The sequence below is a fragment of the Paraburkholderia sp. MPAMCS5 genome (assembly GCF_036016995.1).
Classification (GTDB): Bacteria; Pseudomonadota; Gammaproteobacteria; order Burkholderiales; family Burkholderiaceae; genus Paraburkholderia.
This window is the reverse complement of the sequence record NZ_JAYXBK010000005.1, coordinates 173,015-230,685: the sequence shown is the minus strand read 5'-3', so window position 1 is coordinate 230,685 and position 57,671 is coordinate 173,015. Positions and strand designations below refer to the sequence as shown.

46 protein-coding genes, 3 tRNA genes and 2 pseudogenes (2 of these 51 running past the window's edge) are annotated in these 57,671 nt (G+C 61.9%); 25 read left to right on the top strand and 26 right to left on the bottom strand.

The features are described from left to right. Positions 1-389, bottom strand: the start of a protein-coding gene (gene ssuC / locus VOM14_RS13880) for an aliphatic sulfonate ABC transporter permease SsuC (protein ID WP_327629287.1). 508 nt of this gene lie to the left of the window's left edge; the window shows 389 of its 897 coding nt (coding positions 1-389); it begins with the start codon at positions 387-389; its stop codon lies beyond the left edge, outside the window. Positions 390-453: 64 nt separating this feature from the next. Beyond that, positions 454-1,614 (bottom strand): FMNH2-dependent alkanesulfonate monooxygenase, encoded by a 1,161-nt coding sequence (gene ssuD / locus VOM14_RS13875; RefSeq protein WP_327629286.1) that lies wholly within the window; start codon positions 1,612-1,614, stop codon positions 454-456. 392 nt (positions 1,615-2,006) lie between these two features. Between ssuD and VOM14_RS13870 the strand changes: the two genes are divergently transcribed. Continuing rightward, entirely contained in the window at positions 2,007-2,432 is a 426-nt protein-coding gene (locus VOM14_RS13870; protein WP_327629285.1) for a hypothetical protein, read from the top strand. Positions 2,433-2,629: 197 nt separating this feature from the next. Here the strand turns inward: VOM14_RS13870 and VOM14_RS13865 are convergent, their stop codons facing one another. From VOM14_RS13865 to VOM14_RS13855, 3 genes are all read right to left on the bottom strand, one after another. Continuing rightward, on the bottom strand, positions 2,630-3,760 hold the full coding sequence (locus VOM14_RS13865; protein WP_327629284.1) for an enoyl-CoA hydratase/isomerase family protein: 1,131 nt from the start codon (positions 3,758-3,760) through the stop codon (positions 2,630-2,632). Positions 3,761-3,806: 46 nt separating this feature from the next. Then, positions 3,807-4,094 (bottom strand): DUF1488 domain-containing protein, encoded by a 288-nt coding sequence (locus tag VOM14_RS13860; protein WP_327629283.1) that lies wholly within the window; start codon positions 4,092-4,094, stop codon positions 3,807-3,809. 245 nt (positions 4,095-4,339) lie between these two features. Beyond that, a complete protein-coding gene (locus VOM14_RS13855) occupies positions 4,340-4,606 on the bottom strand; it encodes a hypothetical protein (RefSeq protein ID WP_327629282.1) in 267 nt (88 codons plus the stop codon). A 206-nt stretch (positions 4,607-4,812) separates the two neighbouring features. Here VOM14_RS13855 and VOM14_RS13850 point away from each other — a divergent pair, with 206 nt between their 5' ends. Together VOM14_RS13850 and VOM14_RS13845 are read left to right on the top strand one after the other, a co-directional pair. Next, positions 4,813-5,004: a hypothetical protein gene (locus VOM14_RS13850; protein ID WP_327629281.1), complete on the top strand. Its 192-nt coding sequence runs from the start codon at positions 4,813-4,815 to the stop codon at positions 5,002-5,004. 58 nt (positions 5,005-5,062) lie between these two features. Beyond that, positions 5,063-5,443, top strand: a complete 381-nt coding sequence (locus VOM14_RS13845) for a hypothetical protein (RefSeq protein ID WP_327629280.1) — start codon at positions 5,063-5,065, stop codon at positions 5,441-5,443. Positions 5,444-5,468: 25 nt separating this feature from the next. Here VOM14_RS13845 and VOM14_RS13840 read toward each other — a convergent pair whose 3' ends face one another. Further along, positions 5,469-5,801: a DMT family transporter gene (locus VOM14_RS13840; protein WP_442955543.1), complete on the bottom strand. Its 333-nt coding sequence runs from the start codon at positions 5,799-5,801 to the stop codon at positions 5,469-5,471. 10 nt (positions 5,802-5,811) lie between these two features. Next, on the bottom strand, positions 5,812-6,309 hold the full coding sequence (locus VOM14_RS13835; RefSeq protein WP_327629278.1) for a heme-degrading domain-containing protein: 498 nt from the start codon (positions 6,307-6,309) through the stop codon (positions 5,812-5,814). 274 nt (positions 6,310-6,583) lie between these two features. On the opposite strand from VOM14_RS13835, the gene VOM14_RS13830 reads away from it, so the two are divergent. The 7 genes from VOM14_RS13830 to VOM14_RS13800 all read left to right on the top strand — a co-directional run bounded on the left by VOM14_RS13830 (position 6,584) and on the right by VOM14_RS13800 (position 12,075). After that, a tRNA-Met gene (locus VOM14_RS13830) sits at positions 6,584-6,660 on the top strand. A gap of 347 nt (positions 6,661-7,007) precedes the next feature. Then, positions 7,008-7,553: an NUDIX hydrolase gene (locus VOM14_RS13825; RefSeq protein ID WP_327629277.1), complete on the top strand. Its 546-nt coding sequence runs from the start codon at positions 7,008-7,010 to the stop codon at positions 7,551-7,553. Positions 7,554-7,562: 9 nt separating this feature from the next. Then, positions 7,563-8,300, top strand: coding sequence for a leucyl/phenylalanyl-tRNA--protein transferase (gene aat, locus VOM14_RS13820; RefSeq protein ID WP_327629276.1), 738 nt, complete (start codon positions 7,563-7,565; stop codon positions 8,298-8,300). Positions 8,301-8,414: 114 nt separating this feature from the next. Then, the gene (locus VOM14_RS13815) at positions 8,415-9,236 is read left to right on the top strand and encodes an arginyltransferase (protein WP_327629275.1); all 822 of its coding nucleotides are present in this window, start codon (positions 8,415-8,417) and stop codon (positions 9,234-9,236) included. A gap of 129 nt (positions 9,237-9,365) precedes the next feature. After that, complete coding sequence (locus tag VOM14_RS13810) at positions 9,366-10,403, top strand: quinone-dependent dihydroorotate dehydrogenase (RefSeq protein ID WP_327629274.1); 1,038 nt, start codon at positions 9,366-9,368, stop codon at positions 10,401-10,403. A 92-nt stretch (positions 10,404-10,495) separates the two neighbouring features. After that, a complete protein-coding gene (locus VOM14_RS13805) occupies positions 10,496-11,290 on the top strand; it encodes a cystine ABC transporter substrate-binding protein (protein WP_327629523.1) in 795 nt (264 codons plus the stop codon). A gap of 125 nt (positions 11,291-11,415) precedes the next feature. Further along, the gene (locus VOM14_RS13800) at positions 11,416-12,075 is read left to right on the top strand and encodes an amino acid ABC transporter permease (RefSeq protein ID WP_327629273.1); all 660 of its coding nucleotides are present in this window, start codon (positions 11,416-11,418) and stop codon (positions 12,073-12,075) included. Between the two features lie 37 nt (positions 12,076-12,112). On the opposite strand, the gene lepB is transcribed toward VOM14_RS13800, so the two are convergent. The 3 genes from lepB to VOM14_RS13785 form a co-directional block, all read right to left on the bottom strand. Beyond that, positions 12,113-12,811 (bottom strand): signal peptidase I, encoded by a 699-nt coding sequence (gene lepB / locus VOM14_RS13795; RefSeq protein WP_327629272.1) that lies wholly within the window; start codon positions 12,809-12,811, stop codon positions 12,113-12,115. Positions 12,812-12,954: 143 nt separating this feature from the next. Beyond that, entirely contained in the window at positions 12,955-13,974 is a 1,020-nt protein-coding gene (locus VOM14_RS13790; protein ID WP_327629522.1) for a Gfo/Idh/MocA family protein, read from the bottom strand. A gap of 215 nt (positions 13,975-14,189) precedes the next feature. Continuing rightward, a complete protein-coding gene (locus VOM14_RS13785; protein ID WP_327629271.1) occupies positions 14,190-14,924 on the bottom strand; it encodes a FadR/GntR family transcriptional regulator in 735 nt (244 codons plus the stop codon). A 1,489-nt stretch (positions 14,925-16,413) separates the two neighbouring features. Between VOM14_RS13785 and VOM14_RS13780 the strand changes: the two genes are divergently transcribed. The 3 genes and pseudogenes from VOM14_RS13780 to VOM14_RS31415 form a co-directional block, all read left to right on the top strand. Next, positions 16,414-16,749, top strand: a complete 336-nt coding sequence (locus VOM14_RS13780; RefSeq protein WP_327629270.1) for a hypothetical protein — start codon at positions 16,414-16,416, stop codon at positions 16,747-16,749. An 827-nt stretch (positions 16,750-17,576) separates the two neighbouring features. Continuing rightward, the gene (locus VOM14_RS13775; protein ID WP_327629269.1) at positions 17,577-18,311 is read left to right on the top strand and encodes a Crp/Fnr family transcriptional regulator; all 735 of its coding nucleotides are present in this window, start codon (positions 17,577-17,579) and stop codon (positions 18,309-18,311) included. 115 nt (positions 18,312-18,426) lie between these two features. Further along, positions 18,427-18,995 (top strand): annotated as a pseudogene (locus VOM14_RS31415) (glycosyltransferase family 2 protein); the annotation flags it as partial. Between the two features lie 94 nt (positions 18,996-19,089). Here the strand turns inward: VOM14_RS31415 and VOM14_RS13765 are convergent. The 4 genes from VOM14_RS13765 to rnr form a co-directional block, all read right to left on the bottom strand. Then, entirely contained in the window at positions 19,090-19,512 is a 423-nt protein-coding gene (locus VOM14_RS13765) for a helix-turn-helix domain-containing protein (RefSeq protein ID WP_327629521.1), read from the bottom strand. An 844-nt stretch (positions 19,513-20,356) separates the two neighbouring features. Continuing rightward, positions 20,357-21,052 (bottom strand): ribose-5-phosphate isomerase RpiA, encoded by a 696-nt coding sequence (gene rpiA, locus VOM14_RS13760; RefSeq protein WP_327629267.1) that lies wholly within the window; start codon positions 21,050-21,052, stop codon positions 20,357-20,359. A 64-nt stretch (positions 21,053-21,116) separates the two neighbouring features. After that, complete coding sequence (gene rlmB / locus VOM14_RS13755; protein WP_327629266.1) at positions 21,117-21,860, bottom strand: 23S rRNA (guanosine(2251)-2'-O)-methyltransferase RlmB; 744 nt, start codon at positions 21,858-21,860, stop codon at positions 21,117-21,119. 190 nt (positions 21,861-22,050) lie between these two features. Next, positions 22,051-24,558 carry a ribonuclease R gene (rnr, locus tag VOM14_RS13750; protein ID WP_327629265.1) on the bottom strand — a complete coding sequence of 836 codons (2,508 nt, stop codon included), beginning with the start codon at positions 24,556-24,558 and terminating at the stop codon, positions 22,051-22,053. A 302-nt stretch (positions 24,559-24,860) separates the two neighbouring features. Between rnr and VOM14_RS13745 the strand changes: the two genes are divergently transcribed. The 3 genes from VOM14_RS13745 (at position 24,861) to VOM14_RS13735 (ending at position 26,733) form a co-directional block, all read left to right on the top strand. Beyond that, positions 24,861-24,947, top strand: a tRNA-Leu gene (locus tag VOM14_RS13745). Positions 24,948-25,198: 251 nt separating this feature from the next. Continuing rightward, positions 25,199-25,285: transfer RNA gene (locus tag VOM14_RS13740), tRNA-Leu, on the top strand. Between the two features lie 164 nt (positions 25,286-25,449). Beyond that, positions 25,450-26,733 carry a tyrosine-type recombinase/integrase gene (locus VOM14_RS13735; protein ID WP_327629264.1) on the top strand — a complete coding sequence of 428 codons (1,284 nt, stop codon included), beginning with the start codon at positions 25,450-25,452 and terminating at the stop codon, positions 26,731-26,733. A 319-nt stretch (positions 26,734-27,052) separates the two neighbouring features. Here VOM14_RS13735 and VOM14_RS13730 read toward each other — a convergent pair whose 3' ends face one another. From VOM14_RS13730 to VOM14_RS13695, 8 genes are all read right to left on the bottom strand, one after another. Continuing rightward, positions 27,053-30,175, bottom strand: coding sequence for a hypothetical protein (locus tag VOM14_RS13730; RefSeq protein WP_327629263.1), 3,123 nt, complete (start codon positions 30,173-30,175; stop codon positions 27,053-27,055). A 188-nt stretch (positions 30,176-30,363) separates the two neighbouring features. After that, entirely contained in the window at positions 30,364-35,562 is a 5,199-nt protein-coding gene (locus VOM14_RS13725; protein ID WP_327629262.1) for an ATP-binding protein, read from the bottom strand. A 128-nt stretch (positions 35,563-35,690) separates the two neighbouring features. Then, positions 35,691-37,478, bottom strand: coding sequence for an ATP-dependent helicase (locus VOM14_RS13720; protein ID WP_327629261.1), 1,788 nt, complete (start codon positions 37,476-37,478; stop codon positions 35,691-35,693). Continuing rightward, positions 37,471-39,270: an ATP-dependent nuclease gene (locus tag VOM14_RS13715; protein WP_327629260.1), complete on the bottom strand. Its 1,800-nt coding sequence runs from the start codon at positions 39,268-39,270 to the stop codon at positions 37,471-37,473. Before VOM14_RS13715 ends, VOM14_RS13720 begins: the two co-directional genes overlap by 8 nt. Before the next feature lie 75 nt (positions 39,271-39,345). After that, positions 39,346-41,568 carry a S8 family peptidase gene (locus tag VOM14_RS13710; protein WP_327629259.1) on the bottom strand — a complete coding sequence of 741 codons (2,223 nt, stop codon included), beginning with the start codon at positions 41,566-41,568 and terminating at the stop codon, positions 39,346-39,348. After that, positions 41,565-42,722: an AAA family ATPase gene (locus VOM14_RS13705; RefSeq protein WP_327629258.1), complete on the bottom strand. Its 1,158-nt coding sequence runs from the start codon at positions 42,720-42,722 to the stop codon at positions 41,565-41,567. The genes VOM14_RS13710 and VOM14_RS13705 overlap by 4 nt, the downstream gene beginning before the upstream one ends. A 213-nt stretch (positions 42,723-42,935) precedes the next feature. Continuing rightward, a complete protein-coding gene (locus VOM14_RS13700) occupies positions 42,936-43,136 on the bottom strand; it encodes a DUF2274 domain-containing protein (protein ID WP_327629520.1) in 201 nt (66 codons plus the stop codon). 283 nt (positions 43,137-43,419) lie between these two features. After that, on the bottom strand, positions 43,420-43,800 hold the full coding sequence (locus tag VOM14_RS13695) for a hypothetical protein (RefSeq protein WP_327629257.1): 381 nt from the start codon (positions 43,798-43,800) through the stop codon (positions 43,420-43,422). 387 nt (positions 43,801-44,187) lie between these two features. Here VOM14_RS13695 and VOM14_RS13690 point away from each other — a divergent pair, with 387 nt between their 5' ends. Beyond that, complete coding sequence (locus tag VOM14_RS13690; RefSeq protein WP_327629256.1) at positions 44,188-44,400, top strand: helix-turn-helix transcriptional regulator; 213 nt, start codon at positions 44,188-44,190, stop codon at positions 44,398-44,400. 17 nt (positions 44,401-44,417) lie between these two features. On the opposite strand, the pseudogene VOM14_RS13685 reads toward VOM14_RS13690, so the two are convergent. The 4 genes and pseudogenes from VOM14_RS13685 to mobH form a co-directional block, all read right to left on the bottom strand. Then, positions 44,418-44,865, bottom strand: a pseudogene (locus VOM14_RS13685) (SET domain-containing protein). 54 nt (positions 44,866-44,919) lie between these two features. Further along, positions 44,920-45,618: a DUF4400 domain-containing protein gene (locus VOM14_RS13680; RefSeq protein ID WP_327629255.1), complete on the bottom strand. Its 699-nt coding sequence runs from the start codon at positions 45,616-45,618 to the stop codon at positions 44,920-44,922. Between the two features lie 16 nt (positions 45,619-45,634). Then, on the bottom strand, positions 45,635-47,782 hold the full coding sequence (traD, locus tag VOM14_RS13675) for a type IV conjugative transfer system coupling protein TraD (RefSeq protein ID WP_327629254.1): 2,148 nt from the start codon (positions 47,780-47,782) through the stop codon (positions 45,635-45,637). Between the two features lie 21 nt (positions 47,783-47,803). After that, on the bottom strand, positions 47,804-49,945 hold the full coding sequence (gene mobH / locus VOM14_RS13670; protein ID WP_327629253.1) for a MobH family relaxase: 2,142 nt from the start codon (positions 49,943-49,945) through the stop codon (positions 47,804-47,806). A gap of 621 nt (positions 49,946-50,566) precedes the next feature. On the opposite strand from mobH, the gene VOM14_RS13665 reads away from it, so the two are divergent. From VOM14_RS13665 to VOM14_RS13630, 8 genes are all read left to right on the top strand, one after another. Further along, on the top strand, positions 50,567-51,085 hold the full coding sequence (locus tag VOM14_RS13665; RefSeq protein ID WP_327629252.1) for a lytic transglycosylase domain-containing protein: 519 nt from the start codon (positions 50,567-50,569) through the stop codon (positions 51,083-51,085). Next, a complete protein-coding gene (locus VOM14_RS13660) occupies positions 51,082-52,131 on the top strand; it encodes a CpaF family protein (protein WP_327629251.1) in 1,050 nt (349 codons plus the stop codon). The genes VOM14_RS13665 and VOM14_RS13660 overlap by 4 nt, the downstream gene beginning before the upstream one ends. A gap of 61 nt (positions 52,132-52,192) precedes the next feature. Beyond that, complete coding sequence (locus tag VOM14_RS13655; RefSeq protein ID WP_327629519.1) at positions 52,193-52,546, top strand: hypothetical protein; 354 nt, start codon at positions 52,193-52,195, stop codon at positions 52,544-52,546. Positions 52,547-52,567: 21 nt separating this feature from the next. After that, a complete protein-coding gene (locus VOM14_RS13650) occupies positions 52,568-52,924 on the top strand; it encodes a VirB3 family type IV secretion system protein (RefSeq protein ID WP_327629250.1) in 357 nt (118 codons plus the stop codon). Then, positions 52,918-55,602 carry a VirB4 family type IV secretion system protein gene (locus VOM14_RS13645; RefSeq protein ID WP_327629249.1) on the top strand — a complete coding sequence of 895 codons (2,685 nt, stop codon included), beginning with the start codon at positions 52,918-52,920 and terminating at the stop codon, positions 55,600-55,602. Before VOM14_RS13650 ends, VOM14_RS13645 begins: the two co-directional genes overlap by 7 nt. A gap of 79 nt (positions 55,603-55,681) precedes the next feature. After that, positions 55,682-56,398, top strand: a complete 717-nt coding sequence (locus VOM14_RS13640; RefSeq protein ID WP_327629248.1) for a conjugal transfer protein TrbJ — start codon at positions 55,682-55,684, stop codon at positions 56,396-56,398. A 15-nt stretch (positions 56,399-56,413) separates the two neighbouring features. Beyond that, entirely contained in the window at positions 56,414-56,698 is a 285-nt protein-coding gene (locus VOM14_RS13635) for a hypothetical protein (protein ID WP_327629247.1), read from the top strand. Between the two features lie 18 nt (positions 56,699-56,716). Next, positions 56,717-57,671: the 5' portion of a type IV secretion system protein gene (locus VOM14_RS13630; RefSeq protein WP_327629246.1), read on the top strand. 74 nt of this gene lie beyond the right edge of the window; the window shows 955 of its 1,029 coding nt (coding positions 1-955); its start codon is at positions 56,717-56,719; its stop codon lies off the right edge, out of view.

The window sequence follows — 57,671 nt, the reverse complement described above, 5'->3', positions numbered from 1 at the left end:
TCGATCGGCCTGAAGAAACCCGTCGCGAGCCCGAGCACAAGGCCGATGCCGCCGCCAAACGCGAAACCGGAGACCGCGCGCCACGTGCTGACCTTCACGTCCGCCCACATTTCGCCGGACTGGATCAGCGACCATGCGGCCTTCACCACCGCGAGCGGTTCGGGCAGCACGCGCGTCGAGAGCACGCCGCTGCGCGCGGCGAATTCCCACGCGAGCAGAATCAGAAACGGCGCGGCCCACGGCGCGAGCGCCGCGCCGGCGCGGCGCAACCATGCGGACCGCGCGGACCACGCTGAAGCGGACAGAAGAACGGAACCGGACACGGAGCCGGCAGCGGCGCTTGCACGCGCGTCTTCATCGCGCTCCGCACGGACAGTGGATTGAGCCATGACAACTTTCCTCATTGCATACCGAAGATGACGTGACGAAATGGCGTGGCGGCGCGAAGCGCGCTCAACTCGCGCTCGCCGCTTTCGGCAAATAGCTGTTGCCGACGATTTCGCCGAATGGTCCCGACAGCGGTCCATTCGAGGTCTTGCCGCGGCGGTTCGGCAGCAGCGGAAACACGAGTTCTGCGAAGCGATACGACTCTTCCAGATGCGGATAGCCAGACAGAATGAACGTCTCGATGCCAAGCCCGGCGTATTCCTTCATGCGCGCCGCGACCTGCCCGGGATTGCCGACGAGCGCCGTGCCCGCGCCGCCTCGCACGAGACCCACGCCGGCCCACACATTCGGATAGATTTCCAGTTCGGCGCGGCCGCCGCGCTTGCCGCCGTGCAGCGCGGCCATGCGTCGCTGGCCTTCGGAATCCATCTTCGAAAACGACGCCTGGGCACGCGCAATGGTCGCGTCGTCGAGCTTGCTGATCAGCGTGTCGGCAGCGGCCCACGCTTCCTCTTCCGTCTCGCGCACGATCACATGCATGCGAATCCCGAAGCGGATCGTGCGACCATGCGCCGCGGCGCGCGCGCGAATGTCGGCGATCTTCCTCGCCACGGCCTCGGGCGGCTCGCCCCATGTGAGATATGTGTCGATGTGCTCGCCCGCCATGTCGTGCGCGGCCGTCGACGAACCGCCGAACCACAGCGGCGGATGCGGTTTTTGCACAGGCGGATACAAGGCCTTGCCGCCCTTCGATTGCAAATGCTTGCCGACGTGGTCGATCGCGCCGTTGGTATGCGCGGCCGTGAGCAGCTTGCGCCAGATGCGCAGGAAATCGTCGGTGATTTCATAGCGCGTGTCGTGATCGACGAACACGCCGTCGCCTTCCAGCTCGGCCGCGTCGCCGCCCGTCACGACATTGATCAGCAGACGCCCGCCGGACAGGCGGTCGAAAGTCGCGGCCATGCGCGCGGCGAGCCCCGGCGACGAAATGCCCGGACGGATCGCGACCAGGAACTTCAGGCGCTTCGTCGCGGCGATCAGGCTCGATGCGACTACCCACGCGTCCTCGCAGGAACGGCCGGTCGGCAGCAGCACGCCGTCGTAGCCGAGCGTATCGGCGGCGACGGCGATCTGCTGGAAGTAGTCGTAATCGGCGGCGCGCGCGCCTTGCGACGTACCGAGATAACGGCTGTCGCCATGAGTGGGAATAAACCAGAACACATTCATTTGCTGCTCCCCGCAAATTCAACTGGATTGGATCGGGACCGTGCAAGCCGCGCGGGCGCATGCACGCTCCGGGCGCGCGCATCCGGCCGGCTCATCATGCGTGAGCCGGCGATGCATCGCGAAAGGACGGAAGGTGGCGGTATCGACGCCAGGCGCGACGGCGGCAGGCGTCGTCTGCATGGAGAAGCAGTCTATGGATCGGGCTGTGGCTTTTGAACGATTTATTTGAGCTTAGGTTTTGCTCTTCCGTGATTAGCCTCGCGCTCAAGCCTATGAGCGCGACGCTTCAGGCATGCGGAAAAGCCGCTATCGCTGGATATAATGGCGCACGTTTCCAATAATCCGGCGCGAGGCCAGGCGACACATACGCCTGTTCCCTGGCGGTGCAATGCATGCAAAAATTCATCCTGCCGTTTGTCGCCGGTTTTCTGGCCTCCCTGTTCTTCCATGAATCGACGCTGGCGCTGCTGCACGCTGCCGGTGTCATCGATCAAAGCGGTTTTTCCACTGCGCCGTTTCTGCCGCTCGGGCTGCCCGAGTTCATTGCGAACGCAATCTGGAGCGCATTCTGGGCCGTGTTGATGGCGTGGCTGTTGCGCGTGTCGCCCGAACGGCGCGCGCCGTGGATGCCGGCCTTCGTGTTCGGCGGCATCGCGTTGACAGCGGCGGCGGTGTTCGTGGTCGATCCGCTGCGCGGCATCTGGCCGAGCGGCAACATGCTGCCGCGCCTCGCCATGGGTTTCGCGGCGAACGCCATGTGGGGCTGGGGCGCGCTTGTCTTCATGCGCGCCTTCATGGCCGCCGAAGACGGGGAATAAGCGCGCTTATCGGCTGGGATTTGCAGCGGCTGTGGCGGCGGCCGTAGCAGCGGGTGTGGAGCGCCCCTTAGGAGCGCCCCTAGGAGCGACCGTAGTGGCGTCCTTAGCAGCCGGCTGTAGCAGCGTCTTTAGGAGCCACCGTTAGCAGCGGCTGTAGCGGCGCCCTCAGCCGCGACTTTGCCTGCGGATCGAACCGCCTAGCCGCGCAGGTCGCGTAGCGGATGTTCGTTGTCCGGCCACGGGCTGTCGAACATCTTCGCGACCTCGGCGGCGTCCACGTCTTCAATGCGCGCAAAGCGCCAGCGCGGCGCATTGTCCTTGTCGATGATGCGCGCCCGAATGCCCTCCACCGCGTCGCCTTGCAGAAAGCTCGAGCGCGTGAGATCGAGATCGCCGCGCAACACGTCGGCCATCGCGCCTTCCGCGCGCGTCACCACTTCGAGCGAAACGGCCATGGAAAGCGGCGAGCGCTCGCGCAACACCGCAATGGCCCGCTCCGCCCAGTCGGCGTCGTCGCGCTCGCACTTCTCTTCGAGCGACGCGAGAATGCCCGGCACGTCGGGCGCCGCGAAATGCCGGTCGATCAATGCGCGCGAGCGCGCGAGCGACGAGTCGTCCGGTTCAGGCGCGACCTGATACGGGCGGCATTCGCGCTCGACGCACGCCACCACATCCGCGCCCCGCTCGAACGGCTCCGAGCGCAAGGTGTCGACGAGCGCCGGCAGCGCGGCGTCGTCCAGATAGACGTCGGCGAGGCCCGCGTAAAGCGCGTCCGCCGCGCCGATGGTTTCGCCCGTCACCGCCAGATAGCGGCCGATCGCGCCGGGCGTGCGGGCGAGAAACCAGCTCGCGCCGACATCGGGAAAGAGACCGATGCGCGTTTCGGGCATCGCCATTTTCGTGGACTGCGTGACGACGCGCAGGCCGCCGGTCCGATGCGCGCCCTGCGAAATACCCATGCCGCCGCCCATCACCACGCCGTTCGTCAGCGCGATGTACGGCTTCGGATAAGTGAAGATCGCGTGATTGAGCCGGTATTCCTCGATGAAAAACGTGTCGCGCGCTTCGTGCTCGCCGCGCCTCGCCGACTCGTACAGAAAGCGGATGTCGCCGCCCGCGCAGAACGCCCGCGGATGCTGGCTGCGCACCACGACCGCCAGCACGTCCGGGTTGTCGCGCCAGTCGTCGAGCGCGCGGTGCATGGCGCGGATCATGCGGGTGGACAGCGCGTTGAGCGCCTGCGGCCTGTCGAGTTCGATGAAACCGATGCGGTTGGCTACGTAAGTCGCAACTTCGTTGCTAGCGGCGGGCGAGACGTAAAGAGACATGGCAAACGACGCACGGCGGCGCGGAGTCAGGAGAACCCGAAAGTTATCATGGGGCCGCCACGTTGCCTGGCGGAAAGTGCCCACTCTTGAGCAGCACGGGCGTGCCGTTGCTGATCTGCAAGTGTTCGCGCGCAACGGCTTCGATGCGCGGACGCCCGGCGTCGAACGCGCGCATCCAGCCTTCGAGGTCTTCGGAGTCCGCGCCGAAGTGATCTTCGAGCGCCTCCACCGAAATCGCGCACGGCACCGGCGCACCGTCCACCAACGCGGAAAAGACCACCGTCAGATTGGCGTCGCGATAAGCTGGCGCGTCCGCGGGAAACCTGATTTCCATGCTCGCCTCATCGGAAATGTCCGGCAAAGAACCGGAGCCCGCGAGAACCGGCCGGCCCCGGACAAGCTGAATATGGTACTCGCGCGGGCGGACCACGGTCCACCCCGCCGCCGCCCGGGCTGTGGCGCCGGAGTCTGGACCGGCTGGCTCGCCGCGCTGTCCGGCGCGCTGTCCGCCGCCTTGTCCGCCTCCTTGCTTGCGACTTTCGTGGCGGCTTTGCTTGTCGCGTCCCATCGCGCGCGCCGTCATGACTTGCCTCCCAGCAAACGGTCCACATAATCGCGCGCGGCCTGTTCGACGAAAACCAGCGCCTCCTCCTCGCTGCCGAAGCGCTGTTGATCGCCGAGGTCCAGCAAGGTTTCCATGCGGTGCGGATCGTCGGGACCGAATTCGGCGAGGCTCACCGTGCCGACATAGGTGCCGCCCGCGCTGGGCGCGTCGGCTGCCGGCACGAGGCGCGCCGCGGCGCTGATGTAGTAGCCGCGATAAGGGCCGCTGACCCGTTCAGCCATGTTCGTTCTCCTCGTTGCAGTGATCAGGGTAAGGCGCGCGGCAATCCAATTAGTTCTGTGCGCTTCGAAGATCGTGGCCGTCGCGCGCCCGCCGTGCACTGCGTGTGCACTTGATTTGCACTTGATGGATTCATGCGGGTCGAACGGATTTATCGGCACGCTCCGTGCTACCACAGTGGCGCCATTTCGAGTCCAGCGAGCGCAATATGGGAAAATATTTTCTGCACGATCACGAACTGCCCGAGCCGGATGCGGCGAACACATGGTTTGCCTATGCCGAAAACCACGGCATCGACATTCCGAAAGCCATCAGCATCTGGGAAGACGCCGCCACTGAAAGCGGCACGGAAAGCCGCCGGCAGGTCGGCGCGGCGGGCATCACGATCGAAGCGCCCTGAACCCGCGCGCGGTGCCACGCCAGCAGCGCGCAGCCAAACTATCAAAGGAAACATCACGATGCATTTCATGACGCCACGGCTCCGCGCGGACCGCTCTCAACCCGGCCGCGCGCGGGCTTTGCTGCGCCGCGCGTCCGTTTTTGCCGCGTTGCCCGTCGCGGTCGTGCTCGGCGCGGGCCTCGGCGGTTGCGCATCGTCGAACACGACGTCGCTCATCAATCTGCCGAACGGCCAGACCGGCTTCGCGGTGAATTGCAGCGGCGCCGACGCCGGTTCGAGCTGGGCCTCGTGCTACGTGCAGGCAGGCAAGGCATGCGGCGCGACCGGCTATGACATCGTGTCGAAAGACAACGACGAAGGGGGCACCGCCGGCGGCAGCGTGACGAACGTCGTGTCGGCCAACGTCAAGAATCGCTCGATGATCGTGCGTTGCAAATAAGCGCCGGCAGGCCCCGGCGCGCGCGTCAATGCGCCTGCATCTTCGAAAACATGTTGAGTACGGCGACGCCGGCGACGATCAGTCCGAGCCCGATCACCGCGGGCACATCGGGCACCTGGCGGTACAACAGCACCGCCACCAGCGTGATCAGCACGATGCCGGCGCCCGACCATACCGCGTAGACGATGCCCACCGGAATGCTTCTGAGCGTGAGCGACAGGCAGTAGAACGCGACCCCGTAGCCGAGCACGACCACAGCCGAGGGCACGAGCCGCGAGAAGCCCTCCGACGCCCGCATCGCGGAGGTCGCAATCACTTCGGCCACGATGGCGATGCCGAGCAATGCATAAGGCGGCACCCGCATCGGCTCAGGCCTTTGCAAGCGCGAGCTTGCTGTAGTCGTGGCCGAGATGCGCGCAGAGCGCTTCCACCACGAACTCGTGATCGGCGCGCTGCGGCAGACCAGACACGGTAATCGAACCGATCACGCCCGCGCCCGCGACTGTCAACGGAAACGCGCCGCCGTGCGACGCGTATTCGGTGGCGGGCAGACCGTGCTTGTCGGCGAGCGTGCTGCCCGCCTGCTGCATCTTCAGGCCAATGGCGTACGAGCTGCGCCGGAAATGCGCGACCGTGTTGCCCTTGCGGCGCGCCCAGTCGACGTTGTCGGGCGTCGCGCCGCCGAGCAGGCTGAAGAACAGCGGTTGACCGAAAGTACGCACGTCGATGGCGGCCGCGATACCGCGCGCCTTCGCGACCTCGTGCAGATAGGCGCCGATTTGCCATGCGCGGTCAGCGTCGAATTGGGGAAACACGAGCGCGTGTTCCTGGGCGGCAATGACCTGCAGATCGTGAGCGATGTCCATGGAGTTCCGGGGCGAGTGGGAGTGCGAGCCGCGGGTCGTCGTGCGTTCGTCTTGCATGCGTGGTGCGTGCATGGCGAGCCTGACAGCGCGGCCGGGAGCTTCCGATTCTAGCGCAGCGCCCTCTTAAGGCCTTGCGCGATACGACAGCGTCTACACATCGCGCGACGCGGGCCGCTTGCGCCGTCACGAGCGGGCGTTTCAACGGGTTGTAGCCTTTTCTTAAAAGACTATTGCATCGGCTTTCAGTATGTTCTATAATCTTTTCTTCGACGGACGCGGGGTGGAGCAGTCTGGCAGCTCGTCGGGCTCATAACCCGAAGGTCGTAGGTTCAAATCCTACCCCCGCAACCAAGCGCTCAAACGTGCTGCAGGTTAAAGCGTCGGAAACAGCATTGAAGGCTTGCCCAACATCTGGCAGGCCTTTTTTGTTTGTGCTTTTACTTGGTGGTTTGTGTCACGCGATTATTCAGTCGCGCTTCCGTTTGTCTTCGCACACTCGCCTCCTCACGCTCGTCCCTCCCCACTCGAAAAATCGGCTGCAGCGGATCGATCCGCGAGCGGCGCGATTCAGAACGTCGCCAGCGCATTCGCACGCACCCGGCACAAGGCCCGCGCCGCCAACCATCCCATCGCCGTCCACGATAAATAAACCCCCGCCCCGGTGATAAACTCCTAGCACCCTTTCTCGCCCCCTTTCTATGAAATTCTGTTCTGTCTGCGGCCACGGGGTCAGCTTGAGCATTCCGCCGGGCGACAACCGCGAGCGCTTCGTATGCGGAAGTTGCGGCACGGTGCACTATCAGAATCCGCGCAACGTCGTCGGCACCGTCCCAGTGTGGGACGACAAGGTGCTGCTGTGCCGCCGCGCGATCGAACCGCGCTACGGCTACTGGACACTGCCTGCAGGCTTCATGGAAATGGGCGAGACGACAGCCGAGGCTGCTTCGCGCGAAACGCTGGAAGAAGCCGGTGCGCGCGTCGAGGTGCAGAACCTCTTTTCGCTGTTGAACGTGCCGCACGTGCATCAGGTGCATCTGTTCTATATGGCGCGCCTGCTCGATCTGGACATTGCCGCCGGCGAGGAAAGTCTCGAAGTGAAGCTTTTTGCGGAACACGACATTCCGTGGGACGAGATCGCCTTTCCCACCGTCGGACAAACGCTGCGCTTCTTTTTCGCCGACCGCGCGGCCGGCAGCTTCGGCCTGCATACCGGCGACATCTTCCGCTCGCTGCGCGAAGGCTGAGCGGCGCGCATGGTTCCCTGGCTCGGACCCGACGATCCGTTTCCGCCCGTCGAGCGTGCGCTCGGCGCGGCCAGCGGCGCGCCGGGTCTGCTCGCCGCGAGCGGGGATCTCCTGCCCTCACGGCTCATCGACGCCTATCGGCACGGCATTTTTCCATGGTATTCGGACGGCCAGCCGGTGCTGTGGTGGAGTCCCGATCCGCGCATGATCTTGCGGCCCGCCGAGTTCAAGGTGTCGCCCTCGCTGCGTAAAACGCTCAAGCGCGTGGTGCGCGACGACGCCTGGGAAATTCGCGTGGACCACGATTTCGCCGCGGTGATGCGCGCCTGCGCGGAAGCGCCGCGGCGCGGACAGCGCGGCACGTGGATCACCGCGGACGTCGTCGATGCGTACTCCGCGCTGCATCGCGCGGGCGACGCGCACAGCATCGAAACATGGTTCGAAGGCGAGCGCGTGGGCGGTTTGTACGGCGTGTCGTTCGGCAAGATGTTCTTCGGCGAATCCATGTTCGCGAACGTCACGGATGCCTCAAAAATGGCGCTGGCCGCGCTTGTCGGGCACTTGCGCCGTCACGAAATAGAAATGATAGACTGCCAGCAGAACACGTCGCATCTGGCGTCGCTCGGCGGTCGCGAGATAGCGCGCAAGGCGTTTATCGCGCATGTTCGCGCGTCGGTCGACGCACCGCGCATTGCGTGGCGCTTCGACAAGACCGTGTTGCTCGATATGCTCGCGCGAGCGGCGTAGGAAGAATCAGGCCGAATCCGGGTCCGCACGCTGCCTCATGCGGATCAAAAGCCGCAATGTCCTGTCGCAGCGCGCCGGGTTTGCATTACCAGAGACGCTTCGAGAGCTGCCAACGTGACTCACCCCAACGAGCTGCCTCTTTCCCCGCTTTCGGCGCTGCAATTTTATGCAACGGCGCCTTATCCTTGCAGTTATCTCGACGGGCGCATCGCGCGCTCGCAGGTCGCCACGCCCAGTCACCTCATCAATTCGGATGTCTACACGGATCTCGTCAAGGCCGGCTTCCGGCGTTCGGGCGTGTTCACCTACCGGCCGTATTGCGACGGTTGCCGCGCGTGCGTGCCGGTGCGCGTGCCGGTCGATCTGTTCGAGCCCAACCGCACGCAGCGTCGCGTGTGGAAAAAGCATGGCGAGATGATCGCCACGGTCGCGCCGCTTCATTACGACGAAGAGCACTACGCGCTCTACATGCGCTATCAGTCGGCGCGACACGCGGGCGGCGGCATGGACCGCGACAGCCGCGATCAATACGAGCAGTTCCTGCTGCAAAGCCGGATCAACTCGCGGCTGGTCGAATTCCGCGAGCCGCTGCCGGATCGACCCGATTCGCCCGGCCTGCTGCGCATGATCAGCATGATCGACATCCTCGGCGACGGGCTCTCGTCCGTGTACACGTTCTTCGAGCCCGGACTCGCGCATACGAGCTTCGGCACTTACAACATCTATTGGCAGATCGAGCAGGCGCGCAGCCTCAAGCTGCCGTACGTGTACCTCGGCTACTGGATCCGCGAGAGCCCGAAGATGGCCTACAAGGCCAATTTCAAGCCGCTCGAAGGCTTGATCGACGGCGTCTGGCGAGTGCTCGATCCCGCCGGCATCGATCTCGCGCCGATCGCCGTGGCGTTGCCCAGCAAGCGCGGGCCGCTCGTGCCGTGATCGCTCCGTGATCGCGCCATCCCGTCGCGTCGGCGACTCGCGGCGGCCGCACCCGCCGCGCGGTCTCCCTAAAGTTGCAAAGCCGGTAAAATAGCGGGTTCCCATTTTCCGGCCGTCCGGCTTCGTCCCGTGTTCAGTTCCCTCTATCCGCTTGTACGCGCCCAACTCTTTCGCATGGACGCGGAAGACGCTCATCACCTGACCTTGCGTGTGCTCGGCGCCGCCGGCCGCACCGGTCTCGCCGGCGCGCTCGCTCCGCGCGTGCCGGACGCGCCGCGCACGGTCATGGGGCTGACGTTCCGCAACCCGGTGGGACTCGCCGCGGGCCTCGACAAGGACGGCGCATGCATCGACGGTCTGGCCGCGCTCGGCTTCGGTTTCATCGAAGTGGGCACCGTCACGCCGCGTGCGCAGCCGGGCAATCCGCGGCCGCGCATGTTCCGCCTGCCGCAGGCGAACGCCGTGATCAACCGCATGGGCTTTAACAACGCGGGTGTCGATCAGTTCGTGAAGAACGTGCAGGCCGCGCGCTATCGCGGCGTGCTCGGCCTGAACATCGGCAAGAACGCCGACACGCCGATCGAGCGAGCCGCCGAAGACTACCTGTACTGCCTCGAACGCGTGTACCCGTTCGCGAGCTACGTGACGGTCAACATTTCGTCGCCGAATACGAAGAACCTGCGCCAGTTGCAAGGCGCGGGCGAACTCGACGCGCTCCTCGCGGCGCTGAAAGACAAGCAGCAGCGTCTTGCCGACATGCACGGCAAGCTCGTGCCCCTCGCGCTCAAGATCGCGCCCGATCTCGACGACGAGCAGATCAAGTCCATCGCCGATACATTGCTGCGCCATCGCTTCGAAGGCGTGATCGCAACCAATACCACGCTGTCGCGCACCGCCGTCGCGGGCATGCAATACGGCGACGAAGCCGGCGGCCTGTCGGGCAAGCCGGTGTTCGACGCGTCGAACGAAGTGATCCGCAAGCTGCGCGCCGAAGTCGGCGAGACGGTGCCGATCATCGGCGTGGGCGGAATTTTTTCCGGCGAGGACGCGAAAGCGAAGCTCGCCGCCGGCGCCTCGCTGGTTCAGCTTTATACCGGCTTCATCTATCGCGGCCCGGCGCTCGTCGGCGAGTGCGTGCAGGCGCTGCGGCAAGGTGCGCGCCGGTAATACAGGCATGAATAAAGGGTATTTAGCGTTCGCTGGGCCGCTTTGTTAAGCTCTCGTCCGCTGCAAGACCCTACGAACAAAAAAGGAACATGATGCACTTCGGGTTGTTGAAAAAAATCTTCGTCGCCGCTCTGATCGGCACTTCGTTCACCGCGGTCACGGCGCACGCCGACGACCTGCTGGACCAGGTCAAGCAGCGCGGCACGCTGCGCGTCGGCCTGGAAGGCACCTTCCCTCCGTTCAATTCGAAAGCGCCGTCGGGCGAGCTGGTCGGCTATGACGTCGACATCGCCAAAGCCGTGGCAGCGAAGCTCGGCGTCAAGCCGGAATTCGTCACGACCGAATGGAGCGGCATTATCGCGGGATTGCAGGCCGGCAAGTTCGACGTGATCGTCAATCAGGTCGGCATCACCGACGCGCGTAAGCAGGCGCTCGATTTTTCGCCGGCGTACACGTACTCGGCCGCGCAATTGATCCAGCGTAAGGACGACACGCGCCAGTTCAAATCGCTCGACGATCTGAAGGGCAAGAAACTCGGCGTCGGCCTCGGCACGAACTACATGGACATGGCGAAGTCGGTGCCGGGCATCGACGTGAAGACCTATCCGGGCGCGCCCGAATATCTGCGCGATCTGGCGGCCGGCCGTCTGGACGCGGCGTTGAACGACCGTCTGATGCTCGCGTATCTGCTGAAGAACTCGCAGTTGCCGCTGCGCACCGGCGCGAGCGTCGGCGCGGGCAATCCGTCGGGAATCCCGTTCCGCAAGAACAACCCGAAATTCGCCAAGGCGATCGACGACGCGATGACGCAGCTCGAAGCAGACGGCACGTTCGCGAAGATCTCGGACAAGTGGTTCGGCATCGACGTCAGCAAGCCGATCAGGTAACCGGCGTCGGATAAAACGAAGGGCGGCATCGTCGGGATGCCGCCCTTTGCACTTTTGCCTTTGCACTTTGCAGCACGCGCCAGGATCGACGATATGCGCGTCGCGCGCCAACCCGAGCCACGCTCATGTCCACCACTTCCCTGCTCGTAGAATCGCTTCCTGTGCTCGCGCAGGGCGCCGTCCTGACCGTCAAGTTCGCCGTTCTGTCGATGTTCTTCGGCCTGATCGCGGGCGCCGTGCTCGCGTTGATGGGCGTGAGCCACAATCGCGCGCTGAACTGGCTCGCGCGCGTGTACGTGAGCGTGATGCGCGGCACGCCGCTGCTCGTGCAGATCTTCGTGATTTACTACGGCTTGCCGAGCTTCGGCATTTCCCTCGATCCGACGCCGGCCGGCGTGATCGCGTTATCGGCGAACGTGGCCGCGTATCTTTCGGAAAGCATGCGCGGCGCGATCCTCGGCATTCACCAGGGGCAATGGCTCGCCGCGTACAGCCTCGGACTCTCGCGGCGCCAGACGCTGCGTTACGTGATCGCGCCGCAAGCGCTGCGCATTGCCGTGCCGAGCCTGTCGAACAGCTTGATCAGCCTCATCAAGGACACGTCGCTCGTCTCCGTGATCACCGTGACGGAACTGCTGCGCAGCGCGCAGGAAATGATTGCGTCGACTTATCAGCCGCTGCCGCTTTATCTTGCTGCGGCGGCCGTCTACTGGGTGCTGTGTCAGGCGCTCGAACTGTTGCAGCGCTGGTATGAACGCCGGCTCGCGTTGCCGTCGCGGCATTGAGCGGCTCGCGTGCCAGGGCCGCGCACGCATTTAGGCGCTAGCGGCTCGCGAGCGGCGGCGCCGCGTCGAGTCGCACGCCGAAGCGCTCGAAACGCGGCGCGTAGTAATGGTCGGGATCGAGCGAGAACGCGACACGGCGCGTGCGGCCCATCAACTCCTTGCGCGGAAAAAAGCCGAAGTAACGCGAGTCGGCGCTGTTGTCGCGATTGTCGCCGAGCATCAGATACTCGCCGGGCGGCACCGTCACCGGTCCGAACGAATCCCGCGGACTCGGCGCTTGCGGCGTGAGTCGAACGGTATGCGCGACGCCGTCGAAGCGCTCGGTCAGATAATCGCCGGGCGACGCGGCGTCGCCCGGCAGAGGCTGGATCGTGAGCGGCCGATAATCGGCGCGCACGCCATTCACATACAGCACGTTGTCGCGCATCGCGACCGTGTCGCCGGGCAAGCCGATCAGCCGCTTCACAATCAGCTCGTGCGCCGCCGATGAATCGATCGTGACGATATCGCCGCGCTGCGGATCATGCAGATGCGCGATCGCGATATGCGTGAGCGGCACGCGCAGATCGTAGGCCATCTTATCGACGAAAATCCGATCGCCTTCGCGAATGGTCGGCAACATCGAGCCGCTCGGCACAACGTTCCAGTCGGCCACCGCGCTGCGAAACAGCACCATCAGGAAGAGAAACGCGACGAGGCTCTTGTTGTCGCGCCATAGTTTGGCAAGCATGCGCATGGCAGGCGGCTCCGCTGGAAGGTGTTCGAAAGCATCGAGCATCGCGGCGTGATGTGTGATCCTTGCCGCGATGCCCGCGCAAATCGTACCACTGCGAATGGGACGGCCCGCGCCGCGTATGACTTCGGGCCGCCCTCGCCCGCTCACTCTCCCGCGAATTTGAGCCCCAGCGCCGCGCGCGCCGCGTCGGCCATCGCGATCATCTGCAACGACTTGCTGTGCGGCATCAGCGGACTTTCCATCTGTCCCGCGCGGATCAGTTCGCAGAAGTGCGCGGTCTCGTAGTTGAGGCCGCCGCCTTCGAAGGGCTCGTCGAGTTCGACCACGCGGCCGTCGGCGTAACGGATCGTCGCGCGCGACGGGTTCCACCACGGCTCGTGAATCGTCACGTGGCCGCGCGCGGCCATCAGGAGCGCGTCGCCCTTGCCGTGCAGATCGAGTCCGCAAAAGAGTTGCGCGATGCCGCGCTCATGCTGGCTGTTCAGGCTCGCGAACGTATCGACGCCAGTGGAACCGAGCCGCCCGAGCGTTTGCACGTCACGCGGCGCGCCGAGCCAGTCGACGGCGAGAAACATCTCGTAGACGCCGATATCGAGCAATGCGCCGCCCGCATGCTCGAACGACAGCGACGGATGATCGTCGGGCACGCCCGGCACCGAGCAGCCGGCGCGCACGAGTCCGACTTCGCCGATCGGATCGTCGTTTAGATGCGCCCGCAACCTTCTGTACAACGGATAAAACGGCGGCTTCATCGCTTCCATGAAAAGCCGTTGCGACGCGCGCGCGGCGTCAAGCACGCGTTCGAGCTGCGCCCTGTTGATGGTGGCCGGTTTTTCGCACAGCACGTGCAGGCCGGCGCGCAAGGCGGCGACCGCGTAATCGGCGTGGCTGTCCTGAACGGTGGCGATGTAGAGCGCGTCGATGCCGCTTGCGAGCAGCGCGTCCAGGCTCGCGCAGAATTCGCTGCCGAATTCATCGGCGAACGCCTTGGCCGGTTCCGCGCGGCGCGACCACACGGCCGCGAGGCGCGCGTGCGGCACATGCGAGAGGCTTTGCGCGAAACGGCGCGCAATGCGCCCTGTACCGACGATTCCAAAGCGAACCGTGCCGTCCGCGGGCTTTTCTTGCGCGGCGCCGGCCGAGGGATTGGCAGTGGGGTTTATAACGGTGCTTGCTACGGGATTTGTCACGGCGTGGGTCACGATCGCTGGCATCCATGCAGTTAAGAGCAGACGCTATTGTCGCGCATCTCGCCCACACAGGTGCCGGCTCGGGTCAATGCGACACGGCGCGCGCCGTTCGCGAAGGACAATCAGGAGACCGGAACGCCGCTGCCGTCTCGTGTACAGCAGCGTTTCATACCGGCGTTGCTGCGTTTTCAGCCGCGCGCGGGCGCGGGCGGAGCCGGTGGCGCGGCCGCGAGTGTGCCGGCGACGTCCTCGGCGCTGTGGTCGATCATGGCCATCGACGCGAGTTCGGCTTCGCGCGGGTCGCGCCGTTCGAGCGCCTCGACCACGCGCCGGTGCGAGTTCACCGCGGCTTCCCACTGACCTTCCCCTGCGCTCGCAGCCGGATTCGCGCTCAACAGCGCGCCGCGAATGATCGCCGCCATCTGTTTGAAGAACTGATTGCCGCTCGCGACGACGATACGCATATGGAACAGTTCGTCCGCTTCCTGATAACCAGGCTCGCCCGGACGGATCGCGCGAAACGCTTCAAACGCGTCGCGCACCGCAGCGATGTCCGTCGTGCTGCCGCGCGATGCGGCCTGCGCCGCCGCGCGCGGTTCGATCAGAATCCGAAACTCGATCACGTCGCGCAGAAACAGCGGATCGGGCTTCGCGCGAAAACGCCAGTTCACAACGTCCTCGTCGATCATGCGCCAATCGCTCATCGGCCGGATGCGTGTGCCGATCTTCGGACGCACATCGAGCATGTCGCGCGCGAGCAGCATCGACAGCGCTTCGCGCATGACGGTGCGGCTCACGTCGAACTCTTTGGACAGCACATCCTGCGGCGGCAGTATCGCGCCGTATTTCTCCTCGACGATGCCAGTGACCAGCCCGTCCATCACCTTGCTGACGAGTGATCGCTCCTTGTTTGCCTGTTCCATGACCCTCTCCCCGAAGCGGTGTTCGCCCCCGCGTAGCCTGTTAATAAACCGCCCTTTTGTGTTTTATCGTCGCGCGCTATTCATCCACGATACGTTGCTTGCTTCACAACAGTTTCGCCAGTTGGGACACTTCCTGACAGGGTTATCCCTCTGAAGAATTGTTTCTTTCGTGTAACGCGATACGCTCCGTCGGACCCTAAGCTTGCGTTTAAAGCATGCCTTTCGCACGGACTTTGCATCGTGCGAAGACGCACGTTGAAAAGCAAATTGTATGAACGGAACCAACACACTGAATCGCGTGCGAAGCGCCGCAAGAGCCGGACCTGGATGTCGGGCCCCGGCCACCGACGTTGGCGATCGACCTTGTGGCAAGCGCTTTGAGACGCGGCCCCGCGACCGACGCATGCCATCCGCCGAAGCAGACGAATGGAGGAATAGCGCGGGTTGGTCGAGCGCCTTAGACTTGCATGCTTCGTCTCCTGATGAAAGCGCGCCGCCGCTTCAGGTGATCGGCGTGCTCGCTTGAGATGTTTTAAACGCGATGCGGACGCTTGAACCAAATAATATGGAATACAAACTATTTTTATTTTTCGCTCAACGCGCCAACGCACCCTGCCCTTCTCATAGCCCTGCTCGATATGCCGATCCGTTTTGATGGCTGCACGCGTCGCGTTACGCGAAGAGACGCAATGGGAAAAATGGGCAAGTGGGATTCAATGGGCACTGCTTTCGCCTCGCGTCGAACGGCGTCGGGAAACGGTGCTTGCGCTTCAATGGACTGGCGAGCATCGCCGAGGTCGTGTTCAGCGGCATCAAGCGTTTCGCGTTCGATTCGATGTCTATCGCGCACGAGTTCGACATCGAGCTGAATAGCAGCGCGACGCTCACACCAGGTTCTCGCTCTTTTGCGCCAGCGTTGGCGGCAAAACGCTCACGCGCGCGACGCTGCCCGGTCACCTGCCAAGCTGGTGTCCGTCTGTGCACGCCGTGGGCCTCTGACGTGCGGTGAGCTGCCGGACAACACGCAACGCGCAATCGATCATGTTCACATCACGAGCAGAACCGGGCACGACGACGGCATTGTTTCGCTAACGCTACATTTCGTTCGTCCACATCATGCCGTGCTCGGCGGCACATCGCGCGGTTGCCGTGCCTATGTTTCGTCATTGCAATGAATCGATGCATATACACTGACCGGGACGGTCCGCGTGCCCCGCGTCGAATGCGGTTAGCCACACACGCATGGGAAACCACTTTATATCCACTGACGTTGCGCCTCGATGACAGCCGCGCCGTTTCGGCGCGCGCCGGACGAGCGCCGATCTCGTCACGCTCAACGGCAGCGAAGCGCAACCGCGCCACGCATTCGAATTGGCTTGCGACGCGGGGCAATGAACATGCGGCGTGTGGGCGACACCATGCTGTACAAATCCGACACGTTCATGCGCTCGCCAGCGAATATGGCCTACTCGTCTGGCAAAACTTTGCCTTGGCGAATTTCGACTATCGGAACGACGCCGCTTTCGGTACATCGATCTCTATCGCATGCGCCGCGTTACTCGCCGTGCTGTGCGGCGCCAGCAAGGAGGAACAGCAAGCCACAATGTTCGGACTGCCATCTTCGATGCGCACGCAACCGGTTTTTACCGGGCAGCTTCCATCAATCGTCGCGCGCGAACGGTCAGATGTACCGTCGTTCTGCAACTCGCCTTCATCGGGCGCATGGCCGTTTTCGACTAAGGAAGGCGTCACTCATTACTATGGCGCGGGCGCCTATGGGGCGGCCACTGCACACCGCGCCCGCTTTGCGCGCATGTTCATATGATTGACGGCCGCTACCGCTGCACACGACTGACTTCATCTCGTGCCGAGCCATCCGTGCATCGTACCGGCCCGTCCTGCTTGCAGCGGAAAGCGCAGTGGTTGCGCGCGCATCCAACGAGAACATTAAAGCGGATGCAACATATACGACACCCGCCAGCGAAGTTCACGCGCTCAACGCGGCATTCGCAACATTCTGCGGATAAACGTTTCTTCTTCGACTCATGCCTTCGCGACATGCGTAAAACCTCGCGCTGTGCGAACGCATCTGTCTGCGCGAGGCCGTCACTGTCGGTTTTATTGCGACTCTTGAAAGCCGCGGACGGTCAACCGTACGGGACCGAACAAAGGCCGTTGAACACATCTGAATCAATTCCGGCACATCCCGGACACCGCGTGTGAAGGGGCTTTAGAAGGCCGGGTCAACCCTGGCAGTTCATCAGCCAAACCCTCGTCGGGCCCCGTGAAGTCAATGGCATCAGGCATTTGACTCGTATGAGCAGGGAGCCGCGCATGGAACTCCGTCCGAAGGCCGGTGTACAGATTTGAAACAAAAAGCCTCGCTGCAAAACGCGAAACGGGCGCAGCGTGAGCGCTGCACCGCACCAGTCAGGCTTTTCCCTATGGCTGGCATGGTCCTCGCTAATAAGACAACGCAACATCGCGACGCCGAAGGGAGACAACACAATGGCGGCGACGCAGCAGACCACTACGGGGCCGATTCTGTTCATCCTCTGCTGCCTGGAACGCAGCGCACGATTCATCTAAAGGATGCGGCATCGGATCAAAAACAGGAAGACGCGCGATGCGCGGCTTCAGCGAGGACCGATCATGTTGACACTGCAATCAGATCTGCACGGTAACCATTTGCTTGGCGCATTGCCGTCCCAAGAATGGCAAGCGCTTGCCCCCCACCTCGAACTGGTTCATCTGCGCACCGAGCAGTTGCTGTGCGATTCCGGCCAACGCATTCATCACGTGTACTTCCCGACCACCGCGATCGTCTCGATGCTCTCGACGATGGAAGACGGCAGCTCCGTCGAAATCGCGGCGGTGGGCCGCGAAGGCATGACCGGCGTGCCGGTGCTCACGGGTGGCGAGACCATGCCGAACCGCGTGCAGGTGCAATGCTCCGGCTTTGCATACCGCATGAGCGCTCAGGCACTCAAGCAACAATTCGCACGCTCCGATTTCCTGCGCCGCCTGATGCTGCTCTACATGCACGCGCTTCTCACACAGGTCGCGCAAACCGCGGCGTGCAACCGCCATCACGCACTGAACAAGCAACTGTGCCGCTGGCTGCTGATCGAAGTGGATCGCGTCGCGTCGAACGATCTGACCGTCACGCAGCAACTGATCGCCGACATGCTCGGCGTGCGCCGCGAAGGGATCACCGAGGCGGCCGGCAAACTGCACGACGAAGGTCTGATCCATCATAGCCGCGGCCATATCAAGGTGCTCGACCGCAAGGGACTCGAAGCGCGCGCGTGCGAATGCTACGGCCTCGTCAAGCGCGAATTCGACCGCCTGTTGCCGCGTCTGCACCAGGCCGAGACTGTCGAATAAAACACCACACGATTCGACTGCCGCGCAGCTTCAATGATGTTAAGGAATGCTTCGCGATCTATCGACGCAATTTCTGCGCGCGCGACAGCATGCCGATGCGCGACGGAAACCGCGTATGAAAGTTTCCGTGATCGTGCCGGCCCACAGGCGCACCGCCGATCTCGCGCGTTGTCTCGCGGCGCTCGACACCCAGGAGCGCCGTCCCGACGAGATCATCGTGGTCGCGCGTCACGACGACCACGCGACGCTCGACAGGCTTCGCACGCGCGAAAGAAGCCGGCCCGATCCGCGCCGCTGTCCCGTGCTCGCGCATAAGCCGGGCGCGGTGGCGGCGCACGGCCTCGGCATTGAAAAGCGCATGCGGCGATGAAGCCGCCGCGACCTCGTGTATGAAGCCGACGGCATCCAGCAAGGGCTCGAGCCGCGCGTGGGCCTAGTCCGCCGGTACGGCCGCGCGATCGGCAATCATCACATCGGTCATGGAAAGCCACCCAAGGTCCACGTGCTCAAAGGCGTGAACATCGCGTTTCGCCGTGAGGCGATCGCACGGGGCGCTTCGACGCGCGCTTGCGCGGCAACGGCTTGCAGGTCCACTGCGAAATGGCGTTCAGTTTCGCCGTGCAATGGCGCGGCTGGCGTTTGATTGACGACCCGGCGCTGCTCGTCGAGCACTTCCCTGGCGAGTGAGTTTGCGCGCACTGCGCGGGGCATGGCGGGAAGCGGCGCGCTGTCCCACACGCGCCGGCTGCACACAAGATCGCGAATGAAGCGAGCGGCTTTATAAAAACGCGCTGACGTCGGTCTGAAAACGCTGGGCCAGCGCTTTGGCGACCTTCTTGCTGATCGAGCGGCGGCCCGCCAGGATATCGCTCACCACCGTCGGCGATGCAATCCCCATCAGGTCCTTCTGCTTCAGACCATGCGTTTCCAGCAGATGCCGCAACACCTCGCGCGGTTCCGCTTTTGGAATCGTCACGTGGCGCGCTTTCCAGTTGCTGACCAGATCCGACATGATGGCGAGCAGATCGGCAAGCGGCTCGCTCTGATTGCCGTTCAGATGCCCGGCAAGCGCGTCGGCGAGCTCGGCCATTGTCTGGTAGTCGTGCTCGTTGCGGATCGGAGTAATGGGCAACTGGGCCTGTAGTGCGGCCCAGCTTTGAGCGATGTCGGGAAATGTTCCCGGAAGGCGATCGGCATTCATGAGTTTGAATTCTTCCTCGTCCAAAGGTCGCGTTCCGCTTGCGTCATGACACGACGAACGAATCGCGACTGCCTGTTGTAGTAAGCAACGCATCTTTGAAGTGACCCGCGTTGTGTGTTGTCGTCCAAACGCGCGCACGGCGCGTGTGGACTCGACCACGGAGGCCCACGCAACACAGCACCCCCGAGAGCCGCTCGGATGGCATCGCCCGAACGGCTTGTTTGAATGTCTCCTGCACGCGAAGCGCGAAGACTCATGCCTCATCGTCCGCAACCGGCTTGCTTCACGGGTTCGACGCGTTGAGCCGGCGCTCGTCTGCCGCGCCCGCCGCTGCGATCGAATCCGCGAGCGGCATCGAAGGCATGGTGGCGCGAAAGCTCGGCGTTGGCTTACAACGAGTGTATGTGGCGCATCGTTTGCCGTGCGTGCGCGTGCCCACATTCGACGTGCGACAGGGCGCGATTAATTCACCGTCGTCATCCGCTTTTTGCGAAGGCGCCGGCTTTCATTGCGCATCGCACAGCGAACTCGCGCGAGCGAACCAAAGCGATGAACATGATCTTGCACACGCCGATAGCGCCGGAGCGTTTCGGGCGCGTAATCGTGAATGAATGGCCGGAAGCGGTGTGACCGGAACCGTGCGAGCGGGACGCAACGGCTGGCTCGTGAAGCCGCGCTGTGTGGGCGCTGTGTGGGCGCTGTGTGGGCGCTGTGTGGGCGCTGTGTGGGCGCTGTGTGGGCGCTGTGTGGGCCCGACCCGGACGCGATGTGTGCGGCCCTGGCGGACGAAGAAGACGGACGTAAGACATTGCGCGACCCCGCTTGACGCGGGATCGCGCGCCGCTCAGTCCTTGCGGTACTCGATGGTCTGCACGCCGGAATCCGTGCCGAGCAGGCACAGATTCGCGCTGCGGCCCGCGAAAAGCCCGACGGTCACCACGCCCGGCCACGCATTGATGTGCGTTTCGAGCGTGCGCGGGTCGCTGATCCTCAGACCTTTGACGTCGATGATTTCGTTGCCGTTGTCGGTGATGAACGGCGAGCCTTCTTTCGTGACGCGCACCACCGGCACGCCGCCGAGCGCGGTGACGCGGCGGCCGATAGCCGTGCGCGCCATCGGCACCACTTCGATCGGCAGCGGGAAATTGCCAAGCGTGTCGACGACCTTACTGGCGTCCGCGATGCAGACGAAAACGTCCGACACCGACGCGACGATCTTCTCGCGCGTCAGCGCCCCGCCGCCGCCTTTGATCATCGCGCCGCCGTGGTCGATCTCGTCGGCGCCGTCGACATAGACGGGCAGCGAATCGATTTCGTTCAGATCGAGCACCTTGAAGCCGTGCGATTGCAGACGCGCGGTGGTGGCGAGCGAACTCGACACCGCGCCGCGATAGCGCGCCTTGTTGGCCGCCAGCGCGTCGATGAAGCAGTTCGCGGTGGAGCCGGTGCCGACGCCGATCACCGAGCCTTCGGGCACGTTGGCGTGGACATAGTCGGCGGCGGCCTGACCGACCAGTTGCTTGAGTTCGTCTTGAGTCATGGGAAGGCGGGCGAGCAGTAAAAAGCGTTAGTTTACCGGAGTGGGAGGCAACAACCGGGCCGAATCACTTCTTCACCGACCGCTGCCGCACCGCTTCGAACAGACATACGCCGGAAGCCACCGACACGTTCAGGCTTTCCACCGTGCCCGCCATCGGAATCTGCATGACGACGTCGCACGTGTCGCGCGTGAGGCGGCGCATGCCCTCGCCTTCGGCGCCCATCACGAGCGCCACCGGGCCGTCCAGCTCGGTCTCGTAGAGGCTTTTGGTGGCCTCGCCCGCCGTGCCGACCACCCACACGCCCGCGTCTTTCAGCTCGCGCAGCGCGCGCGCGAGGTTCGTCACGGTGATGTACGGCACCGTGTCGGCGGCGCCGCTCGCGACCTTCGCGGCCGTTGCGTTCAGGCCGACCGCGCGATCGCGCGGCGCGATCACCGCGTGCGCGCCGGCGGCGTCGGCGACCCGCAGACAGGCGCCCAGATTGTGCGGATCGGTCACGCCGTCCAGCACCAGAATCAGCGGCGAGCCGTTGATGCCGTCGAGCAGTTCGGCCAGGTTCTGCGCGAGCGGCAAGTCGCCCGCGCGCGCTACCACGCCCTGGTGGCGCTCGGTGTGCGCGAGCCCCCACAGACGCGTTTCGTCGGCGGCGATGAGGCGCACGCCGGCTTCCTTCGCGGCGTGCAGAAACTCCGTCATGCGGCGATCCTTGCGCGTCGCGTCGTAATAGACATCTTCGACGCTCGACGCATCGTGCCGGATACGCGCGGTGACTGCGTGGAAACCGTAGAGAACCTTGAGACGTGCCATGACTGAACAACCTTTGATTGAGCGCGACATCGACGCGCTGCTGTGATGAATGAGTGTATCGGCCGGTTTCCAGGCGAGCGAATCGCGCTACCGTTGCCGACGAAAATTTAGGCGCGGACAAAACGAACACCGCGCGCAACTGGCACGTCTCGACGTGCCCGCTGCGCGCGGTTCAAACTGCATGGCGATTTCAGCGCTTCTTGCGCGCCGCCGCCTTCGATGCCGCCTTGGCCGCCGCGCCGCCGTGCTTCTTCGCGGCGCCGCGCGCGGCGCGTGCTTCCTTCACGGCCGCGCTTTGCGCGGGCGCCGCCTTCTTGCGGCGCCCGCCCGGCACCGGCGCGCCGTCTTCCGCCGGCGGCAGAGCGCGCACGCGGGCGCCGCCGTTTTCACCGGATGACTTGTCGGCAGCCGACACGCCACGAACCGGATGCGGCTTGATCGGCGTGTCGCGCACGAGGCGGAAGTCGATCTTGCGCGCGTCCAGATCGACGCGGCTCACCTGCACGCGCACGCGATCGGACAGCCGGTAACGGATGCCGGTGCGCTCGCCGCGCAGTTCGTTCTTGATCTCGTCGTACTGGAAGTAGTCGGAGCCGAGTTCCGTAACGTGCACGAGGCCTTCGATAAAAAGCGAATCGAGCTGCACGAAGATGCCGAACGACGTCACGCCGTTCACCATGCCGCCATATTCCTCGCCGAGCTTGTCGCGCATGAAATAGCACTTGAGCCACGCTTCGACGTCGCGCGAGGCTTCGTCGGCGCGGCGCTCGTTGGCCGAGCAATGCAGCCCGAGCTCTTCCCAGATCGCGACGTTGTCCGCGCGGGCGCGGCCGCGTTTTTCATCGTCGGCCTGTTGCATGGCGCGAGCGCGCGGCGACAGCGCCGTATTCAACTCGATGCCGTGCGCCGGCTCCGGCTGATATTTGCGGCCTTGCAGGATCGCGTAGATCGCGCGGTGCGTGAGCAGGTCCGGGTAACGGCGGATCGGGCTCGTGAAGTGCGCATACGCCTCGTACGCGAGACCGAAGTGGCCGATGTTGTCCGGGCTGTAGACCGCCTGCTGCATGGAACGCAGCAGCATGGTTTGCAGCATCTGCGCGTCGGGCCGGTCGCGGATCTGCGCCATCAGCGCGGCGTAGTCGCTGGCATGCGGCTTCTCGTTGCCGCCGAGCGTGAGGCCCATGCCGCGCAGGAAGGTGCGCAGATTCTCGAGCTTTTCCGCAGTCGGACCGGCGTGCACGCGGAACAGGCCCGGATGCTTGTTGCGCTTGAGGAAGTCGGCGGCGCATACGTTCGCGGCCAGCATGCACTCCTCGATCAGCTTGTGCGCGTCGTTGCGGGTGCGCGGCACGATCTGTTCGATCTTGCCCTGCGCATTGCAGACGATGTAGGTCTCGGTCGTGTCGAAGTCGATCGCGCCGCGTTTCTGCCGCGCGGCGAAAAGCGCCTTGTATACGCCGTAAAGGTTTTGCAGTTGCGGCAGCAGCGCGGCGCGGCGCGCGGCTTCCGGGCCCTTGGTGTTCTTCAGCACCGCGGCGACTTCGGTGTAAGTCAGACGCGCCGCCGAATGCATCACGCCGGGATAGAACTGATAGGCCTTCACCTCGCCGCGCGCGGTGACGATCATGTCGCACACGAGCACGCAACGGTCGACGTTCGGGTTCAGCGAGCACAAACCGTTCGACAGTTTCTCCGGCAGCATCGGAATCACACGGCGCGGGAAATAGACGGACGTGCTGCGCTCGATCGCGTCCGCGTCGAGCCCGCTCTTCGGATGCACGTAATGCGAGACATCCGCGATCGCGACGATCAGGCGGAAGCCCTCGCCACGGCCTACTTTCACCGGCTCGCAATAGACGGCGTCGTCGAAATCGCGCGCGTCTTCGCCGTCGATCGTGACGAGCGGCACGTCGCGCAGATCGATGCGGTGACGCGCGTCCGTCGCGCGAACCTCGTCGGGAAGCTTCGCGGCCTCGTCGAGCGCGCTCTGGCTGAACTCGTGCGGCACGCCATATTTGCGCACCGCGATTTCGATTTCCATGCCGGGATCGTCGATATCGCCGAGCACTTCGACCACACGGCCAAGCGGCTGCGAATGGCGGCTCGGGAAATCGGTCAGCTCGACCACCACCACCTGGCCGACCTTGGCCTTCTTGGTGTTCTGCGTGATCAGAATGTCGTGGCCGATGCGCTTGTCTTCCGGCGCGACGATCAGCGCACCGTTCTCGTTGAGCAGGCGTCCGATCACGCGCTTGTTGGCGCGGTCCGTGACCTCGACGATGTGCCCTTCCGGACGACCGCGCCGGTCATAGCCGACGATGCGCGCGAGCACGCGATCGTTGTGCATGACCTTCTGCATTTCGCCGGTGGGCAGGAAGAGATCGTCCTGGCCGTCGTCGCGGATCAGGAAGCCGAAACCGTCGCGATGACCCTGCACGCGGCCCGCGACGAAGTTCGACGGATGAGTCAGCTGGTACAGATTGCGCTGATCGAGCCGGATCTGGCCGTCGCGCTCCATTGCGCCGAGGCGCTTGAAAAATCCTTCGCGCTCCTGGCGCTTGATCGACAGGGCTTCGGCGATCTCGTTCGCGGCGAGCGGCGCTTCGCTCGTACGCAGGACGCCGAGGATTTCTTCGCGGCTCGGAATCGGATACGGAAATTTGCTCAAGGGCTTGTCGATGATTTTTTCTCGTTGCATGGACGTCGGTCGGCGATGTGGCTCGGCTTAGGAAGCGTTTGCAGGGCGCCAGGATCGCGCCTGCTGCTGCACTGAAAGACTCTTGGGTCCGGCTCGGTCAAGGCTGAGTCCGACGGGCTTGTGCACCGTGCCAACGAACTACTGCGAGGCATTCTAACACCCGTCTTGCGCGCCACGCGGGCCGTCGATGGCCGCCGGCAAGCCCGCGGCGGCTCGCCGGCGGGTTGTTTAAGCAAATTTTGAGAAGCGCTTGACAGGTCTGATTCTGTCGCTATAATGGCGGTCTTTGCTGTTCATCACCTGCCCAGGTGGCGAAATTGGTAGACGCACTAGGTTCAGGTCCTAGCGGTGGCAACACTGTGGAGGTTCGAGTCCTCTCTTGGGCACCAGATTCAAAACTAAAGCCGCCGTGTTTCATCGGGCGGCTTTAGTTTTTGTGTACGGTTGTTTTGTGTAGTTTCAGTGTGAAGCCCATGCGCTCCAATCGCCGCTCGTCGGCACGGGGCGCGGGTTAGCAGAACGGTGTCGTGAAGGTTTTCGCCGCACGACTCTATCGTCAGCCGGAAACGCGAAGTTTGATTGCAGCAGGGATTGACAGGCTGCATCAGCTCGCTACAATAGCGGTCTAGCTTGAAGACGTGCCCAGGTGGCGGAATTGGTAGACGCACTAGGTTCAGGTCCTAGCGGTGGCAACACCGTGGAGGTTCGAGTCCTCTCCTGGGCACCACAAGGCTGTATAGCGTAGTACAGAGAAGTCCAGAAGACCCCGTAAATCATTGAATTTGCGGGGTTTTTTGTTTATTGGCGTCCAAGCCGGAACACGGCAAGCCAGGTGCAGATGAGTACGTTTTTGAGTACATTGAAAGTTCGAGATCGCTCAATGTACTCACCATGCCGCTCACTGTCCGCGAAGTCGAAGCAGCCCGTCCCCAGCCAAAGCCCTACGGGGTGGCCGATGGCGACGGTCTCGTCCTCTGGGTCACGCCCGAGGGCAACAAGTTCTGGCACTTCCGTTACCGCCTGCACGGCAAGCAACCGCGCATCTCGTTGGGGCGCTACCCCGACGTCACGCTTCAGAAAGCGAGGCAGCAGGCAGCGGCATACCGAACGCTCGTCGCCGACGGTGCCGACCCGCGCGCGAAACGGCGGATAGATCGGCAGCGGGCGGATACCAGCGACGATGGCACGTTCAGAGCGGCCGCCGAACTCTGGTACAAGAGCAAACAGGATGCAGGCCGATCCGCCTCGACGCTCGACAAGATCCGAACATACCTGGACAAGGACATTCTGGCCGAGCTCGGTTCCATCAAGCTGGTGAATATCACACGCGCAGACTGCGCCCGCGTCCAGGAGCGCTTCGAAAAGCGCGACGCCCTCAATGTATCGAAGAAGGCCCGCGGCTGGTTACGTGAAATCTTCAGTCAGGCCATCGCACGCGGCCAGTGCGAGTTCAATCCGGCATCCGAGCTCAAGGTCATTGCGAAACCCGCTCGAAAAGCAAAACCCTATCCCCACCTCCTGGAACCGGAGCTGCCCGATTTCCTGCGTGCTCTCGAGAAATCAACGAGTCGCCTCATCGCCTACGTCGCTGCCTGGATGACAATCTGGACGGCGAGCAGGCCGGGTATGGTCCGCTATGCTGAATGGAATGAGGTCGATCTCGGTGGCGCTCTGTGGACGATCTCCGCCGAGAAGATGAAGATGCGACGCAGCCATGTCACACCGCTCCCGTCGCAACTCGTCAACGCGCTCACGGATCTCAAAAAGCTGACAGGCCGTCACCAGTACGTTTTCCCCGGTATCGGCACGAAGCACGAAGTCATCAGCGAGAACACCATCAACCTCGTGTTTTCGAAGATCGGCTACAAGGGCCGCATGGTCGGTCACGGCACTCGCCATACCGCGAGCACCCTTCTTCGCGAGCACGGTTGGACAAAGGATCACGTTGAAACGCAGCTAGCCCATCTCGAGGAAGGCACTGCCGGCGACTACAACCACGCCAAGTATCTAGTTCAACGTCGCGCGATGATTCAGTGGTACGCCGACTACCTTGATGCGCTCAAAACAGGCATGCACCCCACCCACCAGCAATCATTTGCTCAACGGGTTAACACAACGCCCATGCGAGCGACCTCTGCACAGCCAACGCTCGGCAATGACGAAATCGCAGCCTGATAAAACCGAGCATCAGCGCTCGAACAAGGTCCATTTGGTCGGCTCGGCTGTGCTAGCTGCGCAACGCTTGAATCCCACTCGATCATCAATAGACCGCCCGAACTCGCATGGTTAAAGAGTTTGGCTGTGATCGAAAAAAGTCTCTACCGTCGCTTTTACCGTCATGGCCGCAAACCTTTTTCTGACGCCGGAGATGGAGCAATTTGCGGGGCGGTGATTCCGGCGAGCCCATCGTCAATCGGTAGACATGATATCAAGGGGGCGTCGCATGCACAGCATCATGGCGCGTCTTCATTGCCTCCAGTCATCCTCAGCGTGCTCATGCTATCGGCTCAGTTAAATCAATAGGCTCCACAGTCCTCGCTAAGGGTACGGACTGACTACGAAAGTCACGCCGTAGTTGACGCGCAAGCTCGCCGACAGCGTCACTGCGTTCAAGTGCCAGTTGGATCAGCAAAGAAGCAACCTGCCGCGCTTGCGCCTTTGCGCCAGGCTCGCGATTGTTCTCACGTCCGCGAATCGCGTTGCGCCAGCCAATTTTGGCTTTCTCAATATCGATCTGATCCAGTACCCGAGTTGACCCACCAGGCTCGACCTGCACGAGGAGGCGTAGAAACAATAGGCCTTCATTGTAGAAAGTCGGGCTATGCTGCGAAAGCGCGTCCGCCAATCCACCGTAGTGTGGTTCGAGTAAAGCGGGAACAAGTGTCGGCTCCGACTGAACCACCCTCACCAAGACCAATGCTCCCAGTTGCCAATCGACGTGCCCTCCCTGGCAGAGCGCGATGCGCCTTCCTCTCGCTATATGACGTAGCGCGCTCGCGGGAGCGAGCGCCGCAAGGTGCGTGGACATAGTGACGATACGCGACTCATTGCGTTCAACCATCGCTTGGATTTCGAATCGCGCTGCAGGTACGGTATACGCGACGCCGAGCAGCATTCTTGCATCGCCGATGCCGTCTGCCCAATCTGGGCCGATTGTCTGGTCGATCTTATTCCAGTCGAGGGCGAGTACGGTCGTCTCAAATTGCTTTGGCGACGCCTTGTGCATGAAGCTGAGGAGTCCCGCGGCAGCTTGGAAGTTTCGGTGCGTGCTGCACGACAGTTCGGTTGCGAGGTCCTTCGGCGACCAGCAGGCGCAGATCTTTCGCCCCACCTGCCGCATGCGCCGAGAGGGTGCCAATTTGCCTACATAGATGTGGAGTGGGTCGTAGAGCCGCAACGCGTTCCACACGATATCCCGTAGCTCGTCGAACGCATCTTGAGGGGCAGCTCGCAGCCGATCAGCGATGGCCGGGATCAGCGCTTCGATCAGCGTGAATCCGAACTCTGGTTCGAAGTAGCAAAAATGTTCGCAGAAATCGGCCGCGACCGACAGGTAGGCGTCCTGCGGCCAGGTTGAGACCAGACGGCGACACGCGTCGCGGTCGACGTGTTCGAGATAACAAGCCTTCCACACATCATCGTTTCCAGCCCCGATCTTGGAAAGCAAATCGGCGATCTCGCCGGCGTGCAATGGGGTCGCGGTACTGATAGCCCGAGCCATGGCGCGTGGATCAACTAACGCGACGATGCTTTCGCCGAGCGTCTCTTCGGCATTGAGTACATGATTGATGACGCGGCCAATCGCATAGCATGCGCCTTCAGGTGCCGCCTCTATCCATTCCGCAAGAGTTTCCTTGCGGCTGGCAATCTGGCTCATTTCTTCCGTCAGGTAACCATGCAGGTTGCTGAGTACCCAACACGCATGTCGAATATCTAGTGGATGTGCCACGGACCAACAGCGCTCCAGGACGGGCGTCAGCCATGCCTGCTGGACCAGCCAACGCCACTGCCCATACCCGCCCGCCGTCGACAGTTCGCCCAGCAACACAGCTAGGCCACCTAACGGCATCCCACCGTCAGCGAGCACTGTCTTGAGCACACAAGCAACCATCTGACGCTCTTCGGCCGACTGCCCCTCGAGAATGCGTGCAAGAAGAATACTGGCGAGACGCTGATGCGGACATCGAAGATCATCAACACTCAGAAAAAGTCGCTGCGCTACCAACCAGTTGATCGCAGCATTGCTTTCGGCAATCGGCAACGCGTCTCCAACTAATCCCAGCAACGCCTCGCGCGAACAGCGTGCATCACGGGCTGCCAACTGACGGATTGCCGCAGCGGCAAGCACCAAGTCCGCCCCAGCTGCACGAGCGGAACTTGCCAATGCGCTCGCCCGCCTCCACCCTCCCCCCAGGATGAAACAAAATTGCCATGGGTAGAGTGCCTGCTCCGCCGCGTGTTCGAGGCGCAGATCGAGCGGCTCGTCTCCCGGACGATCGCCGATCCGATCATCGGCGCGACGAACGGCAGCAAGCGTCGCTTCGGGAGAAGTCCGCAAGCCGTCCGCAATGACTCGGACAGCGCGCTTAGCATCAAGCTGGATGGCGCCCGGAAAGCCCCCGCTGTCGTCGGAGATCGTATACGCGCTCAACACCCAGCGCGATGCGGTCGCGCGCTCTTCCAACTCACGCAGTAACGCGGGGCGAGTCAGATGCGCGTCATCGACGATATAGAGAGTGGGATTTGAACTCTCATCAAAGGGAGGAACTCTTCCCATCGGATCAGCCAGCCGTAGAACCCGCCAGCCGCGATCGTGCATTTGGCGTGCCACCTGAAGAACTGAGATTGACTTCCCGGCGCCAGGCACGCCCGCGAGGCGAGCCGAGCCAGCCCTCTCCAGATCGGCAGTCAGCAGAGCTACCTCAGGAAGCGTGGGACACGCCGCGACATCTGCTGGCCCGAGCGAACGCCCCATCAGCGCAGGTCCGAGATCACGTGCCACCCCGAACTGAACCTCAAACCATGCAGACACTTCAGTCTCAGCTGCTGCTGATCGTGTCGCGAACGCAATAAGACTCCGCCGAATCTGATCGAGTTCGTCAGCCCTTGGTAGCGCACGTAGCGCTGCCATGATCTTGGGCAGATCACCTGCATACTCGGGATAGATTTCCTCCACCACTGCCTGATGACTGGACAGCAGCCCTTGAATCGTGTCCCAGCCGATGGCAACGACAGGAAACTTACCTTCCTTCTCTCGGCGTTCGGACACGAGCCGAGCATATTCCTGAAGTGTTGCGTCGTTGGGAGCAGTGGTAGCAAACGTCCAATGTCCAAGCGTAGGTTTGAATTTCTCCGCCTTGGTGAGTTCTGCATCGAACTCCGCGATAGTCGCTTTGGCTCCGTAGCCATTGTTCTTCCCTTTGCACTGCACGCCAAAATTCTTGCCTGGCGCGACCTCGGGCGTCCCATAGACATCGACACCGTGCTGCTGTTGGCCAGATCGACCGTTTTTCTGAGCGAGAGGCGCCTTCCAAACTGCGGCAAATAGTGCGCGAGTCAAATCTTCGAACCTCTCCCACGACTTTGGTGGTGGAATCTGCTTTTCGATAAAGTCCATTGCACGGTTACTCTGTTGATGCTCTTACACCTTCTTCTCAGCGCTGGAAATCGAATGCACGTAGATGAAGTCCTTGGTCTGCACGGCTTTCACCTTGCGGTCGATCACGGCGTCGACATCAAGCGTTTTCACATGCGCGGAATCGGCGTGAGCGCGTCCACCGCCTTGCTTACAAGAAAGTCGGAAGTTCAACGGCCGCGCGGACCGTTGAGTAATTCCTCAAGTCGGTTCGCCTCGGGAACGCCAAGACCAACTAACTCTGCCACGGTATTGTCCACATCCGCGCGAATTGCCGCGTCGGCGTCGATTGCCACAGGGTCCAGAATATGAATCCTTTCGACGATCTCGCACCATCGCTTACCGAACCCATGATCGACCCAGAATGACCGAAAGTCAGGATACGTCGCGAGCCAGATTTTCCCCGCTTGGACGAGCAGACCGAGATGCTCCGCGCGTGGCGCAACTTCCAAAAGGTTTAGCAGGACGAGGGCGACAAAGGGCGATGGTCCCGAATGAGTGAGCCGAGTCAAAACTGTTAGAAACGGCCCGAGCCGATCCACGCCCTTTTCGAGGAGATAGCTCTTCGTGGGTGCGACAAAGTTGTAGTCGTTAAAGAATAGCGTGGCGATCGCCGGGGCGATGCGCCTCTCAATGGACGTTTCCTTCGTGCCCTTCAGACGCTTCCATCCCCAGCTTTCCATCATGCGGTCAGCGAACCTCGATCGAACGGCAACAGCAACAGAAGCGTCCACATTGCCGCCGCCGAAGTAGACCGAGTCAAAGCTCCGCAACAGATCGACGAGAACATCGAAGAAGTTCTGCTCCGGTAGCGCTGAAATCGGTGTCACAAGATATGCGACCTCGGTCGCGCTGAGACCGACCGTGCAGCGAGCAGTCAGCGAAAAGAAGACGCTATTCCACTCCGATGGTGTGTCGTCAGCTTCCTCCCCGTCAACGAGGTCGCCACCATTCGCGGCAATCGTCCACGACATGTAGGCATTAGCCACATCGCGAAACCATGGGAACTTGTCTGCGTTGCCAAGCCTCTGCACCTGGCGGAGCCACAGCGCCGCCGTTTGGTGGTAAACCTCTTCTTCTGACGGCAGTTCTTCAGCTTCGAGCGGATCTTCAAACTGCATAGGAGCCACGGGCAATCGAAGACGTCGTCTGGGACGGATGTGCTCCTTGGGAAAAACGGGCCAAGCAGGCTCGGGGCCAGCCCCTTCCAGCCAGACGATTTCCGCATCAACGGCGGTTGCTGCAGCCGCCTTCTGCCGCTCGCCACGGGCCGCCTCCTCTTCCTCAGAAATATCCCACTTGCGGATGGGAACGATGCATGCACGAAGCGCGCAGCGGAGAAGTGCCCGAGGCAGGCGCTCATCGACTCTCAACAGTGCTTCGATTGCAGCGCCGAAGCCGTGAGCAGCCGCATGGTGACCTTCCGCCGCCACCGCGAGCAAGGCCTTCACATCTTCTTGAGTGTTCCAGTGGGCTAGGGCATGGATCAGTCCGGTATAGGAGATTGCGATCGGGTTAAAGCGAAGGCCAGCTCGAATTTGATGTACAGGGTCGTGGCCATCGGACGCGAGCGCGTCCTGCAACCGGGCACGCGCCCAATCGCCATGCGTGTCCCGCAAGCTGGTATCCCCGTCTCGCATTACCATCATCGCGGCTGCAAGCACGGCCTCCCGCCGCATATTTGGCGACGCGTCATTGCTATCATCGTCCGTCGACGCCGTAGGTTCTGGAGCGGGACCGTTGGCCCAGGCTACTGCGGCTTGAAGTTGATCCGGCGAGAAGCGGGAACGATTGTCGATCCCAAGAGTGATCGCGCTCTGCATCGCGAAGTCGGACGATTTGGCTGCCGCAGCGTCCCGTAGCGCTTGCAGGTGATTCTGTTCTGCAGCCGGAGATATGTACTGGCGCGCCTTCACTGTCGAACCATCCTTACGCTGCACATCGACCTCATACCAGTTTGCTGGATCGGCGAGGTTCAGCGCATGCAGGACCATGAACTCGGGATTGCCGAGATTGGTTTGAGCTCCGGCAGGTCCCAAGCGATCAGCCGCATCACGTAGCAGTTCCGTTAGCTTTTGCAGTTGCTCCGGCTCGGTCGACAAGGCGTAGTTGCCGATCAGCCCATCTAGCGTCATGCGCCTGGACAACCGTTTGTTCAGCTCGGCGGCACTGACCGTACCACGCGGTTCGGTCTGTAGCGCTTTCAGCCCGAAGAAATCTGGGGTCTCGAACTGATCATGAACCTGTCGCGTATGGTCCAGGCATAGGAGTTCGGGGCATCCAAGAAACTCCGCAGCTGACGTGGCCGACTTTGGCCAATGCGAGATGATCAGGTCCACCGCAACAAGCAGATAGGCCGCGCATGATTCTGGTGGCCCGAGCACATCTTTCAGAACGGCATCGAAGGGTTCACCGGCGTCGATACGTTGATGGGCCCATGCTTCCAAGGCCATAAGCGCCGACGTTATGGCGTAGTAGTTGCTGTTCCTAGACCAGAAATAGGTGCCTGTCCAAGGAAAGGCACGTGCGCCACCCGCATACGCCAGCGTGATCGCGTTGTCGCCGGCATCACGGCCACGGGTGCCGTGGGCGATGGCATGGCCCACCAAGCGGTGAATCAGCGAGAGCCCGTCCGCCGGCGAGTGCAGCAGTAATTCGAAGAATGGGCCTTGCGCCGGAGAGGCTGGAAGAAACTCGTGATCGACGAATGTGAAGGCCTCTTCACGCTCGTCATGGAACCGACGATGCCGGGGGCGCGGTTTTTCAATCAATGCTTGCTCGGTCAGCCTGGCCAGCTCAGTGGGCGCCGCTTGTGCCAATGTCCCACGCGACTTCAGGATGCTTCGGACCAAGTCGTCGTTGTGCTCGCCTTGCGCAACGGCCCGAAGATATTCGCCGGCCAGATCGGGGGTGGTGCGAGCGAACATGATGAATCCGCTGCGCAGATCCCGCCGGACCGACTGGAATTGGTCGCGCTCGAGGCCCTCCCAGAATCGAGGCTCTTCATTCGGGCCGGTCGGGCTGTTCCTCGGTTCGATCAATCTCAGCCATCGGTACAGCTGTCGCGTTGTGAGCGGCGTGATGGCCGTGAGACCGAGCGTCCCAATCGAAAATCCGGTATACAAGTCAACCACTTCTGGAATAGCTTCGGCCGGAACGCCGTCGCCGATGCTCAGGAGCCACAGTACGAGAGCGAGCCAGGCGGGACCCTTAGGTATCGTCATGCCCGCCGGCACGAGATTGGGATCGACGCCGGCAGCGGCGAAGGCCGTCGAAGCCGGCACAACTTCGACGGCCATGACCGTGCGAAGGAGTTCGCGGAGCAGCAACGCCTGATTGGCAAACAAGACCGGCTGGACGCGTGGTAGGACGGCCTCGGCCGCTTCAGAACGGGCCAGTGCAAGCGTGGCCGCGCGCCTCCAGGACTTGTGCGCGCCGTCACCACTCAAGCGCTCCAAAAAGCTATGCCACTCCGAACCATCTGTTGCGCGCTCAGCCATCATCCTGGCAGCCAGCTCGATGCCGCGCGCGAAGGTTGCAACTGCAGGGCGCTTCAGGTCCAGCCGGTCGATGAGACTGACATCAGCACGCAGTGCGCAGGCAATAGCCCATTCGCGCAGCACGTCGTGGCGGAAGGAGACGCGGTCCGGGCCCAGGCTGCGCAATGTGCCGCTGTGAACCAATTCATCAATAGGCTGTGCCGACTGCGTACTGACATCAAAACCATCTGGTCCCGTGAGCGTCTGCCGGGCCAGATCGCTCAATAAGCGAGCCCGATCCCGCCATCCGGTGTCACGCTCGCCATCAGCCGTGGACCACCACTGGCTGGCCATCTCCGCTTCGGTGTGCGGCAAAGGGTCGATCGCAGGCATGCTTGCGACGCGAGCAAGCCGGAATAAATTCCTCGTCACTTGTCGGGCGGGATGGCTTTCGCTAAGCAATGGGCTCAACGCTGGATCGCTGTTTGCGAGTTGTTCGATCTCTGCCTTACTCAACGCATCGATCATCACCGGAGACGCGCGCTTCAATTTATCGAGCGCGTCCTCTGGCAACCAGCTGGGTTCTTCCACACCAAACTCAGTTCGAGCAGTGGCGAGAACCGATACACCAGGGACATCCGCGGCGGCTCGGAGCATGTCCACGACGGTGAGACGTTCCTCGCCGCTGAAAGAGTCAAGATTGTCCACAAACAGGATGGCGCCGCCGTTATTGGCAAGCTCGACCAAAAGCTCATGGGCGGTACCATCAAAGCCGATCTGCGCACGCATGGCTGTCCAGCCGCGCGGAACGCAACGACCAGGGCTCAGGACGAGAACCTGCCCCTCTGTCTGCAAAGACTCGGCCACCTGACGCAACACACCAGACTTGCCCACGCCAGCGTCGCCGCGAAGTTCAACATAATGTCCGGCATCAAAGGCCTCGTGCACCGCTGCCACGCGCTCATGTCGCTTAAGTACGACCTTGCCTACACGGTTGTCGATGTCAGCGAGCGCTTGGCGGGCATGTTCAGCAAGGGCCGCCCGTGCGCTTATGTGCCGCCGGTCTGCGGCGAAACGAAATCCGCGAGGATGCAGGGACTCCAGAAGCGTCGTGCGACTTCTATCCCCCCCGTTCTTAGCTACGCTGATGGCTAGCTCGACAAGATTCCCCCAGAACGCGTCCACTCGCGAAGCATCGTCGGCATGCAACGTCCGGAGTGCCCGCTCCCGAACGAGGTCCTCCGATGCGGAGCCAAGTGCTGTGAAGTCGAAAGTGAGAATCTGAAGTCGGCGTAGCAAATTCCAGGTCGTTTCGTCATCGTGAAGTGCTCCCTCTTCCTTAAGGTGACCTTGGAACGTTTTGACGAAAGTCCTCATGTCGTCGTTTGCGACACCAGGAAGCTTGAGCTGCGAGACGAATGTCTCCGCATCTCCGATTTGTCGTGCCAGTGCGAGCACGTCCTGATACGGACCATCTATCTTGCGCGACCCTCTGGCAGTAGCGATTGCCAAGCCATACTGGGTTGACCAAAAATCCGGGCGGCGCACGGCCTCGGCAATCTGGCCAACAACCTTTCGGAACACTGAGTCCGCAGGGGTGAACGTGATCGTCCGCTTGACCTGTATTTCCAGCACCGCAGGTCTTCCGAAACCATCGACTGCATGAACGATCACGTCGTCGAGCGGCCGCCCGGTGTTCGCTTGCTGAAGCGCAATTCGATCAATCGTTGTACCGGGAAGACCACGTGGCGGTGCTCCACAGAGCATTGCGAGCAGATAAAACGCCGCAATCTGACCTTCAAAGTGTGCTCCAGCAGGCCCACTCGCAGCCGTACTCGTTCCCTGTTGATCAGTGATGCCAACATTACCCTCGGATTGAGTCTTTTCCATAGTTATATTTCCATGTCGGCTAGGAGTCGCAGTTCTTCCGCTCGATACGCTAGTGGCCCCTCACGAACAGCAGCTCAACCGCAGCTTTACCCCCTGCAGGAAGGCTGCCGGCGTCAAATACGGGGCCATCAAGCATCCTCGGCCAGGTGATTTTCAATTTCTTCCACAAACGGCGATGAACGCCCCGCGGTGTGCACCAGATGAACCTCAGACTTGGCCCGAGTAAAGCCTACGTAAAACAGTCGGCGCGCCTCGACGACCTGCTGCGGACCAACACCGTTGCGTGGTAGCCGCCCGCGGTCCATACCAAACATAAACACCACATCGAACTCCCTGCCCTTTGCGCTGTGCAGCGTCGACAGTGTTAGCCGATTCAAATGCTCGCCGTCGCCAGCCAACTCGCCCAGAACCATATCCGCACGATCTCCCACCGGAGCAATCCGAGCAGCGAAGACAGCCAGAGTGTCCATCTCATCCCTCAGCGCAGGGCATTCGGAGGCGAATGGCTCGATCACGTCCATCGACAGTCTTGCAAGCCAACCATGTAGGTTCAGGTTCGCATCCCGGCTATCCCACAGCGCGGCAATCAATCGGCGATGAAAGTCCATCGCCTGTCCATCACTATGTATGGACTCTGCGAACAATCGCCGCCCCTCCTGCACCAGGAGAGCAAAACGCGGCCTCCCCGTTCGCCATCCACCACAACACCATTGGCCGCATAATTCCAACCACTGCATGATGCGACTGGAACGTGGATACAGGGCGTTGCCATCTGTGCGCACGATTGGTATGCCGGCAGCTTGCGCCGCCCCGGCTATGGCATCGCCGATCCATGCGGCCGGATAAAGCACTGCAACATTGCGGTAACTGAGCTCCGGGTGACGCGTCAGCGCCTGCGGCAGCAACTCGCCGACAAGGCGGGCCGCTTGCTGTTCATAGGTGCCGCCAGTCGGGTGAATGTAAACCGTTCCCTGCGCCGCAGCATCAGCCGCCTCGTAGTCACGCTCTTCACCCAAGGCCACGCGCGACGCCACTACGATACGGTTTCCACTGCGGTAGTTCAGCCGCAGGCGCACAGTCTCCACGTCGTCGCGCTCTGACAGTCTGCGGAGCAAATCAGGGCGAGCGCCGGTGAATCCATAGATCGACTGATCAACGTCGCCCACGGCAAAGAGCCGCATGCCCGCTCGAAAACACAACCCCATCACCATGCGATGCAGCGCTACACCAAGGTCCTGGTACTCATCGACGACAAGCACGGGATATTTGGCGAGCAGCGCCCGCTGCAACCACGGGTTGTCACGCAGCGCTCGCACCGCCAGCAAGGGCATGTCATCGAAGTCGATCAGGCCACGGCGACGTAGCTGTGCTTCGTAGGTCTCCACAAGGCGCGCAAGCTCCGGATCGGTATCACGCCATTCTTGACTGTCGCGATTCAAGATTAATCGGCGATAGTTGCCAAGCCGGAATTCCCAGTCTTGAGGATTGCCGGGCGCTTCGATCGTGAGGTTCACCGCTTCGGCCAGCGCCGCCTGTCGCTCAGCGCGGGTCGCCACACCGAAGCCCTCAGGCAGACCCAATCGGGCAACCTTGGCATAGGGTAAGAGGATCTGCGTAAGCGAGAAGGAATGCACGGTCCCGACAAACACACGTCCACCCGACGCTACCCCGAGTGAAGCCAGCCGATCTTCTAGCTCGCGCGCGCATTCATTGTTATATGTGATGCAGGCGATGCCGCGTGGTTCCGGCACGTCCTCCGCGAGCATGCGCGCCAACTTTGTCACGAGCGTCTTGGTTTTCCCGCTCCCGGGCCCCGCCAGCACGACGCAATGGCCACGGGACTCGTATGCCGCCCATTGCCCCGGGTTGCGCTGGAGTTGCGCAGCCGCCCGCAGATAGGCCGCGCGGTCAGACACGGTCGACCACGTAGGTAATCGCGCGCGCAATGTAGGGCGGCGGCGCGATACCCTCTATGCGAGAGGCCAAGCGCTGCGCGAATCGCCCCTTTCCGACAGCTTCGATCAGCTTGAGGTAGTTCTCCCGCTCCAAGGACTCTGGGTCATCTTCCCATTGGCTCACCCAGGCCTGCCGCTCCTCGCTTAGACTTTGCTCTCGGAGTGTTTCGATAATCGCCTCAGTGAAATCCTCATCGCGAAACACATCGACTTCCAATGTATCGACGTTGGTGAAGACCCCATACATCTCACATCGGTCAGAGAAATCGTTGTAACTCTCGATCCTCTTGAGTTCCCCGATGAGCTCCTCTTGGTCCTCGCTTGTTCGCGCCTCTTCAACCGTCTTCACGAGCCGCCACGAGCGGTTGTAACCGAGAGGTCTCCGGTTTTCCTGCGGATCCCAATCTGTCACGACCGAAAACGGGATGCCCAGCGCCGCAAGGAACTTCGCATACGGCGTGAAATTCGTGCCCGCGACCGAACATACCGTGATGCCGAGATGATCGAGGTCGTGCCCCATCGAGGCGGCAAACACTGGCAGCAAGAATTTCTCTGCATCCCCTTCGACCAGGACGATCCCCCGAGCGAACAGCATCTCGGCGCGCGTCACGTCCAGGTACCGCGCCAAGTCGTCCTCCTCGTCATCGGTGAGGTCGATCGACGCGGCCGAGGCCGCAACGGTGCCCTCGTTAGGCGTGTCGCGCAGAAGCACCAGGGAGCGCAGAGGCGCGACACTCGCAATGTGCGGGGAGTGGGTTGTCAGGAGTAGCGAGAGAGGTTCGTTCGCCTCCTCGCCCGCAAGACCTTCGAATAGATGGCGATATACAGAGCGTTGCAGATGGGGGTGCAAGTGGGCCTCTGGCTCCTCGATCGCCAGCAACGTGTGGTCGCGCCGGTTTTCGCTCATCAGCTGGCGAAGCTCCAGGGCCTTCAAGGTCAGGAAGGCTACATTGGCCGAGCCGAGACTGGCCTCGCTAATCGTGCGCAGGCCGCCATCGATCAGTAGGCGAAGATTGCGGAACAGGCGTGTCACGTCGGTCGTGCCGAACCCCAGGCCGGGTTCGATATCCTGCTTGGGACCGCTCATCGACGCAAACAGTTGCTGCAGGGCCTGCTCCAGGTTCTGCACCGAAGGGAAGTCCGCCAGTCGCCCCGTCGCTGCCTGGACGGCATCGCGAACGCCTTCAAGGTCTTCGCCAGACACACCTGCAAAAGCCCGTTCGAGCAAGGGCCGCAAGGGAGAACGGCGCCATGTCGCCAGATCGCCTTCAGCATCGCGCAGCGCCGGCAGGAGGTCCATAGCAATGCGCCGGCGAACTTCATGCCCAAACCGTTTCGTTTCGACCTCACCGCCGAAGCAGATGAATTCGTAGTCGTCGTCGCATTCCGGCGCCCCCTCTAACCCAGGAATCGGTCGAAATTTGTAGGTAAGCCGCACCGTGTGCGGATCGTTGTCAAGTCGAAAGTCCGTGAGCTGGGCGAGAAGGTCAAGGTCGTCCTCAAACTCCTGCAATTCTACGGAGACAGTGATTTCTTCATCTTCGAGTGGCTCTCCCAACCCATCCCAGAAATCGCCCTGCCCAAGCTGTCGACCGCTGTCGGGCAAGCTCGGATCGAAAACAAGTCGCAAGGCATGAAGCAGATTGCTCTTGCCAACGCGGTTCTCGCCGACTATGACGATGTTTCCATCTACGACGATGTCCACCTCGCGAAAGTTGCGAAAATTGCTAACGTAAATTCTTGTGAGTTTCATGCCCCATCTCTTCTTGAATTTTGTCTATCGAAGCCGGCACGGCGTGGCAATGAGATGTTCCCCCCGCATTTGCCGCTACACACGAATAGGCAGAGTGACCTTCGGCTGAATGGGCACCAACATCTTGGCGTAAGCGCGCAAAATGTCGTTGTACAGGTCTGCGTGCTTGGGCGCCTCGACTGTGATAATTAGCGCGTAGCGAATCTTCTCGGCACTCGTGGTCGGCCCGCCGGCCTCACGTGCGTTGTAGTGGATGTCGAACACGGGGTTATCCAGACTACTGCCACGCATGGACTTGTTACCGTGCAGGACCGTCTCCCACTTACCCATGTCTGAACGACGCTCCTCTTCCGTAGCGTACTTCTTCATATCGAAGAAGCCCTTCGTGTCCGCGTTGTTCTTGCCTTCCTTGACCTTCTTGTCGCTGGGCCGGAACACGATTTCCAGGCCGGCCCGCGTATAGGCAACGGCATCCTGTGGGTCTGTCGGCGAGGCATAGCAGAAGGTCGCCTTCAAGCGAATGTTGCCTTGCAAACCACCGGCAGGCAGAGGAAGTGACGCGCGCAAATACTTCCCCGGCTTCAGCTCGCCCTGATAGACCACCCGCGCCACGCCGGTTGGGCACGTAATGACATCCATCAAATCTTCCGGCACCTTGCCCCAACCCACTTCCAGCTTGTCGTGTGCGGACGAGTCCGCAGCGTGCACAAGTAAGGCCTTGATAGCCAGCGGCGACAATTCCGCGCCGAGGATCGCACGTACACCGACGGCATTGCGCAACAGATACGGTGACGCGAAGCTCGTGCCCAATTGCGGCGCCAACGTCGGCTTTGTGCCTTCAGCAAGCACATGGAAATATTTGGAATTGGTCGCGTCGCCGCCAAAAGCCATGAGATCCGGCTTTACTACGCCAGGGCTGCGGCCTGGCCCAATGGCGCTGTAAGTTGCACGTGCCCACGTCTTATCCACGTTATTGGCAGCGCCCACCGCCAGCGCATTGACGCAATCCGCTGGCACCTGTACGCGGGCATTACCCACTGACCGGTCCCTTTCGCCGTTGTTGCCAACGGCTACGGTCATCAAGGTATCGCCATCGCTGAGCAGATCATCGATGACTGAGGTCCAGGCATGCACGTCCTCGTCCTCGATAGGAAGATCCGGTCCCAAGCTGAGATTGATAAACTGGTACTGGCGCGACAACAACACTTCTTCCACCAGCCCCAGCGTGCGGTATAGCTCCAAGGGATCTTCCGATTCGGTTTCTCGATCGAGTACGCGCAGGTGATCGACGTAGGAATATGGGCGTGCCGCAGTGCTGTTCGGCGCAATGGGGCCGAACAGAAATGCCGAAGTCACACCAAGCCCGTGCTCCAAGCCACCCGGATCATCAACTGCATTTTCATCCAGCACGCGATAACTACCCAACCACGGTGCAATGCTGTGCTGCTCAGGCAGACCGCCGTCGAGAATGGCCACCTTGGGCTCGGACGACAGTGGCTGTTCCGTCGGCAAATTGCACGCCACGGACACACCCGCGGAGCGCTGCACGGGGCGCATGCCACGTAGCTTCGGCATTGGACGAATAACGCGCACAAACGAGAATTCGGCCAAGCGCTTGACGCTGTCGTGCTTGCCCTCGACGGGGAGGAACCACAGATTGCCCGCGCTGAACGCCAGTTCGGCATGGATCGTCACGCCGACCTCCGCCGCATACTTTGAAAAGGCGCGTTGGACGAACTGGTCATTGTCGCCGGGAAGCAAATGGAGGCCAACCTCGAAGAACCGATCCTTTTTCTCACCAAGAGAAACGATGCGATCCTTCGGCTCGAGCGCAGAAAACCTCTCGATATGCGAGAGGTCTTTCGCTTCGTTGGACCCTTCTTCCAGTTGCCCGGCCCAATCCTTCAAATGACGGAATGCCTGGCGCTGGCCGACCACGAACAACTCTGTGGTGGTCGATTCACGCGGCGGCCCCTTCTTGGACCATGCTTCCGGCGTGAGCTTGACCGCCCGGCTGCCGACCGATTCGAGGCCCGCGCTGCGCAACAAAGCCACCGGGAAGAATGACCGTGCAATGTAGCTAGGATTGAGTGTAAGGCGCGCCACACCCAAGTCCCCCGGGCAAGCCTTGGCAGGCAAGTTATCGAGGCTCGCAGAGACGTCGGCGAACTGCGGCGTCAACCGCGTCCTCGCCTGCTGCAACGTGTACACCTCGGCCTTGTCCATGCCACGCTTGGGACCCTTGATTTCGTGGGTCAGAAGCTCTCCCCGCCCGATCAGAAAATTGGTCTGACTCATGCCTCACGTCTCCGCTTTCTGGGAACGACGGCCGCCCCGTCGGTGTTGTACTTGCGAATGGTGTCCCGACTCACCCCAGTGAGGTCCGAGATGCTGTGCTGGGACAGGCGCGTTTGCTTTGCCAGCAACACCGCCATGTCGATACGACCTTGTCGATCCAGCGACAAGACGCGCGCCTTGATGAACTCTTCGACCAGATCGACATCCGACGTCGTCCCCAGCGCCACAGCGCGCCGAAAGCGCTGTATCTCGCGCTCGATATCGCTGAAGGACTGGCCACGAAACGCAAAGACCAGAATCTCGATCCAGCGAGCGAACAGCGCGAAGTCCGGCCCGAGAAACCGTTTAACGGCTTCCTTGACTATCGCCGGCTCCGGCACCTTGAAGTCCACGACCAAGTCGAATCGTCGCCACAGCGCCGGATCAATCAACTCAGGGTGATTGGTGGCGGCCAGCAGCAAACCTGTGGCGGGCCACTCATCGACCTCCTGCAAGATCACGGTCACCAGCCTTTTGAGTTCGCCCACGTCAGCGTCGTCGCTGCGACGTTTGGCGATTGCATCGATCTCGTCCAGCAGAAGGACACAAGGTCCGCGCTTGGAGAAATCGAGCGCTGCACGCAGATTGCTACCACTGCGACCCAACAAGCTACTCATGACGGCCGTGAGATCGAGCACATACAGCGGCATGCCCAGTTGGGCAGCCAACCAACGCGCCGTCAGTGTCTTGCCCACCCCAGGCTGGCCGACAAAGATCGCGGAGCGTGTCGGGGTAAGGCCCAGCGCGGTAAGGCGTGCTGCCTGCTTGCGCTCCAAGATCAGTTGCCCAAGCGTCTCCTCCAACTCAGGCGACAACAGTGGCGCCTCCCGGTCTGACGAGTCCTTAAACACCTTCAAGAGCGACAACCGCGACTCATCGTCCACCGGCAGCACCTGCTCAGGTAGTGGTGGCGCAGCCGCTTTGCGCAGGGGCGCCCCAGCCCGGTGCGGCTTGGCGCGGAGGAACAAGTCCACCTGCTCGGCCAACTCCGGCTCGGTCCCCCGGTATTTTCTGACCAGCCGCGCAGCGAACAGACGCACATCCTCCGTCTGCTCGGCCAAGGCTAGGCGAACAATCTGGGCTAAATCAGCCCTCAATCCACTCAATTCGCCCATTTATGCACCAATACATTGATTTATAACGGTTTTTTTTGACACAAAACCGGACTAAATGTATTGTCTCACACTTCTTGGACGCCTGTGAAGGCGATCACTAGTTAACACACCGCCCGAACCCACATCCCACCGAGCACAGGCTGGAAATGCGCGAAAAGGCAGGTGCCGCCAAGCCCCAGTACCAACGACAAGTCGGATTGTGCGGAAGATCGCTTAATTGTCTGCGCCGCGAGGCTTCACCGCCTGCGGCTTGCTCGTCCGCCGAAATCTGCGATCCCCTGCCATAAACGCCTCCAGCATGTGCGGGATCAACGTCGTGGCATCTACCGCTTCACCATAGGTCTGAGCGTGCAGCGCTGCACAGTGACCGAGGTCAGCCTTTAGGCTCGCCGAGCACGTAAAACTCAGTTTGATGGATTGGGTATGCCGTTGCGCACGTCGTTCACTGCGCGCCGATACGAGCTTCGCCCGGTCTGCCGCATAGGCGTCAATCGACTTTTTCTTCTGTCCGGCCCCAACGCCCGATGTGTGCTCGCGCATCGAATCGACCTAGACTCGGCCGAGACGGATGGGACGCGGCCGGGAAGTTCAAAGTCAAATGAACGAAACTGCCGCCAGTTCAAAGTTAAGCGAACCGTGGGTTCAAAGTTGTCTGAGTAACGTGCGAGGAAGGCGCCGTTTTACCGACAAGAGCGGTTCAGAGTTCAGTGAATCTGGCAACTCGCCGCGGCGTTGCGAAGCGCGCTCGAAAGGACTCGACGATTGCAGGGTCAACTGCCACTGGCATGTCGAGGAGTCCATGATCACGAAACCAAGCGAATCGGTGCCGACCGTTTGAAAAAGCCACTTCGCCGCGGCTCAAGCCGATCTCCGGTACCTGAATGGGGCGATGCAGATTTGCCGCGAGCCACTTTCCGAAGAATGCATAGCGATCATCCTGGCCGCCCTTGCCACCGGGCCCAACATAGAGACCCTTATCGTGCTGCCACGACACATCGATCGCATTGACGGACACCCAAACGATGGGATCAGCAGGGATGCTGTGTGTCCATACCAGCTGTTCGAAATTCACTTTCATTGCCTTTCAAAAGCGCGGTCCTTAGATCCGCAGAGATGATCACGACCATCATGGCGCGAGCGGATCGTCGTGTTCTTTGCCAAACTCTGCGATATCGGGCTTTCACCGTAACCTGATCGCCGTTGATACTCCCACCCGCTTATTGGGAAACGAGTGCGATATGGGAAACTGAATTTAGCGTTCGCCGACCGTTCGCGAGGGCGCGGCGGTCATCATCGATGAATATGCAATGAAGTGTAACAAGATTGTATCTCTCTCGACCAGCAAAGCTGCATTGATGTCGCGGTGCCGTCCGTCGTGTCACGGTGTCACCCGCGGTCGTCCATTGCGGGCAGTCGAACTCCGTGGATAATTGCACATAGCAAGTGCAATACGGAGCCGTGCAAAATGGACCAGGTAATGCGCATGAAGGATGTCGTAAAAAAGATCGGCCTATGCCGTGCCACCATCTATGCCATGATCAGCCGCGGCGAATTCCCGCGCCCCATCCGCATCGGGGAACGCGCAACCGGATGGCGCGAGTCAGAACTGGAATCTTGGCTTGCTAACCGCACTTCGGCCCGAGAGCGATCGGCGCCAGCGCTGTCGCAGCGCCGTTGATTTGCCCGTCGGTGACATCACCATGATTCAATTGCCAGCATTGTTCCCCGGCATCCTGCCGAACCGCATCGGCAGGCATAGCACAGTCTCGTCCCTTCGTCCGGCGCTTCGTCAACCTCAAGCCTGTAGTCGAGGAAAAGCTCTTCGCCGGGCGCAATTGCACTCGAGGCGTAGATGAACACGCGGTCCTCAATCTCGATCGCCTCGCAGTTGGCACCACATGAGTGATTCAGCCAACGCGCGCTGTTTCCCCCGCGCCCGCCGTCGATGACACGTCCGTCGGATAAACCAAAGAGATACGTGTGGCCAGATGCGCCTCGTTTCCCGTACTGCCTGATGGCCGTTCTCCAGGCGATCCGCTCGCCCTTGTATTCGAATATCCTCTCGCCCGCTTCCAAGCTCCGCAATGCGAATACCCCCCCGCCCGTGCACGGACGAACGCCTGACTACCACACGTCGCTGCATGACCCACCTGCCGTCCTTTCTACGTGGTCGAAGTATAGGCTGGCAATTTGTGATCTAGGTGTACTTCTTGAAGTACTTGGCCATGTTCCATATTCCGACCACGATAATCATCGATACCGGCCAGAACAGAAGGAAGATCGGTAGAGGTACCGGCGCCACGAGCCAGACGATCGCGGTCAACGGGACGACGCCGAACGTCAACAAGTGCTTCGCGTAGTGATAACGCGTCGCCGACTCATGTCCGCCCTGCGCACGTCTCACGTGCCGCGCGACCAGACCGTCAGCAAGGGCAACAGCAATCGCGAGCACGAGCTGCGGGGCCGTCATCAGGAGCATTGTGATGCGAACCCCGAAGAGCTTACTGCCGTACATGGCGACAACAAGCGCCTCGCGCGTTGCGCCGGAAAATGCCGGCCGCAGAAACGAACCCAGACCTTGTGATGGCAGGACACCTGCCTCCCATGCCCGCGCGGACGCATCAATGCCGGTCCAGCCGAACCAGCACCAGTACACGGAGTCCGCCGCCCGCGCTGCCAGTCCTGGATCGGTTGTCTCATTGAGGTAATAGCGCAGAAGCTCCCGCATCCCGCTCACCGGATCGTCGCGCCACAACAAGTGGGCCGCAGCTAGATCGGCCACCACCGCGAGCATGCTCGCGAGTAGCAGCCAGAGCGACGCGTGGATCGCAAGATCGATGACCCAGAAAAATGACTTCACTCCGTCCGCATTGCCATCGCGTTTCTTCGCGGCCATGGTCGTTCCTGTATCGCTAGAACCCGGCGCCCTTGCCTTCAACAGCCCACGATCCGGACACCGACACCGCATCGTTGGCACCCCTCTCTGCCGGCATGAAGCTGCCCACCGCTCCGCCGATGGCGTCCGGTGCAACGCCGCCCGCATCGTCGAATGGAGAAACGGCGTGGACGTAGGACTCATAGCGGGACCGCATGTCCGCCACCACATCGCCAAGCTCCGGCAGCATGATCGGATCATGCGCGTCGAGCAGCGGCAGCCGGACTTTCACGAGTTGCCCGCCCTCAATGAGCGCGAACGCCTGGCCCTTGGGCAACTGCGTCAGGTCGGAGGCATCCAGCATCGGCACCTGTCGTACTGAGATTTGATCGTGCGTCTGCGCCGTAAAATGCACACCCTCCCCGCGCCGCACGGCGTCGGTCGCCGATGAGGCAAGTGTCAACGACTTCACGTCGACCATCGGAAGCTGGTCGGTCAGGATCTTCGCGGTGGTGACGTACTTCACGCGCAGCATCACGAGTGTGTTGAAGTTCCCGAAAATCTGCTCGGCCTTCGCGCGTGAGCCGATCCTCGCCTCGAGATCGGCACTTGTTTGCGTATAGGCGGTTACCTGATAACCCGCGCCGCCCGCCTTGTTGACCATCGGCACAAACTCGTCGCCCACCAGCTCGTTGAACTCGTCGGCATGGATCGAGACGCGGCGTCGGCCGCCGCCAGTGCTCTGCCCATAACCGTGCCCATACTTGTAAATGCGGCCTGCAGTCGACGTCAGATCGGCGAACATTGCGTTGCCGACCACACCAGCCACCTCGAAGTCCGACAAAGCATCGAGGCCGACATAGACAATCCCGCCTCGGTCCATCACTCGGTTCCAGTCGAACACAGGACGCGGATCATGAGGGTCGTCATAGTCGGGCGATAGTAGTTCCGATGTCCGGCCTGTGGTGAGCTTTTCCAGGAGCGGATAGAGCGACGAGACTAGCTTGTCGAAGTACGAGCGCTCGTTGCTAATGACCGAAAGCAGGCCATTGGCGATCGGATCGGTCCAGCCTTGCTGCCTGATTAAGTTCGCGACCTGCAGTACTTCCTGGTTGCGCTGCAGACGCATCGCCTGCCTCGCCTCCTCCTTGTCGAGCGGCTCCAGACCCCCTTCCCAACCAGAGTGATCGCGATCGAGCCAGAAACGGAAGTACCGTAAGGCCAGCCCGTCGATGTTCACGGCGTTCTGGTAAATCATCTCGTACGTCGGACGGATGCCCAGCGCACTCATGGCCCGCGCCATCACGTTCACGAAACGCCAAACGAAGTCGCGAAACGCGGCCGACTGGCCCTCCTTCGGCAGATTGCCCGCGATGCGCGTCGCCACCTCGGTAATCCGCGAATACGTGCCGATTGGACTGTAGCGGGCCGACTTGTCGGGATAGCCCAAGTGAAAGAACGTAAATTCCGCTTCCCGCCCGCAGCGCTTTGCCTCGGCATACATTCGCAGCAGCAGGTCGACGTCGCCCTTCGGATCAAACACGATCACAATGTCGCCGCGGCGAATGTCCTGAGCAACCAGTACCTCACAGAGCCGGGTCTTGCCAACGCGCGTCGTGCCGAGCACAGCCATATGTCCGACGCGCTCGCCGAGATCGAACCAGATATCGCGCTCTTCCGGCTCGACACCATGTAGCGCTGGATCACCCCCAACCGGCGGCAACGGGGCGACGGGATTCCACCACGCCTCCCGGCGCGTCGTACGCGCGAGCCGGCTGTCCGGATGGCGGCGTTCGTAATCACGAGCTTCGTCGTAGAGCCGATTACGGGCGAGCAGCCGCCGATTTTCGGGAAGACGCGCCTGAAATATCCGCTGCGTGTGAATGGCGCTCCATCGAAAACCCCGCCCGAGGAATACCTCCTTGCCCGAGCATGGAATACTGGCCGCAGGGATCACGTACTGGGGGAGGCGCCGCAGGTTGCGTTGGAAACGGATCAGCCGCCACGCCTGTCGCCCTCGCGAAAATGCAAGTGCCATCAGCGCGAGAGTGGTCACGCTCCCGGTGGCCGGCGTCGCAAGGAACAGCGCCGGATGAGACCAGAGGATGCCGGTCGCAGCAAGCGCAGCAACGGAGGACAGCAGTTCGACCGGCTTGCGATAGAGATTCTCGACTGGATATGCCATCGCCGCCGCTCCGGTGCCCGTTCAGGCTTGCGCCGAATCGCTGTCTTCCGGCTCGACGGGCTTCTGTTTCGACTGGATCATTGCGTTTGCTGGCGGCACCGGATTGAAGAACCGCTCAGGTTCGGGAACGAGCATCACGGATAACTGCCGACCGCCGGCCCCCTTGATGTTGTAATGAAGCAGATAGGACCGGGCGCCACCGACATCTGCTGTCACGGGATAGCCGGATTTCTGAAAATCGCGCTGAATCTGCTTCCACAGCTCAGGGGCCCGCCCGTCTCCAGTCGGCGTCTGATCTATCGCGTCGGGATGCGCCTGCGCGAAGTCTCGGAAGATCGCGGGCGTCACAAGCAGCATCCCCTCCGGAACAAAGTGCACGCGAGCCATCGATTCGTTGTAGGGCAGCGCGCCGGTGGCGATACTTTCCTGCACCCACGCCATAAACCGTTCGGCATTGGGCCGCGGCTGCCGGGCACCCGCGCGGGCGGCAATGGATCGCGTCGGCGCCCGCGCCTTCTCGCGAGGGCGGACCGGGGCACTCACCAGATCCGGTATGGGCGCAGGGCCTCTTCTTTCGTCGCGGACAACGACTTCGTCGCTCAGCGCGATGGCGCTTTCCGTGTCGGGCAGATACGCCAGTTCCTCCTCGTTGTCGGACGGGGCATCGGCATCAGAAGCGGCCGTCTCCTGCCACCCGGGAGGGCCATCGTCCGCTGTACGACGATCGCGCCGATCTGAGTCTTCACGCACAGTTGACGCCGTTGCGTCTGGCACGTCGATGCACTGCTCGACCGATGTCGTCATCGGGTCCGCGACTGGCGATGACGCTTGCTGCGCAGCCTCTATGGGCGGGGTCGTTACGCCGCCATCAGCAAGATCGGCTGATTCAGCCGTCCGTTTCGGCTCATCACTCAATTCGATGATCTGAATAGAGCCGGCCGGAAGCGCACGCGGATAGCGAGCGGATTCCGCGTAGAGCCGATCGAGCGGAAAACGCAGAACCGTGAATGTTTGCTTCCAGACGCCAATCACCACTGCGATGGTCCAGATGGCACCGCCATCCGGCGTAGTCACAAGCGCCCCATATTCCTGCCACGTGTCGAAGAGACGGTTGTTGTCCGAAGGGATGCCCGCCGTGCCGCTCCGTTGCTCCTCATAGGAAGCGAGATAAGTGCGGACAGCCTCCGCCAGCGTTTTCGCCACGCACCACAGCGACTCACCGTCGCAATAGCCGGTCGCACCGGCGCGGTTGAGCGGCACACCACCCTCAGCCAGAAGCCGTCGCAGCCCTTCCATCAAGCGCTCGATCAGAGGTACCGCTCGCGCCGTCGTAAAGCGCGTGCGTGGACCTGCAAGCAGGTTTTCCGCGACCGAGCGCCGATCCGCGTCACCCACGATCTTCGCGAGCGAGTTGTCTTTGACGGTAGCGTCACCAGACAGATACGCAGCCAGTTCCTGCAGCACGGGGGGATACTGGGCCAACCAACTCAACGACGCCGGTGGCACGAGACGCTGCAGCAGCACGATGGCGAGACGCGAATGGGCACCGTAATCGCGCTCGCCGGGCTCTGGAAAATCGACGCAATACCATTCGCCACCCTGCTCGTTCATGCTACCGGCCATCGGCACCCAGGAACGGACGCCATGCCCGGCGGCCAGTTCGACCCGCAGATCCGCAAGCGGCTTGCCGATGTCGTGCAGCAACGCCCCGACCAGGACCGCATAACTGCACCGCGGACCATGCTGCATCTGGTCTTCCGGACTCGCCCCGAGCGGCAGCCGGTACCCCTCACGGAAATGCAGCGCATAGCGCGCCACCTCCAGCAGGTGGATCAGCAGGCCGCCCGGTTGCGCGTGATGATGCGACTCGGACGCGGGCAGAAGCTGCACGAATTCCGCGAGTCGATGCAGCAACGGTTCGAGGTCGCGCTGGTCGCTGTCGGGCGACAGCCCGAGACTGCCGCCGATACGACGGACCATCCCCTCGACGCCGGTTCGCTGAATCAGCTCGCGGTACCCCAGTACCGGCAGATACTGCGGCGAAGGCGGCACGCTGCGCTTGACAGGTGACGCGGGCGGTATAGTTGGCGGCACCGGCGGCGTCGCCCGCGCCATCGACGATCGCGGCACCTTCAACCAGTTAAGGGCATTGGCTAAAGCCATGTAGGTGTTTCCGGCAGAACGGGAGATCGGGACTGGCCTCGGTTATGAGGCGAGCAACCCAACTGGGCGCCCTGTGTCAACGGTACGCATTGCCCGCCGCGCTCCCCGCAAATGTCTGCACGAAAACGTGCAGCCCGTCGCAGTCATGCTGTCGACAGTGGGCTGCTATCTCGAGCCGCCCACCGACACTTTCCCGGCCTTGTCGGCTAGGCCCGTGGCCTTTTTCTCGGTTGCTGCAAAACCCTTTTTTGCCCTTAGCCATTTGCGCCTTTGAGCGGGTGATGCGACTCATTCCAGCATCACCCGCGGCCTTTGGATTGGGCCCTTCCCTTTACAACAACCTTTGTTCCCCTTGCCTTTTCAGCTTTCACTGGATGCCTTTGTCCAATACTGGACGGCACTGGTGCTGTCAGCTCCGTCCATTGGTCCACTCAAAAATAGCGGCGTGAGTCACCTCGCTTCGATGCAGGCATTCCGGCCATACATGTACCGGGCCTGCCTAAAGTGAAGCCGTCAGTCCTTCCCCCCAAGGCTGACGCGCGCTGTTGACCTGTCGGGCTGCACCCCGCTCCCCGGCAGGTCCCTTTTCCTGATGGCAGCGCCAACCGGAACGAGGTCGAGGTGAAACGTGTCCCGCTGATACCTTTGTATGCATTGCTCATTGCAACGACGAGCCGCGCCGATTGCCTTGACGATGCGGCACGGTTTCATCACGTCAATGTCCGACTGATCCGCGCAATCGCCGCCGTTGAATCAGGACAGCGCGCCGGCGTCGTCCATCTGAATGACGACGGCACCACCGACATCGGGCTCATGCAGATCAACAGCCGGTGGCTCTCGACGCTCTCCCGCTTCGGCGTCTCTCGTGCAGACCTCCAAGACGGCTGCACCAATGCCTATGTCGGCGCGTGGATCCTGTCGCAGGACATCCGTCGCCTCGGACTCACGTGGGATGCTATCGGTGCCTACAACGCCGGCACACGTCAAAAGCGCATTGCCTATGCACGTCGCATTTACCGGCAACTGCACGCCGCGCCGGAAGCCGTGGTCCAGCACCAGCAAGCCATGGCTGCCGGTACTTCTCATTCGAGCTTCGTTGCCCGACTCTTCGAACCCATCGGATGGGGAAATGGGCAATGAGCCGGCTCACGTACGAATACGCGATTGAGGTACTGAACGATTACCTTGGTCCACTGCAACCCATGCTGGCCGATCCTGACGTCCAGGAGATCATGGTCAACCGTGCCGACACCGTCTTCGTCGAACGCAACGGAGCTGTTTCATATGTTGCTGGCGCTGACCTCGATCCGGACGCGCTTGACCGCGCCATCACGATTCTCGCCAACGTCAATGCAAAGGCACAAACACCGCTGCTCGATGCGCGCCTGCCCGGTCTTCGGCTCGCAGCCGCCAGACATCCAGTTGCCGTTCACGGCGACATGCTCTCGGTCCGCAAGCACGCGCGCCGTCGCATAGGTCTCGGAGAATATGAACGTAACGGTGCGTTCGACGTGCTACCTGCGGTACGGTCCTGCCTCGCACGCCGTCGCAATGCAGCTCTGCTCGAACGGTTAGCCGGCGGCGGCGCTGCCCTGCGGGAGTTTTTCCAATGGGTCATGCGTGAACGGATTAACGTCGCGTTCTCCGGCGGCACGTCGTCCGGCAAGACAACTCTGCTCAACGCGATGATCGATGCGATGCCGGCAAGCGACCGCATCGTGACTATCGAGGATACGGCCGAGCTTCAGGTCCATGCACCCAACCACGTGGGACTGGAAACCAACCTCGGCATCACCGTCCGCGACCTTGTTCGCTTCTCGCTGCGTATCCGCCCCGACCGCATCATCGTCGGTGAAGTCCGCGGCGCTGAAGCGTTCGACCTGATGGAAGCGCTGAACACGGGTCACCCCGGTTCCATCGTCTCGTTCCACGCGGATTCGGCTGATACGGCACCCGCGCGACTCGAATCGCTCATTCGCATGAGCGCCGAGGGGCGTCTGATGACGATGACAGACCTGCGCCAAAAGATTGCCTCGACGTTCCGCTTCTTCGTGCACGCCGAGCGACAGGGCGCGGTCCGCGGTCCCGTCGAAATCCGCGAAGTGCTCGGCGTTGAACACGACCGCTACAGCACGCGTCGTCTTTTTTCCCGCTATGCGGACGTCGAGGAGGCAGTTCATGCATGAATCAACCCCTATCTCCCTGGGCGTGATTGCTGTGCGTCGCACGATTTCCGTTGCCGTCAACATGAGCCGCGCACTTCGCACGGCCTGGCAAGGTTTGCTGCTCCAGCACGACCGTCCCATCCGCGCCATCCTCGTTGCGTTGTGGCTTGGCTCGATCCCGATCTTTGCTCATGCGGGAATCTGGAACGGGGGCCTATGCACCGTCTATCAGGACGTGCTCGACAACGAGTTGCTGGAAGTTGTGTCGCTGTCTGCACTGGTCGGCTCGATCGTGCTGTGGCTGCTCGATGATGGTCGCAGCAACATCAAGACCCACGTGCTGCGCGGCGTGCTGGGCACGCTCGCAATTTTGAACATGCCGCTACTGTGGGCGCAGGTCTTCAATCACGGTGCGGCCTGCACCGGCACGCTGTGAAGAGCGAATCGGAGACACACGATGGGCGCACAGCACGCTGACCGCCTCGATGCAACTGGCGAACCTGACGATCCGCTCGCAGCACGTATTCGCAAGACCATGCTCGAACAGTTCCTGCTGCTTGGTATCGACCGAAAATGGTGCCTCGCGCAGTGCGCTATTGTCATCACGTTCGCCGCCGGCATGCGAAACGCATGGGTACTGCTCGCGGTGCTGGTTACGCACCCCGTATTGTGGCTTGCCGTGCGACGCGATCCGGATCAGATCCGTTGCTACACGAAATATAGCCGCCAAGGCGAGTACTACGAACCGCGCCAGCTGCTCCGCCAGAAGGTCAACGCACGTCCGAAAGGCTTCGCGAGAGGTTTGCCATGCTGACGCCTGCCTTCGCACGCCCCCCGTTCGATGCGGAATCGCTCACGCGCGTCGCGCAGCGCACGGATGGCGATCGCCGCTCGACCGCTGAAGTGGTGCCATGGCTCTTCCGTTTCAGCGATTCGCTCATCGTTAACAAGGATTCGGCGCTGATGGCGACATATGGCTTCACCGGGCCTGACGCGGACGCGCTGTCGACCAGCCACATCCTTGAACTGATGGACAACTTCCTCACGTCACTGCGCGACATGGCTCGGCGCCCGATCACGATGTGGTGGACGGTTCATCGCCGCCGCACTGCGCAGTATCTCAGCGCACCAATGCCAGACCCGATTTCGCAGCAAGTGGACGACGCACGGCGAGAAACATTCGAGCAGAGCGCGAATTATTTGAATCGTCATTTTCTGACGTTCACGCTCGCACCGGAAGTCGGCATCGACCGCTTCGCCGGCAAGCTCACGCACGGAATGACACACGACGGGCTTTCCATCGTCGACTCGCTGCTACAGGCCGTGCGCGGCACGTTCTCCGACCAGTATCTGTTCGCGTACACCGCGTCGGAACTTACCGCCGTTGTCGAAGCCTTCGAACACATACTGTTTGGCTTCGTGGCCAGCAATCCTCGATTGGACTGTCAACGGCTGTCCGGCGACCGGCTGGGCGCCTTCATGCACGCCTGCGGCTCGCCCGCCAGCGATCATCTGCAGGCGGTCTCCGTGCCGGACATTCCTGCACTCGACGTCGCAATGTGCGATACGGAAGTGCGCCCTGGTAATGACTACCTGCACTTCTATGCTGGAGGTCGGCAACGGTTCGGGATCGCTGCGGGCATTCCGGCCCGTCGTGACTTCTGGCCGGATAGCGTCCTACCGACCAGTCTCGACGGCCTTCTCAAGCTTCCCGGCGAAGTGACCATCAGCCATTGCTTCCGGCTCACGTCGCCGTCTGCTGCGATGCGCTTTATCGACGGCGTGCGCCGCTATCACGAGGGACGTCGGCTCGATACGCGATCGCTCCTCGCTGCCACACTGCGCGGCGGCGATCTGACGGGTGCACGTCAGAACCAGGCGCGCTCGGCCGCCGCCGACGAAGCCAACCGCCGGGCCGGCAAGGTCGAGATGGCCGAAGAACTGTATGGGTACTACAACCTGTCCGTACTGTCGTACTCGCCCGTATTCGAAACCGGCCCGTTCGACGACGGACACACCGCTGAGGCGGCCTGGACGCAGGCCGTGGCCACGCACAAGGCGGTCGAGGAAGCGCTGCGCGCGGCTCAGTTCACGCCGGTACGCGAAACGCTGCACGCCCTCTCGGCGTTCGCGACCACGATCCCGGGCATGTGGCGCGAATGCGCGCGCTGGTCCTTCATCGATACCGAAGCCCTGGCACGCCTGCTGCCGCTTCGTGGCGTGTCCGATGGCCATCGCGTCAACGCACATCTCACGAAGGAAACAGGCGCGCGCTGCCCCGCTCTTGCGGCCTTTCCGACGGAGTTCGGCACACCCTACTGGTTCACCGGCTTTCTCGGTGACGTCGGGCACATGCTGGTATGCGGTCGCACGGGCTTTGGCAAGACGATCTTCATGCTGCTGTGCGCGACACTCTTTCGCAAGTATCCGAACGCGTGGCTGTACGGCTTCGACAAGGACCTGTCGATGCGCATCCCGACGATCCTCCAGGGCGGCCGTTACATGCAGTTCGACAGCGAGGCGAGCGCCGTCCACCCCGACGAGCTGGCCCGAATCAATCCGCTAATGCTCCTCGCCGACCGACGCCATCTCGAATTCCTGGTCGAATGGATCGTGCTGCTCGTGCAGCAGCGCGGCACCTACCGCGTCACTGCTGCTGATCGACGCGAGCTGCAAACGGCACTCGCCGCCACGCGTAGCCGCGGCGACCGGCGACTGTGGCGGCTGCGCACGGTTCACGCGTCACTGCCGGCTGGGCCGCTCGCAGACGAGCTCGCTCTGTGGGTCGGGCATGCCGTGCATGCGCACTACTTCGACAACGTCGTGGACAGCTTCGATGACGCGCGCTGGCTCTCGATGGCGACCGACCGGATTCTCGCGAATCCGGTGATCGCACGGCCGTTCCTGTCGTACGTCACCTACCGCATACAGGATTCGCTCGAGCAACGCCGCACGAACGGTGTCATCGGCCCGACGGTCGTCATGCTTCCCGAGATTTGGAATCTGCTCGACGATGAATCGTTCGCGAGGCAGATCGGCAACTGGATCGTCACGATGCGCAAGAAGCTCGGCTGCGTGTGGATGGATGCACAGTCGCCCGAACAGGTGTCGTCCTCGGCGATCTGGCCGCAGATCCGCGACAACGTGCTCGTGCGTGTTTTCGTGCCCGTCGAGAACTTTACACCTTCCGCAAAGACCGCTTATCAGCGGGATTTTGGACTGTCCGACGGTCAGATTCGCACGATCCAGAAGCTCGTTGCAAAACGCGACTATTTCATCGCCGAGCAGGGTGGCGCGTCGCGCCGCATCTCGGTGCCCCTCGATCCCCGCACGATCGCAATCCTACGCTCGGAAATGAGCGCGCAGATCATGTTCGATCGGCATCTACATTCGGGTCTTCCGGACTGGAAGGAGCGGTACATCGAGGAAGCAACAACACAGGCGCGCGGGAATCCAATTCCTACAGTCGATCGTGAGGTCGATCATGCGTGATACCCCCCTCTGGCGCGCTCGCGCTTCGCTCTTTGTCGGCCTACTTTTGTCCATCAGCACGGCCCGGGCTGGCGGTGGCATGACAGGCGGTGCCACGGAGATCACACAACTTCTGAACCACGCGGAGCTTGTCTCCTCCGTGGCCCAGCAGGCGCAGATGGTGGAGCAGAACGTCCAGGCGCAGATCACGCGCCTGCAGCAGTACGTGACGATGGTGCAGAACCTGAAGCAGGTACCGACCTCACTCATCGACCAGACGATCGCCCCGTATCGCACGCAGATTTCGAACTTCCAGTCGTTGTCCACGGCGATCACGCAGTTGCAGCAGGCGGCAAACGCCACGAGTGGCCTCTTCGGACGCAGTCTGTCCGAGATGAACACAACCGGCATGTCACCCGCGCAGTGGCTGTCGGCCTACACGTCGCTTGCCTCGACGCGCGGTGGAATCTATCAGCAGCAGCTAGCGCAGGACATGCAGAACCTCGATACGCTCGCCGGGCGCGCGCAGAACCTCCAACAGATCCAGTCGCAGATTCCCAATGTCACCGGGACAGTGCAGGGCCTGCAGATGCTGAACCAGCAATCGAACGTACTGGCCGGCGAAATGGTGGATTTGCATGCGCTCATGCAGCGTCAGGTCGCGCAACAGATGCAGGACCGCGTCGCCCAAGCGCAGGCCCAGGGTAATGCCGCGCAACTCGCCGCCGCGCGTGCCGCAGCGATGGGCCAAATCAATCAGCAGGAGCAGCAGAAGACTCAGGGGGCACCTGACTTCAACCTGCTGCAGGATCAGTAACTCCGGGAGCCGACCATGTTGCTGCGCTGGCTGATCCGCTCCCTCTGCATGACATCTGCCGAACTGCGCGTCGTGCTCAAAGGCATCCGTGCGTATCGCAGGCGCGGCCGGGGCATCGATGACGAGCACAACGAAACGTGGCGCTTTGACCGACGGATTACGCGCAACATCCGGCTGTCGCTGCTCACCGGATTGCTGGTCGTGCAACTCGACAGCCCCCATGTGTTCGCGGCCGGCTGGCTCGCCCTACCGCTCGCTGCGCTGCTGGCAATGGCGCGCCTTGCAGGCGCTCTGCGGTGAGCACTAGGAAGCCGCGCCATGAACGACGTCATCTCGGTGCTCAACACGCTATTCGCGACGATGCAGGCGAAAGGCATGAGCCTGCAGACGCTGTTCCTCTCCGATGGCCTTGATCTGCTCGCTGCATTAGGTCTCGTCATGGCCACCTGGCACGTGTTCCTGTGGCTGCTCGAGGGCGACTTCCCCGGCTTCTTTTCGAACCTGTTCCGCCACCTGATCAAGTGCGCGGTCATCCTGGTGTTGCTCACCGCATGGAGCAGCACGGTTCACAGCTATTTCGTCGACAACATGCAGACGATGGCCTCACGCGTGTCCGGCAGTGACGGCAATCCGGGCGACCTGCTGCGTGCGCTTGTCAATGCCGCATCGACCATCATGCAGGGCGTGCGTACCGAAGCAGCGCAGGTCTGCGAAGAAGTGCCCGACGTCACCCCCGAAGGTGTCGTGATTCCGAACACCGAGCATCAAGAATGCGGCGCGGCGAGTGATGCGGGCTCGAACTCGGCGGGCCTGAGCTCTATCTGGACGCTCATCAAAAACCTGCCGCTCATTCTGCTCGCCTTTCTTGCGAAGGCACTCGCGATCATCGCGATCACGCTGATGACATTGATCTTCATTGTGGTCGTGCAGTTCGGATCATTTCTGCTCGACATTGCGTTTTGTCTGGGACCGGTCCTCATCCCGTGGTACTTGCTGCCTGCCGGCGAATTCCTCTTCGATGGATGGCTACGCTTCACGATTTCGGCCGGCCTCTTTAAGGTCGTGGCGTGGTTGATGATGGCGATCGTCTATAGCGGCGTGCTGCCCGGTATTCAGGGGCTCGTGCAGCAGACGGCGACGCAAAGCGGCACAAACAGCGACGCCTATTACGCGACGAACTACCTCGCGATGCTGGCGCTCGCGCTCGTCTGCGGTGTGGGAGCTTTCATGATGTGGCAGGTACCGGACATCGCCAAATCGCTCGTCTCGGGCG

What these genes read in the sequence shown, in the direction of transcription:
- ssuD (WP_327629286.1), bottom strand. Translation starts at nt 1,614, where the DNA reads ATGAATGTGTTCTGGTTTATTCCCACTCATGGCGACAGCCGTTATCTC.
- VOM14_RS13870 (WP_327629285.1), top strand. Translation starts at nt 2,007, where the DNA reads ATGCAAAAATTCATCCTGCCGTTTGTCGCCGGTTTTCTGGCCTCCCTG.
- VOM14_RS13865 (WP_327629284.1), bottom strand. Translation starts at nt 3,760, where the DNA reads ATGTCTCTTTACGTCTCGCCCGCCGCTAGCAACGAAGTTGCGACTTAC.
- VOM14_RS13860 (WP_327629283.1), bottom strand. Translation starts at nt 4,094, where the DNA reads ATGGAAATCAGGTTTCCCGCGGACGCGCCAGCTTATCGCGACGCCAAT.
- VOM14_RS13855 (WP_327629282.1), bottom strand. Translation starts at nt 4,606, where the DNA reads ATGGCTGAACGGGTCAGCGGCCCTTATCGCGGCTACTACATCAGCGCC.
- VOM14_RS13850 (WP_327629281.1), top strand. Translation starts at nt 4,813, where the DNA reads ATGGGAAAATATTTTCTGCACGATCACGAACTGCCCGAGCCGGATGCG.
- VOM14_RS13845 (WP_327629280.1), top strand. Translation starts at nt 5,063, where the DNA reads ATGCATTTCATGACGCCACGGCTCCGCGCGGACCGCTCTCAACCCGGC.
- VOM14_RS13835 (WP_327629278.1), bottom strand. Translation starts at nt 6,309, where the DNA reads ATGGACATCGCTCACGATCTGCAGGTCATTGCCGCCCAGGAACACGCG.
- VOM14_RS13825 (WP_327629277.1), top strand. Translation starts at nt 7,008, where the DNA reads ATGAAATTCTGTTCTGTCTGCGGCCACGGGGTCAGCTTGAGCATTCCG.
- aat (WP_327629276.1), top strand. Translation starts at nt 7,563, where the DNA reads ATGGTTCCCTGGCTCGGACCCGACGATCCGTTTCCGCCCGTCGAGCGT.
- VOM14_RS13805 (WP_327629523.1), top strand. Translation starts at nt 10,496, where the DNA reads ATGCACTTCGGGTTGTTGAAAAAAATCTTCGTCGCCGCTCTGATCGGC.
- VOM14_RS13800 (WP_327629273.1), top strand. Translation starts at nt 11,416, where the DNA reads ATGTCCACCACTTCCCTGCTCGTAGAATCGCTTCCTGTGCTCGCGCAG.
- lepB (WP_327629272.1), bottom strand. Translation starts at nt 12,811, where the DNA reads ATGCGCATGCTTGCCAAACTATGGCGCGACAACAAGAGCCTCGTCGCG.
- VOM14_RS13785 (WP_327629271.1), bottom strand. Translation starts at nt 14,924, where the DNA reads ATGGAACAGGCAAACAAGGAGCGATCACTCGTCAGCAAGGTGATGGAC.
- VOM14_RS13775 (WP_327629269.1), top strand. Translation starts at nt 17,577, where the DNA reads ATGTTGACACTGCAATCAGATCTGCACGGTAACCATTTGCTTGGCGCA.
- VOM14_RS13765 (WP_327629521.1), bottom strand. Translation starts at nt 19,512, where the DNA reads ATGAATGCCGATCGCCTTCCGGGAACATTTCCCGACATCGCTCAAAGC.
- rpiA (WP_327629267.1), bottom strand. Translation starts at nt 21,052, where the DNA reads ATGACTCAAGACGAACTCAAGCAACTGGTCGGTCAGGCCGCCGCCGAC.
- rlmB (WP_327629266.1), bottom strand. Translation starts at nt 21,860, where the DNA reads ATGGCACGTCTCAAGGTTCTCTACGGTTTCCACGCAGTCACCGCGCGT.
- rnr (WP_327629265.1), bottom strand. Translation starts at nt 24,558, where the DNA reads ATGCAACGAGAAAAAATCATCGACAAGCCCTTGAGCAAATTTCCGTAT.
- VOM14_RS13735 (WP_327629264.1), top strand. Translation starts at nt 25,450, where the DNA reads ATGCCGCTCACTGTCCGCGAAGTCGAAGCAGCCCGTCCCCAGCCAAAG.
- VOM14_RS13730 (WP_327629263.1), bottom strand. Translation starts at nt 30,175, where the DNA reads ATGGACTTTATCGAAAAGCAGATTCCACCACCAAAGTCGTGGGAGAGG.
- VOM14_RS13725 (WP_327629262.1), bottom strand. Translation starts at nt 35,562, where the DNA reads ATGGAAAAGACTCAATCCGAGGGTAATGTTGGCATCACTGATCAACAG.
- VOM14_RS13715 (WP_327629260.1), bottom strand. Translation starts at nt 39,270, where the DNA reads ATGAAACTCACAAGAATTTACGTTAGCAATTTTCGCAACTTTCGCGAG.
- VOM14_RS13710 (WP_327629259.1), bottom strand. Translation starts at nt 41,568, where the DNA reads ATGAGTCAGACCAATTTTCTGATCGGGCGGGGAGAGCTTCTGACCCAC.
- VOM14_RS13705 (WP_327629258.1), bottom strand. Translation starts at nt 42,722, where the DNA reads ATGGGCGAATTGAGTGGATTGAGGGCTGATTTAGCCCAGATTGTTCGC.
- VOM14_RS13695 (WP_327629257.1), bottom strand. Translation starts at nt 43,800, where the DNA reads ATGAAAGTGAATTTCGAACAGCTGGTATGGACACACAGCATCCCTGCT.
- VOM14_RS13690 (WP_327629256.1), top strand. Translation starts at nt 44,188, where the DNA reads ATGGACCAGGTAATGCGCATGAAGGATGTCGTAAAAAAGATCGGCCTA.
- VOM14_RS13680 (WP_327629255.1), bottom strand. Translation starts at nt 45,618, where the DNA reads ATGGCCGCGAAGAAACGCGATGGCAATGCGGACGGAGTGAAGTCATTT.
- traD (WP_327629254.1), bottom strand. Translation starts at nt 47,782, where the DNA reads ATGGCATATCCAGTCGAGAATCTCTATCGCAAGCCGGTCGAACTGCTG.
- mobH (WP_327629253.1), bottom strand. Translation starts at nt 49,945, where the DNA reads ATGGCTTTAGCCAATGCCCTTAACTGGTTGAAGGTGCCGCGATCGTCG.
- VOM14_RS13660 (WP_327629251.1), top strand. Translation starts at nt 51,082, where the DNA reads ATGAGCCGGCTCACGTACGAATACGCGATTGAGGTACTGAACGATTAC.
- VOM14_RS13655 (WP_327629519.1), top strand. Translation starts at nt 52,193, where the DNA reads ATGAGCCGCGCACTTCGCACGGCCTGGCAAGGTTTGCTGCTCCAGCAC.
- VOM14_RS13650 (WP_327629250.1), top strand. Translation starts at nt 52,568, where the DNA reads ATGGGCGCACAGCACGCTGACCGCCTCGATGCAACTGGCGAACCTGAC.
- VOM14_RS13645 (WP_327629249.1), top strand. Translation starts at nt 52,918, where the DNA reads ATGCTGACGCCTGCCTTCGCACGCCCCCCGTTCGATGCGGAATCGCTC.
- VOM14_RS13640 (WP_327629248.1), top strand. Translation starts at nt 55,682, where the DNA reads ATGACAGGCGGTGCCACGGAGATCACACAACTTCTGAACCACGCGGAG.
- VOM14_RS13635 (WP_327629247.1), top strand. Translation starts at nt 56,414, where the DNA reads ATGTTGCTGCGCTGGCTGATCCGCTCCCTCTGCATGACATCTGCCGAA.